Origin of the sequence: Foetidibacter luteolus, assembly GCF_009650435.1 — a bacterium.
Lineage (GTDB): Bacteria > Bacteroidota > Bacteroidia > Chitinophagales > Chitinophagaceae > Foetidibacter > Foetidibacter luteolus.
Genome location: NZ_VVIP01000017.1, coordinates 1 through 57671, shown reverse-complemented (window position 1 = coordinate 57671; position 57671 = coordinate 1). Strand labels below are relative to the sequence as shown.

Genomic DNA, 57671 nt, shown 5'->3' with positions numbered 1-57671 from the left:
TACCCCCAGCTCTGCCATGGGTATGGTGGGCAGTATGGCAAGCACCAAAAACATTACGCAAACCATTGACGATCCATCAATTGGTGTTACGTCTACATCAAACACTTTAAACATCAGCAGGTATTGTACGGTAAATACAACGTACCGGCTGAAGGATAGTGTCAAAATTCTTGTTAATTCCTTCCAGTGAAAATCTTCCACCTTGTCAAACAGGTAAATATAACGCTGAATGAAAGGGATTTTTTCCATTATGGTAGCAATCCACGATAGCTTGTAATAGCATATAATATGCAGGGCTGTACCAAACATAATAAGGTAAATAAGCCCGTTAAGCCATAGTGAGGAAAGCCCCTGCAGGTGGGTGGTATCGCTAAGTATGTTGTACCTAACATAAAACATACCCGCAATACCCAGTACAAGTGTTATAATCATCTGGCTCATGCTGCCTACAATGGTAAGCGCAATGGAACGCAGCCTGTTACCTTCCTTCATATAGACAATTCTGCCTACATATTCCCCTACGCGGTTAGGTGTTAGCAGAGAAACTGAAAGCCCCGATAAAACCGCTTTAAACGAAGTAAAAAACGAAACCGGCTGTACGCCACGCACCAATACCTGCCATTTACGTGCCTCTATGCCCCAGTTTACAATGCTCAGCATAATTACTAAAAATAAATACCTGCCATGTAACCCCGTGTATGAATCTCTTAACAATTGTAATGAATTGCCTAAATCAGGATGGCTTCTTACTTTTTGGTAGATGGAAAAAGATAAACCGATAAACAGCAGTGGGCCTACAATATAGTTGAGTATTATTTTCTGTTTCCTGCTTAACTGCATAAATATTCGTCAAACGTAATGCAAAACAATCAAAAGGGTATCCTGTATGCTTTGCCTTGGGTGAAGGGTTACAAAGGCCCGGTTGCGAAGATAGTAAGAATAGCGGCACTGCCTTTTGTTATTTACTATGTAGTTCTGTGGAAAACTATTGTAAAATAATTGTCTACTAAATTTATAGGAATTATAGATAAATGACTATTTTCGCACCATCCTGATAACAAAACACCATTACACATACGAGTAAACAGGTTTTAAAAACGTTGTTGGAGGTTATATGCTAAAACCTTGCCCGCTCTATTCCTGGAGTGGGCAATTTTTGTTTGCGGGTAGAATTTTTAGGGGGTGTCCCTCGTACCTCGGGCCGGGCTTTCCGCTATTACTCCGCCGCAAAGGCCGCCGCACAAAGCCTTCAGCGGGGTAACCGCTTCAATCCCTCACCCGATAGTGCAGCACGCTGCTGCTTTCGCTGCCAGGTTGTACAGTATAGTTTCCGCAAAAAGCATTTAAATTGAACCGAAGGTTTCAGTTGGAATGCGGTTATCTTTTCACTAACTTCCTGCAAATTGTTTTCCTGATGAAACGCCTTCTGTTATTCATTCTAGTGTCATTAACCCTCTCTTTTTATAGCCGCCCGGGCGGCACTACTTTAAAACAGCCGGAAAAATGGGTAAGCCTGTTGAATGGCAAAGACCTTACGGGTTGGACGCCTAAAATAACCGGCTATGCAGCCGGTGAAAACTTCGGTAATACTTTTCGCATAGAAGATGGCCTGCTTAAGATTAGGTATGATGCTTACGGCAGCTTTAACAAGCGCTTTGGGGCACTGCATTACAACCGCAAACTAACCAGTTACCGGCTGCGTGTTGAGTACCGGTTTACAGGCGATACTATTGCCGGTGCGCCGGTATGGGGCTTTAAAGATGGCGGCATACAGTATTATGGCCAGTCGCTTGAGTCAATGGGTGTTGACCAGCCTTTTCCCGTAAGCCTGGAATTTAACCTGCATGGCGGCAATGGCAGCCAGGAACGGCCAACCGGCGAAGTGTGTGCCAACGGTATTTATTTTTTTATGAATGGAAGCAGAAATACCAGCTACTGTACCCTGCCGGTGGTGCAGAAAACTTTTCATGGAGGTGAATGGATAACTGCCGAAATTGATATCCATGATGGAAAAATAACCCACTACATTAACGGCGAAGAGATTATCTCGTTCAATAATCCCATGTACGATACGGCCCATGCTATTACTAAAACACTGGTAAAAGGCCCGGATTATGCGGTAAAGGATGGGTATTTATCCATACAGTCAAACAGCCATCCTATGGATTTCAGAAAAATTGAAATAATGGAATATTGATTATGCTTGTTACTTCTTCTTAAAGTCACCCCGCTTCCAGGCTTTTATAAAGTCGGCCCAGGCCATGGGGTTAAACAGGTTAATAGGTGGTTGCTGGCCCTGGTAGTAGTATTTGGATGCCTGCTGGCGAAACTGCATGTTAACAGCTTCACGGCCATCTGCCGGCAGAGACATAATCAGCACCCTGCGTTTTGCTTCATCCGTATTCTGGCGGGCTATTTCGTATTCATCATCAGGCACAGAAGCATTGATAAAATCGCGTTCAAATTGCTCACGTGTAGGCCTTGGTTTCAAAATGGTGGCTGGTAACCAGTTGGTATCGCTAATCATTAACTGTATGGCGCTGTATTGGTTGCCATCCAGGTTTTCGGGTATGGTTATCATTTTATCTTTAAAGCCCACGCAGGAAAAACGTATTTTATCGCCTTTTAAAACCGCTATGGAAAAAACGCCCTGGTCGTTGGTAAGTGTGCCACGGCCTGTGCCATCTACAATAACGCTTGCCGCGGGTATGGCCTGCAGGCTATCCGCTGTCATTACAATACCATATAGCTGTACAACAGAATCTTTTCTGGTGTTGCTCTGGTTATTACCCTGGCCAAATACCGTGATGCAAAAAAAACAGGCAACAATTAAGAAAGCGTATTGTATAAGTCTATTCATCCAGTTGGTTTTATTCAGTTACACAACGCATTAGGGTTACAATTTACTAAATGCGTAATTAGTTGTTTATGTATTCAACAAAATAACCCACTGAGCAGTTAACTTTGCCGGGGAAGATTCTTTTTTAACAAAAAAATGTGTGATGACAGAAGCCGATATTTTAAGCGCATTAAGCAATGTACAGGAGCCTGATTTAGGAAAGGATATTGTTACGCTTAACATGGTAAAAGATATTGTTATTGATGGCGATAATGTATCGTTTACTGTTGTACTTACAACACCTGCATGCCCTTTAAAAGATATGATACAAACGGCATGTGTTAATGCTGTAAAGCTGCTGGTAAGCAAGCAGGCTGTGGTTAAGGTAAACTTTACTTCCAATACCAATACAAACCGTAAAGATGCCGGCCAGGTATTGCCCGGCGTTAAGAATATTATAGCTGTGGTTAGCGGCAAGGGGGGCGTTGGCAAAAGCACTGTGGCCGCCAACCTTGCATTGGCGCTGGCACAGGGCGGCGCAAGCGTTGGGTTAATGGATGCGGATATATACGGCCCCAGTGTACCTATTATGTTTGGCGTAAGAGGGGAGAGGCCTTTTATGAAAGAGGTGGACGGCAAAGGCAAAATTGTACCGCTGGAACGGTTTGGCATTAAGCTGATGAGTATTGGCCTGCTGGTGGATGAAAAGAACGCAGTGGTATGGCGCGGCCCAATGGTTAGCAGCGCCATAAGACAGTTTGTTACTGATGTTGAATGGGGTAACCTTGATTACCTGGTGGTAGATATGCCGCCCGGTACCGGCGATATACACCTTACCATGATGCAGACGGTACCTGTTACCGGTGTTATAATTGTTACCACGCCCCAGGATGTAGCCCTGGCCGATGCAAAAAAAGGCATAGCCATGTTTGCCCAGGCACAGCTTAAGGTGCCAGTGATAGGGTTGGTTGAAAACATGAGCTACTTTACACCTGCCGAGTTGCCGGGTAACAAATACTACATTTTTGGCAAAGAAGGCGGCAAGCGCCTTGCGGATGAATATGACCTAACCTTTTTGGGGCAGATACCCATTGTGCAGAGCATCCGCGAAGGTGGCGATAAAGGCATACCTGCCATGATGGGCGATGAGCCTGTTAGCAGGAAGGCCTTTGAAGATTTTGCCGCCATTGCCATACGCCATATAGCCATATTAAACTCGCATGTGGCTGCATCTCGCCCGGCTGAAATGGCGGTATAAAGTTTCAGCAGAACAAAGTTGTTTTTTTGGTGCCATACGTCCGGTACATTGTAGAGGCATCGTTGCATCGTCCCGAAATTTCGGGATTCATCGGTTTGTTCTTTGGGCGGCTTTTCAGCCCCGGATAGCATTTAGCTGCCGCCCGGCGGCAGTTACTGAAATAATGGTCTAAAAAGTAGCCATGAAAAACCGGACGATGAAGTGCTTGCGACGCAACGAGGTTTAATTGAAATACCGTTGCTGGTATCATAAAATTCCAGTGCCAATGCCCAGAAAATCAACAGGAGATGAATTGTTGGCTTATTGCTGAAAACCTACTCTTCCAGCTTTACATACGGATGATTGGGGATGCGCAACTCGAACATGGTGCCTTCGCCATAAACTGAGTGAACAGAAATTTTTCCACCAATACGTGCAAGGGCTTCCTTAACTATGTAAAGGCCAATACCAAGGCCGGTTACATTATTGCTGCTGCGGAAAAACATTTTAAATACATTGTTCAGGTGCTGTTCAACTATGCCAATGCCGTTATCTTCAATTTGAATAACAGCTTTCATTTCATCTACCTGCACATCAATTTTAACCCAGGGTTCTACGGCGGTGGGTTTTTGGTATTTAACGGCATTGGATATAAGGTTGTTGAGGATAACAGACAATCTGAACGCATCTGCCATAAAGGGTACCCGTTGGTCAACCGTTAGCTTAAAAGCGATATCCTGGTTTTGCATGCTGCATATTTCAATAATCTCGCTCAGCATTTTATTAAAATCCACGTCTTCATATTCGTCGTCAACCCTTATGCTTTTGTAGTATTCAATAATTTTCTGTATAAAACCGTCCATGCGGTGAACGCAGGTTTCAATCATGCCGAGGTAGCCGTTGGGGTCGTCAACCGAGTCTTCCATTTTGGCAAGGTTAAGGATACCCATAATGGAAGCAAGTGGCGAACGGAGGTCATGAGAAGTACTGTAAACAAAACGGTTAAGCTCGTCATTGGTTTTTTCAAGCTCTGATATTTTGTTTTTAAGCTGGTGGCGGGTAATATAAATTTCGTAGGCGTTTTGAATAGCGTTTTTAAGCTCAACGTCGTCCCATGGTTTTTTTATGTAGCGGTAAATCTCACCTTTGTTAATGGCGTCTACAATAGCTTCGGCGTCTGTATAACCGGTCAGCAGCATCCTGATGGGGTCTGGAAAAGCTTTTCGTACAATCTGAAAAAATTCAACGCCGGTAGATTGGGGCATACGCTGGTCGCAAATAACCACATGTACATCGTGGTTATTCAGCACTTTCATGCCTTCTGCCGATGAGTTAGCTACATGAACTTCAAAAATTCTTCTGAAACTTGCCTGGAATGCCAGCAGGTTGTTGCCCTCATCGTCAACATACAAAACCTTTATTTTTTTGTCGGAATGATTATTCATGTTGGATTTTAGCTTGTTTCCGATAAGGTATGGGGTAAAGATAATGTAAATTCTGAACCGTTTCCGGGGCTTGAAATAATATCAATTTTGCCCTGGTGTTTTTCTATTATTTTAAAAACTATTGCCATACCTAAACCAGTTCCCTCGCCAACAGCCTTGGTGGTAAAGAATGGTTCAAATATTTTTTGTTTTACCTCTTCATTCATGCCAATGCCTGAATCTTTAATGGAGATGATGATGCGGTCCCCTTCGTCCCTGGTAGAAATGCCAATACTTTCATTGTCGCTCATTACCTCTTTTGCCTGGATAGCCTGTATGCCGTTATTAAGTATATTCATGAATACCTGGTTTAATTTACCAGGCAGGCAGTCAATATCGCCCTTGGCCTTAAAATCTTTTGTGATTTTTACGTTGTATGGCAGGCTGTTTTTAAGCAGCACCAGTGTTGAATCTATACCTTCATGAATATTAACTGTTTTCAATTCGCCTTCATCCAGCCGGCTAAACGTACGGAGACCTCTTACTATTTCCGCTGTTCTTTCAGCACCTTCTTCTATGCCTTTAATCAGGCTGTCAATTTCGGTTTTAACAAACGGAAGGTCTATTTGTTTTTGAAAATCAGCAACACTCACCAGGTGTTTTTTTATGGTTTTCTCATCAATGGTATGCAATTTATTGTATTCATCCAAGAGTTCCGATAAATCCCTGATGTCTAACTGTAAAGGTTTGATATTCGATTTCACGAAGTTGATGGGGTTGTTTATTTCGTGGGCTATGCCAGCGGTTAATTGACCAAGCGAGGCCATTTTTTCCGCTTCTACCAATTGTGTCTGGGCGTCTTTAAGGTTTACCAGTGCCGTGTTAAGCTGTTTGTTGGATTGCTGCAGTTCCTCGGTTCTTTCTGCAACTTTTTTTTCCAGCATTACGTTTTGCTCACGCACAAGGGTTTCGTTTTCCTGTGAGACCCGTAAGGCTTCGGCCTGGGATATTTCTTTTTCTTTCTGAAGGGTGTTTATTTTATCTGCAAGCGCTATGGAAAGCAATACGGCTTCAATTGCCGAACCTATGTAAAGAACTGACCTTGTTAAGTCGTTGGTGGGTATAAATCCCATATTCCGCAAGGCGAAAATGATAAGCCCGGCCAAAAAAGCAAACCATGCTATAAAATAAAACGAGGCATGCCTGAACCCTTTCTTGTTAATGAAGTAAGAAACAACAAGGAGCGTAACACCGCCAAGTATGCTGTTATAATTAAGAATATGGTATGAAATGTTGAGGTTGCCTGTGAAGGCTAAGAAAATCCCGATAACGTAAACGCCCATCAGGGCATAAAGGAATTTATGGATAAAATACGTGTAATGCCTTGTATGTAGAAAATCCTGGGCAAAAGCAATTCCAAATATCCCTGCCAGGCAGGACGAAAAAACAACGGCATATTGGCTAAGCCAGGGGGTGCCGCTCCAAAAATATTTGAATGCCCAACCAGATAAGGAAAGCTGTGCCAGGCCCAAAAAAAACAGGTAAATAACATACATGAAATAGCTCCTGTCTTTAGTGGAAATGAACAGGAAGATATTGTACAAAAGGATGGATACTATTAAACCGCTGTAAACACCTATGATGAGAGATTGTGTTAGAAAAGCATTATTCTTAACATCGGCACTGATGATGGAAATAGGCAGTTCAAGCGGATGTTTGGTTTTGAAGTGCAGGTAAAAAGTAAGCTCTTTGTTAAGTGGGCCGGTTAGGGGTAATATAAAATCCACATCTTCATTTTTCCGCGATTCAAAATTTAAACTGTTGCCTGTGTGGCGTTGTTGTTCAAGTTTGCCTGAACTGTCAACCCTGTAAAGCCACAATTCGCCAATGTTTGGATTTTGAATTTGGAGGAAAGTTTCTTTTTCTGTTAACTTACTGATGCTGAACCTGGTCCATACATCGTTAAGTTTTGAAAAAAATACCGGGTATTTTTTCGGCACGGCAAACGCTTGGCTGGCAATGTTGGTTTCATTATACCCAGTAGAGTCGGCCACGAAAATTTCAATCTGGTCTGTAATGTACAGTTTGGATAAATCGTTGCCAACCTCAATATTTTTTTGAGCATTGACAGATATTGTAAAGAAAAAAGTACAAACAAATAAAGCTACAGCATGGGATACCTTATTGAAATTTGTAATCATAAATAACGTTCATCTGCTACCAAATGTATGGAATGAGCCGTGCTTTTGTTTTTTGGTAAGCTTTATATTTTTCACCAAATGTATCAATCAAAGCTGTTTCTTCTACAGAGATTCTTATATAATATGCGTACAGCATGCCAAAAACTGCCAATAACGTTCCCAGTACACTATGTAGAAAAACACCACAACCTGTTAATGCCAGCCATGCACCCAGGTAGCTGGGATGCCTTACAATGGCATAGGGGCCGCGTGTTATAAGCTGGTGATCCTCTTTAATTTGTACAGTTGCTGTAAAATGCCTGCCAAGTGTTTGCACTGCCGCAGCCCTGAATGCAATACCGCCAAACAACAAAGCTAACCCAAGAACGGACCACCCATTAAAAGCCGGGTTGCCATTATTAAAGTATGCCCACTCAATAATGGATGAAGAGACGCAGAGAAGTGAAATACCGAGTATAAGGAGAACAGAATATTTGTCTCTTTCTTGGTTGGCCTTGGTTTCACCCGGCAATACCGGTGGCTGAGTAAGCCATATAAGGATATTGGCAGCTATAACAACAAGATTATTGTACCTTACAATTAAAGCAGGCGCAAACAGCAGAGGGATTATTTGGGACAAGCCGACAAATATTACCCCTAGAAAAAGTCTTTTCACTTTAAACTATATGTGTGGTGTTTTTAACGCCAAGCTTAAATTCTTCTTTTCTGGCAGAACGTATCTGAATATCGTAATGCACATCCACATAGGCGTTTTTAAATGGTGATTTTTCTTTTATCACACAGGTAGGATTAGCTCTTAGATAAAGCATTTTTTCTCGTTCCCGGGGGTGCGCATCTTTTAAGGTTGTTACATCTTCAAGAAAACAGGCTGTTGCAATAAGATCCAGTTTGGGATAATAAAAAGTTCCCTGGTTGCCAACAGACGTCAAAACATTGCTGCCCATCCACTGGTTAAACCTTACTGTTGTGGGGCTGCAAAGCGAAAACATGGTGGTAAGCCCAAGCTGTTCGGCAATTACCACAGAAACCCTTGAAGGAAAGAGGCTGCCTATTCCAAACCCGGCAACTTCCTTAGAATTCCAGAGCCCAGATAATTCGCCGGTTCCGTATAGCGATGCTTCTCTAACCACATCGTATATCTTAGGATCCATGTCTCCCGTGGCAACTTCAATAGGTAAAGGTGTAAGGCCATCGGCGCATTGTACCCTGGCTCCGCCATACAGCTTCTGCCTGTCCATAGATTCAACAACTACAACAAAAATAGCGGGGTTATAAATCCAATCGTACGTATTGGTAGAAATATTTTCTATTCCATAAATAGCCAATACTTTACGGTGGCCTTCAATAAATTTAAGGCATGTTTCGTAATCATCAGTTGTCCTGAAAGCTCTGATTCTTATTTCGGTGGTCATGGGGGCTAACAAATCTAATTTTTTCTGCCAATAAAATCGGGATTTCAAGGAAAAAGAAGGCTACATAGGAATGAATCTTTGCTTAACCTCAATTAAAATATGCTGAGGCATACCGATTGTTTCCATTATTGTTTAATTTTATAAAAAAGCCAAACATCCTGAAATGGAAATCCCGGTAATTAAGGTTCTCTATATTGATGACGAAGCACATAACCTAACTGCGTTCAAAGCGTCTTTCCGAAGAGTATTCAGCGTATTTACAGCAGAATCGGCAGAGCAGGCCGGTCATATACTTGAACAAAATGATATTCACGTAATATTAAGCGATCAAAGAATGCCTAAAATGACGGGTATTGAATTTTTTGAATCGATTTTGACAAAATTTCCCGATCCTATCAGAATTCTTATTACAGGTTATACTGATATTAGTGCGGTGATAGATGCTATTAACAGGGGACAGGTATATAAATACCTCACAAAACCCTGGAACGAGGACGAAGTTAAGAATTTTATTACCAAAGCATTCGAAGTTTACCAATTAAGAAAAGAAAATGTTCATCTAACCGAAAAACTAATAGATGTTAACCAAAAACTTGAGCTTATAGCAAGGCACGCTATACTTTCATAAAGCATCCTCAAACTGTTAACAGTATTAACTTTCAGGCGTTTACTCACTGCACCTCTGTCAGCAAACTGCACCAACGTCATAATAACAACGGGTGGATAAGTCAAATAAACACCTATTGTCTTTTGGGCTTATTTTTGTTCCTTATATTTAAATTATTCAAATAAAAACAAAATATTATGGCCTTAGAATTTACGGATGCTAACTTTCAAACCACCGTTCTGGACAGCGATAAATTAACCGTAGTGGATTTTTGGGCAGAATGGTGTGGGCCCTGCCGTGCTATCGGGCCGGTTATTGAAGACCTGGCAAAAGAATACAATGGAAAAATAAATGTGGGTAAGGTTAATGTTGACCATAACCCTAATCTTAGCGTTAACTACGGCATTACTTCCATTCCCGCCATTCTTTTTATTAAAGAAGGTAAGGTGGTAGACAAGCAAATAGGCGCTGTTCCAAAATCAATACTTGAAAAAAAGATACAGGCGCATCTTTAAAAAAATATTAAGATGGGTTAAAAAGGCTTCAGAAATGAGGCCTTTTTTTTATGCCAGATTTAACCTTGAATTTCATGAGCCGGCTGGGCATGCTATGCCTGGTGAATAGAGGACAAGACCTTGAAGAGTGCGACGCAACGAAGCCTAATGCCTGTTACTGCTGCCGGGCCCATAAAATTTTTTCACCCATTGCCGCCCAGGCAATGGACAATGCAAAATCCACAAATTAATAAGCGGCTTTATGCTGCTTTTGTATGCATTATGGCGTTAACTTGAGGCACCAACAAAATTACCTACTACTAAAACCACCAGCATGTCTTACCCGGTTCGCATTGCCATGATTGCAGCCCTTGGCGGCTTTTTGTTTGGATTTGAAACGGCCGTAATATCCGGGGCCGAAAAAACTATCCAGGGCTTATGGAACCTTAGCCCGTTTTGGCAAGGGTTTACTGTTGCGTCAAGCCTTATAGGCACTGTGTTAGGCTCGTTAATCGCAGGCGTTCCGGCAAAAAAGTACGGGCGCAAAAAAGTGCTGCAGGCAATAGCGCTGTTATACATAGTTGCGGCCATAGGATGTGCGTCTATTTCTGCATGGATATTGTTTGTACTTTTTCGTTTTTTAGGTGGGATAGCGGTGGGTGCGTCTTCTGTTGTAGGCCCGATGTATATATCTGAAATATCGCCGGCAAAACTGCGTGGCCGCCTGGCAGGATCTTTTCAGTTAAACATAGTAGGCGGCATTTTTATAGCGTACCTCACCAACTTTTTGTTTGCAGGAATTGGAGAAGATTCCTGGCGGTGGATGCTGGGCGTAATGATTGTTCCGTCTGTATTATTCTGGGTTTTGCTAAGAACCATTCCTGAAAGCCCCCGCTGGCTGGTATTAAACAACCGGGATGCAGAAGCTATACCCGTAATGCAAAAACTGCAGGAAGAAAATGTTGCATCAGCCATACAGTCTATACGAGAATCTGTAAAACAGCATAAGGAAAACCTTTTTCAAAAAAGGTACAGCAAGCCCATTATTTACGCCGTGCTGCTGGCCATGTTTAACCAGCTATCGGGTATTAATGCCATTTTATATTATGCGCCGCGTATTTTTGAAATGGCCGGCTTTAGTAAAGACCAGGCATACCTGCAGCCGGTGTACATAGGTGCTGCCAACCTGCTGTTTACCCTTATTGCTATGACGGTTATTGACAAATTTGGCAGAAAAACCCTGCTTATTATTGGTGCGCTGGGTACCATTTTGTTCCTGGCTTTAACGGCTTTAGCTTTCGGGCAGCCTGGAGAAGCCAACAGTAATGTGCTTATTTACCTTATTGGCTATATTGCTTTTTTTGCCTTTTCCCAGGGGGCGGTTATATGGGTTTTTATTTCAGAAATTTTCCCCAATTCAGTGCGTTCGCAAGGCGGTTCGCTGGGCAGTTTTACACACTGGATAATGGCCGCCATCATCTCCTGGACCTTTCCGGTAATTGTGGAAGGCAACCCCATGGGTGGCTATTATTCCTTTGTTTTTTATGCGGTAATGATGTTTGTTTCACTCATTTTCATCTGGCGTGTAATGCCCGAAACCAAAGGCCGGTCACTGGAGCAGATACAGAAAGAGCTGGGTATTGAATAAACCGGCATCCTGGAATCAGATTTTTTTATGGGGGTGCCCCCAAGCTATCGCAAGGGGTCGGGCTTTCCGCTATTACTCCGGCACAAAAGCCTGGCTGCGATGGCCTCACCGGGGTAACCGCTTCAATCCCTCACCCGCTGCCGCTTTGCAAACAGGCAGTATGCAATTGTTCTGCCCGCAAGAATTAATTGATTTATTATAACACCAGTTAAACAGTTGCAGCAAGCTAAAGTTGTATTTAAGTATCTTTCGCATATAAGCTCCTTACATGAAAATATTGCATGCCATCTTAATTGCCTGTGTTGTTCTCCCTCTATTTGCCAGCGCACAAAAAAAATTTAAAATTGCGTCGCCGGATGGCGCTATCGTTTTTGAGTTAACAATGAAAGACAAGGCGCCCTTATACCGTGTATTATTCAAGGGTAAGGTATTGGTTGACTTTTCCCCGCTTGGGCTTTCATTTAAAAACGGCGAAATGACAGGGCCTTTAAATGCCGGTAAACCTGTGTATGATAAAGTTGAAGAAGACTATGAATTAATTACCGGCAAGGCAGGCAAAATACATAGTTCATCTAACCGGATGCAGTTGCCGCTTTCCGCCGGTTCCGGCGGGTGGGCAATGAATATCGCGGTACGTGTGTTTAATGATGGCCTTGCTTTCCGGTACGAATTGCCAGAACAGAACGGACGTACAGACTACCAACTAACAGAAGAGCATACGGCTTTCCGTATTGCCGGTAACCCTGTTATGCATGCATTGTATCTGCCTTCGTATACCACTTCGCATGAAGGACCCTATACCAGTACGTTATGGGAGAATATAGCTCAGGATACATTAATAGATATGCCTGCCTTGCTGGATTATGAAGGGCTGGCGTACATAGCTGTTACCGAGGCTGCCCTTTCTAACTATGCTGGTATGTACCTGGTAAAACACGGGGATGCGCTGAAGGCAAATTTATCTCCCTACCCAGGTGAAAACGGCGTAAAAGTAAAAGCCCGTTTGCCCCATCAAAGCCCATGGCGGGTACTAATGATAAGTGACAGGGTTGGTGCATTAATTGAATCTAACATACTTACCAATCTTAATGAGCCGAATAAAATAAAAGACTTGTCGTGGATAAAACCAGGTACCACTACCTTCCCCTGGTGGAATGGCAACATTTTGCCCGATACTTCCTTTGCGCCGGGCAACAACTTTGAAACCAATAAATACTACATTGACTTTTGCGCCCGTAACAATATCCAGTACCATTCCGTGGTGGAGTACGGCTTGCACCAGTGGTATAAGGATGATGGTATTAACTTTCAGCCAGGGCCACATGCAGACGTTACTACACCCGTACCGGGCCTTGACATGAAGCAAATATGCGATTATGCAAAACAACAGGGTGTAGGTGTGCGGGTGTGGGTACATTGGGCGGCATTGTATGCTAAGCTGGATACCGCTTTCGCTGTATTTGAAAGATGGGGCTTAAAAGGAATGATGATTGACTTTATGGACAGGGATGACCAGCAAATGGTAAACATACAGGAGGAAATGTTGCAAAAGGCGGCAAAGCATCACCTGCATGTTCAATTTCATGGTGCTTATAAGCCTACAGGTATGCATAGAACATACCCTAACGAATTTACCCGTGAGGGTACATTAAACTACGAGAATAATAAATGGGCGCCGGGGCTTACACCAGACCACGATATTATCATGCCTTTTACAAGAATGCTGGCAGGCTCAACTGATTACCACCTGGGTGGTTTCAGAGCTGTGCCGGCGCGGCAATACAAAATACAGCATATACGTCCGTTAATGTTGGGTACACGCTGCCACATGCTGGGCATGTACGTGGTATTGGAAAACTATATACCCATGGTTTGCGACTATCCGCAAGCTTATGAAGGCCAGCCTGGGTTTGAATGGCTTAAAACATTACCCGGCACCTGGGATGAAACAAAAGTGCTGGATGCTAAAGTGGGCGAATACATTTGTGTAGCAAGGCGTAGGAATGATAACTGGTACATAGGGGCAATTACCAACCATTCAGCAAGGCAGATAACTATAAAGCTGGATTTTTTGCAGCCGGGTAATTATACTGCCCATATTTTTACAGATGCCGCCGATGCTGACGTGCATCCAAACAATATAACACGGCAAACCCGGCAGGTTAATAGCGCAACACAGCTTACCCTTAATCTTGCAGCCGGTGGCGGCGCTGCGTTGCAGTTGATAAAGTAAACGCCCGCTGATTACCTATTCTGCGGGCAAAGCTCAATAGAAATACCCCTGTTGCCGGGCTGCCGGATGGAAATGAAAACCCCGCTGAAGGCACTGTGCGTAAGGTTTTGAGGCGGAGTTGTAATGAACAGCCGGTACAAAAGCTATGGTAGCGAACAAAAGTTGAAAGCCCCTGATAAAAAAAATCCCGGTGCAGCAAAGCTGACCGGGAAATTATTATGATGGATTATTGTCCAACTCAACTGCCCTGTGCTGCGCTGCTGCCAAACACTTTCTTCAACAAATCTGTAACACGTGCGGCAGGGTCTTTACGTATTTTCTGTTCTTCCTGTGCTACCTGGAAGAAAATGCCATCTATGGCTTTACCGGTTACATAGGCGCTTAAATCAGTATTTACCGGTTTGTTGGAAAACTTGTTGTATGTGGTAAATACATCGCTCCAGTATTTGGTGGCGTTAACCTTGCTTAATGCGCTGTTTATAGTGGGGCGGAAAGCTTCTGTAAGCGCCGCCGTTGTTTTATCTTTAAAGTAATTGGTAGCGGCATTGTTACCACCTTTTAAAATACCTATCGCGTCAGTAATCGTCATTTGTTTAATGGCGTTAATAAAAATGGGAGCGGCAGATTTAGCGGCATCTTCTGCGGCACGGTTCATGGATAAAACAGCTTTGTCAACAACGCCGCCAAGCCCAACGTTTCTTAATGTGCTTTCCACTTTTTGCGCTTCGGGTGGCATGAGTATTTTAATAGCCGCATTAGCGAAGAAACCATCAACGGCCGATAGCTTGCTGGAAGAATTTTGTGTTCCAATAGTTAATGCCTCTTTTAAACCGGAAGCTATTTCTGCAGAAGTAAGTCCGCCGCTGGTAGTACTGTTTAAAACCTGTTGCACTGTATCGCACCCGCTAAGCATAAAAAGAAGGGAAATTGCCAGAAGTTTTTTCATAAAGTATTGTTTGTGGGCAAAGATATAGGCGCCGTTTATTTAAGCAATTTAATTTGCCGGTTACAATAATTATTTGCCATTGGTAATAGATGTAAAAAAATATATGGAATTTATATAGGTGGTTTATTTGTTTGATAATCAATTGATTGAAGTGATATTTCCATGTCATTTTACAGCGTTTCATCCATAACCTTAACAAACCATTTACTCAAAAGCTTGGCTACAAAACCTAAAGGTTGTACATTTGCAGCGCAATTCCGGATTATGAGACTTCTTTGAGCCCGACGTCACCCAAAGTAAGCCCTACAACGAATCTTAAGCGTACCATGCTTTTTGCCTGCCAGAGCCCGGAGATTAAGTAACAATTAAAGAGTAATGAACATGGAAAGCAATGTTACACGTTCCGTTATTAACATGGAACCAGGCGAGCTGAGCAAACTTTTATCTGAAGTAAAAGAAACAGTAGCATCAGATGTTGATGTAACCAAAACATCAAAAATATTTAGCGCAGCAGACCTCTGGAAAATACAGGGTTCAAGATTGAAAACTGTATCACGGAGAGCTGCCTTATAAAATAGGTCCTGGTTTAAAAAATGGTGTCTCTGCAAAGCCTGTCCGCAAGGATGGGCTTTATTTTTTTAGTGAATTGTAAGGGCGCCTGCCGAAGGCACCGGGCTATCCGCTGCAAGTCCTCACCGCCTTCGCTAAGGCTGCGGCGGTTGCGGGCTTTCCGCTTCTATCCCTGGCGCAAAGTGCAGCAGCAAAATTATTCACGGCCTTCCTGTAGTGCAGCCGCATTGCGTTACTTTTGCCCTTTATGTTACCATGTTAGCTGTATCACTCAATGTCTAAATGACTTCATGACCTTTATCCATGGCAAAAATTTCAATTAATATAGCAACAGGAAGCCTGCAACAAAAAGAGATGATTGTAGGTATTGATCTTGGCACTACCAACAGCTTGGTAGCCATCATTCACCCTGAAAGTAAAAAGCCTGTTGCGTTAAAAGAACATAACAGCAGTAGTCTGGTGCCAAGTGTAATACACTTTGGCCAAAACGGAAATGTTGTAGTGGGAGAGGAAGCCAGGCTTTATCTTGAAACAGACCCGCGTAATACCATCTTCAGTGCCAAAAGACTGATGGGTAAAAGCTACAATGATATTAAATCCCACGAAGACTTCTTTGCTTATAAAGTGATTGATGATGATAAGGAAAGCCTGGTAAAAATTCAGGTTGGCGATAAATTTTATTCCCCGGTAGAATTGTCTTCTTTCATTTTGAAAGAGCTTAAAACAAGGGCGGAGCACATACTAAAAACCCCTGTTGCCAAAGCTGTCATTACAGTGCCGGCCTACTTCAACGATGCCCAACGCCAGGCCACGCGGGATGCAGGGAAGCTTGCCGGGCTGGATGTATTACGCATAATTAACGAGCCCACGGCGGCAAGCCTTGCCTATGGCCTGGGCTTAAACAGCGATGAGGAGAAAACAATAGCCGTGTATGATTTGGGTGGAGGAACATTTGATATATCCATACTTAAAATAGCCGGTGGTATTTTTGAAGTGCTAAGCACAAACGGGGATACTTACTTAGGCGGAGATGATTTTGACAGGGCCATAGCTGAATACTGGGTAGAAAAACATGGTATTGATAACGAACAACTGCGGCACAATAAAGAGTTGGCACAATTGCTAAGGCTGAAGGCCGAAGAAGCAAAAAAGCACTTGGGCATGGCTGACGGGTTTGCGGCTACACTCCGCGGAATGGAACTGCACATCTCAAGGAAAGAGTTTGATGGATTGGTAAAGCCCCTTATTGACAAGACAATAAAATGTTGCGCCGCCGCTTTAAAAGATGCGGCATTAGCGGCAGGCGAAATTGAAACTGTTGTTATGGTTGGTGGCAGTACCAGGGTGCCTGCAGTTAAAGAAGCTGTGTCAAAATTTTTTGAGCAGCCGGTCAACGATTCCGTTAACCCTGATGAAGTTGTGGCTTTGGGTGCGGCAGTGCAGGCGGATATTCTTGCCGGTAACAATAAAGACTTTTTGCTGCTTGATATAACCCCTTTAAGCCTTGGTATAGAAACCTCTGGTGGTTTGATGGATGTGCTGATACCCCGCAACTCAAAAATTCCCATAAAGGCGGGCCGCCAGTACACCACACAGAAAGATGGGCAGAGCGGCATGCGCATTTCTGTTTACCAGGGAGAAAGAGACCTGGTAAACGATAACCGCAAGCTGGCCGAGTTTAACTTAACCGGTATCCCGGCCATGCCCGCCGGGCTTCCCAAAGTAGATGTGGGCTTTTTAATAAATGCAGATGGCATTTTGATGGTAACAGCGAAAGAACTGCGCAGCGGTGTTGAACAAAGCATTAAGGTAAAACCGCAGTATGGCCTTACTGATGACGAAGTGGAGCAAATGTTGCAGGACAGTATTCAACACGCCGGCACAGACATGCAGACAAGGGCGCTGGTAGAAGCACGGAACGAAGCTGGCCATTTGCTGGAGACCGTTGAGAAATTCATTGACAGGAACAACAGCCTGCTTAACAGGGATGAGCTATCGGCTACCGCCACGGCTATGCAGGCGCTGCAACTGGCCCTTACAATGGATGATAAAAACCTTATCCGCACCAAAACAGAAGAACTTAATGAAATAACCCGCCCCTTTGCAGAAAGGATAATGGATATCGCGGTAGGAGAGGCTTTAAAGGGGCAGAAGTTGTAGGAAATGTAATTTGCCATTATGCAGAATGTTTTTAATTATAGGGCGGCGTTATCAATTTTTTTTCTAAGTATTTTATTTTCGCTATTGGCATATAACCCTTTCGGCATATATTTTTTAAACGATGATTTTGTACATATCACGCTTACAAAAAATGGAAATTTTTTACAACATAATTCTCTACGGATTGTACATGAAGTATTGTTGAAGCTTGAGTTGTTTCTTTGGGGTAAGCATCCTGCGGGTTATCATTTCGACCGGCTTTTGATACATCTTTTTTGTTGTTGGCTTGTCTATAGGGTTGGTAGAACTCTTTTCAATTTGTATGGAAATTTTGATAGGCAAGCCTGTCATATTGCGGGAGTTTTATCTGCCTCTTTTTTCGCCGTATATCCCTTTCATTCTGAAGCGGTATTGTGGGTTTTGGGGGGCGGGGCCTCGCTAAGTACCCTTTTTTTTCTGGTCTCTTTGCTTGCATACCTGCAAAGGCATCAAGGGTACTTCTGGTTTTTTTCATCTGTCATAGCCTTTTTGTTTGGGTTATTTACTTATGAAAGCGTTTGGATCAGCCCATTAATAATAGCAACAATTTCGTATTTGGAAATCAGGAAAAACAAAAGCACCTTTCGTGCTGAGCTTTTTTTTGTTGTTGTGTATGTTTCGGTGTTTTTTGCCTATCTGATCATAAGAGTGTATCTACTCGGAGAAATAATCAATCAATATGAGGCGGGCGGGTTTGCACGTTTTCCATTTCAATCGTGGGTGCTTAATTATAACAGGCTTTTGGCCAGGAGCTTTTTGCCGCCGCTTGGCTCAACAATTGGGTTTGTAACAGCTTACTGCATTGTATTTGGTGCGTTTTTAGGCTGGGGTGTATTTATTTTAAAAACAAAAAAACATACCACTCTTTTTTTCCTGGTTTTGAGTGCCTGGCTTATTGCATTGTTGCCATTTGTAGGGTTAGGGATTGATACCCACGATACCGAGTCTGAACGTTTTTTATATCTGCCTTCAGTATTCTTTAGTTTTTTTTCTGCATTGTTTATCGTGCATTTGCGTTGCAGGCTATGGATAAAAACATTTTTTGCCGGGTTGTTTATTTTAGGTTCAGTTGGTTTTCTTTATAAAAATTCCCGTGATTACAGGGTGGCCAGCGTGGTAAGTGAATCTTTACTGAGAGATGTTAGTGTAACTTTAAAACCAGGCCAGCCTGTTTGTATTCAGAATTTGCCCAAACAATTAAATGGTGTAAAGATATTTCATTTGGGTTTTAAAGAAGGTCTTGGTTGGCTATATCATGCTGATACTGCAAGGGTAACTGTTTTGCATTCCTTCGATCTTGCACCAACAGAAAAGTATTATAAGCAGTTTCCCCGTTATAATTACGTATTTAAAGCTAGTGTAAGCATCAAACCTGTTAATGAAATCCCTAAGTATATAACAGTGCATTATGATACGTCGATATTTAAACCATAGTTACCCGACAAACTGGTTTATTGTTATCAACAATGTTGCTGTTGCCATTTATTGATAAAGTGCATATTGCTTATATTTTGCCAGAATCAAAGTTAGCCGTTTGCGCTTGATCTGCCCTTTGGTTAAGCTGGTGAAGGCGTTGTATATATTTACCCACCATGTCAAACTCTATATTAACCGTATCCCCGGTTTCAACACTGCTTATATTGGTATGGTTGTAGGTGTATGGAATAATAGCTACAGAAAATTCATTAACGCCCACATTAAAAACAGTAAGGCTTATGCCATTAACTGCAATGGAGCCCTTTTCAATAACCAGTGCGGCAAACTCTTCATTAAACCTAAAGCTAAACTCCCAGCTTCCATTTTTGTTTTCTTTTCCGGTGCATACCGCCGTCGCATCTACATGGCCCTGTACAATGTGCCCATCAAGCCTGCCATTCATGGCCAGGCAACGTTCCATGTTTACCAGGCCGCCGGTTTGCCAGTTGCCCAGGTTGGTTTTTTTCAGGGTTTCCTCAATGGCCGTAAGGCTGTGGGTGCCGTCATTTACTTCCTCAACAGTAAGGCATACACCGCTGTGGCTAACGCTTTGGTCAACCTTAAGCTCGGCGGAAATGGGCGAGGCTATCACAAAAGTCCTGTTGGTACCATTGGCAGTAATGCTTTGTATGGTGCCAGTGCATTCTATAATTCCGGTAAACATGGGTGCAATTTAACTGTAAAAGCGGGTTTGTCAATGCTGGCAGGCTGGAAACAAGTACGAGTTACGAAGTACGAAGTACCTGGGTGTAGCAGGTTCATTTTTTGTGGACAGGCTGTAAACAGGTATGAGTTACGAATTGTTTTGTTAGCTGCTTGCAAATTTCTTTTTTACATTGTACATCCACGTTAAACATCTAACATATCACAAGTACTTCGTACTTGCTTTTGGGGGTGCCCCCAAGCTGCGCAAGGGGTCGGGCTTTCCGCTATTACTCCGCCACAGGAACTGGGCTGCGAAGGCTTCAGCGGGGTAGCCGCTTCAATCCCTCACCCGAAGGTGCAGCAGGTTGTGGAATCTTTATACCCCGCAATGCTCATGGTAATTAACCAGCTCAATTTCCATATCTGCTATGTCAATGCCTTTGTAGGTAAGCGCTATTTCGTCCAGTACACGTTCTACTTCCTCGATATTGTTCAAGCGTACCAGCCTGTCGCGAAATTGTTTTATATCCGGCAACCCCTTCAGGTAATTGGCATAATGGCGGCGCATTTTAAGTAAACCGGTAACAGGCCCCTTCCAGTCAACGGACTTTCGCAGGTGCTTCTTACAAACAGCCAGCCTTTCTTCCAGTGTAGGGCCGGGCATGCGTTCGCCGGTTTGCAGGTAGTGTTTTATTTCGCGGAATATCCAGGGGTAATCAATGGCAGCCCGGCCAATCATTATGCCATCTACGCCATAGCGGTTGCGGTATTCCATGGCTTTCTCCGGGCTGTTGATATCACCGTTGCCAAAAATGGGTATGCGTATGCGTGGGTTGTTCTTTACTTTGGCAATCAGGCTCCAGTCAGCCACACCTTTGTACATCTGGCTGCGTGTGCGGCCATGTATGGCCAATGCCTGTATGCCGGCATCCTGCAGGCGTTCAGCCACTTCTTCAATGTTCTTAGATTGGTCATCCCAGCCCAGCCTTGTCTTTACCGTAACGGGCAGACGGGTAGCCCTAACACAAGCTTCAGTCAGGCGCACCATCAGGTTAATATCTTTCAGTACGCCGGCGCCGGCGCCACGGCAGGCTACTTTTTTAACAGGGCAGCCAAAGTTAATGTCAATAAAATCCGGGTTGGTGGTTTCCGCTATTTGTGCGGCCATGGCAAGGCTGTCTTCGTCACCGCCGAACAATTGTATACCCACGGGGCGTTCGTAATCAAAAATGTCCAGCTTTTTACGGGCATTGATGGCATCACGTATCAGGCCTTCGCTGGAAATGAATTCTGTGTACAGCAGATCGGCGCCATTGTCTTTGCAAACAGCCCTAAAGGGCGGGTCGCTCACATCTTCCATGGGCGCCAGCAACAGCGGAAACTGCGGCAGTTGTATTGAACCAATTGTTATCAACGTATTCTTTTTTGCAAACGGCAAAAATAAGTACGATTTACGAAGTACGAAGTACTTTGGTGCAGCGGGTTTATTTTTTTGTGATAGGTTGTAAACAAGTGCGATTTACGAAGTACAAAGTACTTTGGTGTAATATGCCGAATTTTTTGCGGAAAGATTGTAAACAAGCAGGGCTTTATCCAGGCCGGTAATTAATATTCTGTTTGCCAGTAACCGCTGCCGAGCAGAAATGTGAAGCTGAATTTAAGACTGATGTTGAGATTTATTTGTCAGTACCGAATCTCAGCCCGGGATTTGCACTTAGCTCATGTTTCAATGTTAAGTCCAACTTGCATAAAATCCAATGTTCTCTACTGCCCTTATTCAAGTTATCTTTACAAATTTCCCGGACTTAAATAAGGTGTCGAAATGATTAAAGATTTAATTTCAAAATTCGGTAAAGAGAAAATAAACACTCTTACAAAGTATCCTTCAATACTCACACTTCATCAATTAGGTGAAAGGGGCCGCCTTAAAAACGAACTTACAACGCCAATCCAAGGAGAAAAAATGTATGCAACCGAAAAAATAGACGGGACAAACGCAAGAATTATTTGCTATGGGTCTGAATATTTAATTGGAGCAAGAGAATTTATTTTACACCATTCCCACGACTTATATTTTGATAATGCTCAGGGTATTGTTGATGGCCTGAAAGAGTTAAGTGTCAAGATTCCGCAAACAGATAAGTTAACCGTTATTTATGGCGAATTTTATGGTGGCAAAACAACTGCAAATTCTAAATGGTACGGTCAAGATAAAAATGGGTTTCGTGTTTTTGATGTTGCCGTTTACGATGATTTGTCAATGCTTGAAATGTCGCAACAGGAAATTTCAAAGTGGCGCGAAAGGGAAACTGAAAACGGAATTGTATATGGACAAAATTTCCTTCCCCGGTTAGAAATTGAAAGCAAATTTTCAGGTTTTGAACTTGTGCCAATAGTTGATTTTGATTTAGGTGATATGTCTCACAGCGTTGTTTTAGATAATCTCAAAAAATTTATACCAAATACAAATGTAGCACTGTCTGAAAATGCATTGAAAAAGGCTGAAGGTGTTGTCTTGCGTAATGAAAGCCGGTCAAAAATTGTCAAAGTGAGGTTTGAAGATTATGAGCGGACGTTGCGTTAGGGTTGCTGATAACAAGTATGAAGTACTTTGGTGAATATCTTTTTATTGAGCATAGTCTTTAGGCAAGCAGCTAAATAAAAGTGCTTCGTACTCCGTAAATCGTACTTCAAACACCCGCCTGCCCGCAAAAGATAAGCCTGTCGCACCTTGGGTGAGGGATTGAAGCGGCTACCCCGCTGAAGCCTTCGCAGCAGGGCTTTGTGGCGGAGTAATAGCGGAAAACCCGACCCCTTGCGATAGCTTGGGGGCACCCCCAAGTACGAAGGCAGAAGTACGAAGTACTTTTTTATGTAAGATGTTTGATGTGGCATGTACGACGTAAATGTCTTGTGTCTTACGCAAGTGGCTAACAAAAGCATTTTGTAGAAAATACTTGTTTACAGTCTGCCTGCAAAAAAATCAACCTGTTACACCCAGGTACTTCGTAACTCGTACTTGTTTACAGCCTGTCCGCAAAAAAATCAACCTGTTACACCCAAGTACTTCGCACTTCGTAACTCGTACCTGGCTCTTCCCTTATCTCAGTTTCCCTATTTTTGCAAACATTCAAATTAAATACATGCGGAAACTGTTATCCATAAAATACAGCGCCGCGGCATTCAACATTGCTATGCTGCTTTTGCGTACAGGTTTTGGTTTGGCACTGTTAATTAAGCATGGATTGCCCAAGCTGATGAAGTTCGCTACACTGCAAAACGAGTTCTACAACTTTATGGGCATGGGCTCTAAATTTTCGCTTATACTGGCCATTTTTGCTGAAGTGTTTTGCAGCCTGTTTATTATCCTCGGCTTGTTTACAAGGTTTGCGGTAATACCACTTATTGTTACTATGCTTGTTGTTATTTACGGCGCGGATAAGGGCAAGGGCTTTTTTGAGTCTGAGCTGGCGATAATGTTTTTAACGGCATTTCTTACACTGTTGCTTTGCGGCCCGGGCAGAATTAGTGTGGATGGCATGATGAACAATTAAGCAACAAAGCAGGCGAATACAAACCTATAACCACATGTACGAATCTATAACCCAGATAAGGGTACGTTACGCAGAAACAGACCAGATGAACGTGGTGTACTACGGCAACTATGCACAGTACTTTGAAGTGGGCAGGGTTGAAAGCATAAGGCAGCTTGGTTATACTTATAAGGACATGGAGGAACAGGGGGTTATGATGCCGGTTGTTGAGCTGAACATAAAGTACCTTCGGCCTGCCACCTACGATGACCTGCTGACCGTTAAAACACAGATACGCGAAATGCCCCACGACCACCGCATTGAGTTTCACCAGGAGGTGTTTAACGAGAAAGGCAAGCTGCTTACAGCGGGTAACGTAAAGCTCTATTTCCTGGAAACCAAAACATGGAAAAAGACTACTATGCCCGAAGCGATGCGGGTTAAATTGCAACCTTATTTTGCCGGTAATCCCGTTGTTTAACCTGCGTTTTTATTTGCCAGGTTACCTGATAGTGGTAATAAAATATGTTGATTTTATTTAACAATTTCTCATTTGGTATGATGTATATCGTTTGTTAGTTTTGTGGCTCACAGATATGAAAAGATTAGTTGCCATATTATTTACCGCCTTATATTTCTCCTTTACAGGCGGTGTGGTGTGGAGCGATTTACGCTCTGCCCAGGAGCTGGCAACCAATATTGCATCCGAAGAAAGGAACAGCGGTTCCGAAGAGTCTGCCGAAGTTAACCTGCATGCGCTTACCGCTGCCAGGAACCACATTAATACCGATTCCAAAAACAAGATTGTACGCCCGGTAATTTCCGTTCTCAGCAGGGTCAATCTGCAACTGTCCGGCGCATTCCGTGCTGAACAGCTTGCCCGGCATACAGTTTCTTCACCTGTATCTCTCACCATACGCCATTGTGTTTTCAGGCTATAACAATTACCTGTTCCTCTAATCAGTAATTGAGTTTTTAGCGTTTGCCTGTACAAGCAAACCACTGCGTTGCACCCCATTTTTTGTGGTAAAAATCAGCGCTATAGTAATTGTTTGCCTTAACTAAAAAAAATTATCATGAAAACACAAATATTCACACTTTTCATAGGTTTATTGTTTACTTCAGTTTATGCAATGGGTCAAAATAAACAAACCACGCCAACTGTAACAAAAGGGTATTATGCCATTGGCAATAATGCCGCTAAGCTGAAACCATCTACAGCCGCATTGGAAACTGTAGAAGTTACTGCTGCCGCCGCACCTGTGGTGGGCAAAGGTTATTACGCCATTGGCAATAACAACAGCAGGTTAAAAAAGCAAATCACAGTAATATCAGCAGGAAAGGACAAGCCGGTTATCAGCAAGGGATATTATTCAATAGGCAATAATTCGGAAAAGCTCCGCCAGTAAAAGCGCAGCAAAGGTTTAAAAATGTGGTTTTCTACTAAAAGGTGGCAACTGAAAAGTTGCTACTTTTTTTATGACTGAGGGTTGTGCTAGAAATCCGGCATAAAGCCACCGCCGCAGCCCCCTTACCCAAAATGTAACTTCTTGCTTTTTTGCAGGCTCATTATCGCATCCCCTAATGGTTACAGGCAGTAACAGCGAAGGATAAAAATTAGAACATCATTAGAAATCCCCTGCATGTGCATAAAGTTGGCATCTTAATTTTTTACTTAAGGTTAAGCTACCGATATTCGCAGCGGAAAGATGACAGCTATGGAGATGTCCTTCGATAATACGGAAACCGCATTTGCCTACAAGAGCGAAAAGGAATTGAAGAGCGCCAGGAGGTTGCTGCAAACCATGCATTATCCCTGGTTTGTGGCTTTAGGTACACGTGTTACGCCGCTTATGATGAAGATTGGCCTGCCTATACAGGGCATGGTGCGTAAAACCATTTTTAAACAGTTTGTAGGCGGCGAAACGCTGGAAGAAACAGCCCGCATAGGCAAATTGCTTGACAGCTATAATGTTAAGGTAATACTGGATTATGGTGTTGAAGGAAAGGAAGGCGAAGAGAGTTTTGAACATGCTACAGAACAATTCATTAAGGTAATAAGGTATGCCGCCACGCAAACAAATATTCCCTTTATCAGTATTAAGGTTACCGGCTTTGCCCGGTTTAGCCTGTTGCAAAAACTAAACGAAGCCCCCCGTTTACGCAGCGGTATTCACGACCATGAAGAAGAAATAGACGAGTGGGAAAATGTACGTGAACGCATGTTCAGAATTTGCGAGGCGGCCGCCCTTAACAACATAGGCGTTCTGGTTGATGCCGAAGAAAGCTGGATACAAGACCCCATTGACCGCCTTACCATCGAAATGATGGAGATATTCAACAAAGAACATCCTATTGTTTACAATACGATACAATTATACCGGCACGACAGGCTGGACTTTCTAAAACTTTCTCACCGCATTGCCCGCCAGAAAGCCTTTACACTGGCTGTAAAACTGGTACGTGGCGCCTATATGGAACGGGAACGTACCAGGGCGCAGCAAAAAGGTTACCCTTCGCCCATACAGCCCGATAAAGAATCTACTGACAGGGATTATAACGAGGCTTTGCAGTACTGCGTAAACAATATTGGCAATATTGCTTTTATTGTGGCCTCTCATAATGAAGAAAGCAATATGCTGGCCGCTGAACTGCTGGACAGTAACGGCCTGCCGCATAACCATCCGCATGTACATTTCTCCCAGTTGTACGGAATGAGCGATAACATTAGCTTTAACCTTGCCAAAGCCGGTTACTCGGTTAGCAAATACCTGCCTTTTGGCCCCATTAACGATGTGATACCCTACCTTATGCGCCGTGCACAGGAAAACACCAGTGTAAGCGGCCAGACTGGCCGGGAACTGGCGCTGCTGAACAAAGAATTGCAACGCAGGAAGGGGCGTTAAATCCAGGCATTTTTTTGGGACACACTGCATAGCTACTATGAGGCTTTGGTTGTGTCACTCACTTGTACGCTTTGTTCGCTACGCAGCAAAGTGCAGCAGGTTCACATTTCCATAAAATTAGTTTTGCTGAGATTCAAATTTTTCAAGCATGGATTTGGATAACGTTAATAAAAACTCTGCCCGGTCTTGCGCTTTGTCAGATGAAAGGTTATAATGAATGGGTTTGTTATCGTCATAATACCAAAACAGTTCCAGCTTTTTTTTATCGTCTGTTATCTGTTCCTCCACCTTTATAAGCTTGTTGTTATGGAAGTAAAATACATTGGCCGAGATAATCTGCTTCGTAACTCCGCTATTTTGCGTGGTAGCATTAACGGTGTTGGTGTATTTCTTTAATTCTTTTTCGTTAGTTATCGCTGTAAGATAGGTACGCATATACAATCCAACTTCAGGTTGATTTTGTATTATGGTATCGTTTTGAACCTTAAAATCAGCCAGGTTAATCGCATTAACCAGCGAATCAATTTGCCTGATTTTTATGCTGTCCTGGGAGTAAACAGCAAAAGTTGCAAAAAAGGCCGTCACTAAAAGCAATAGCTTTGCAGTATTAAGTTTGGATAACCCCATAAATTAAACTTGAGATTGAATAGGGATTTTTGTTGTTATAATTTATCTCAATGCTTTTTCTGTTACTGGCTGCCGAATGGTAATGACGAGATTGCTCAATCTACATCCTCGTCAGCTTCCTTATCACTTCCTCATGTTGCGGATAAAGCAGTACAAGCACTTCTGCTTTGGCCAATTCAAAATCAGCGAAATCAAAACCCGGGGCTACGGTGCAGCCCACAAAACTGTAGCTGCTGCCCGCCGCGGGTGCGGATGCAAACCAGCAGCCTGCCGGCACAAATGCCTGAAAGGTTTCACCGCCTGTTATGTTATTGCCCAGCCTGGTTACCTGCAGCCGGCCATCCTGCAGTATTATGAAAACATCCAGCGGCCCCCCGGCGTAAAAATGCCAGCCTTCATCGCTTTTAATGCGGTGAAAAGCGGAGAAATTGCCCTGCTCCAGCAAAAAATAAATAGCCGTTGAAAAACTCCTGTTGCCGGTAAAGCGGCCGGGCAGGCATTCCGGTGTAATACTTTCAGCGCTGCGGTAAGTTTCTTTATAATAGCCGCCTTCAGGGTGGGGCAGCAGTCTGTAGTAGTCAATAATGTCTTTAACGTGCAGGCCCGTCATCAATACAGTGTTTTGTTGTTCTTGTTTTTCCATGCTCCAAAAAGTTCTTGGGCTTCCTCCTTGTTCATGGGTTGCATGGCAATTTTACGGTGGTGGTGAGGCTTGTCAATTTCAGCGTAGATGAAAGAATCATCAAAACCTGCTTCGGCGGCATCATTTTTATCACAGGCGTAATATACTTTGTCTGGCCTTGCCCAGTAAATAGCGCCCAGGCACATGGGGCAGGGCTCGCAGGTGGTGTAGAGTTCGCAGCCGGTTAGCTGAAAGCTGCCCAGGTTTTTACATGCCTCCCTTATGGCTTCCACCTCCGCATGTGCGGTAGGGTCTGTAGAGGCCAATACCCGGTTGCACCCGCGTCCAACAATTTCATCGTCCTTTACAACAACACAGCCAAATGGCCCTCCCTGGTTGGTATGTATGCCCTCTAATCCTGCCAGCACAGCTTCATGCATAAATTTTTCTTCCCTTGTCATGGTTCAAAATTAATGCAAATGGCAGTGTATTTTACAACGTAGTTATTGCTTAAGGAGTTGCTGGTGATAAGAAAATTGCCTGATGCATGCTTGCCTTTGCGATATTGATGATTATGTTGCAAATGCTTCAGTTCAGTAGAATTACCGCTGATGAATGGCTGCCGGATTGAAGCGTAAAGCCCGCAGCCACGAGGTACGAGTGGCGAGGACTTGGAGCGAAAAGCCGGGACTAGAGCACAGCAGCGATATGCTGCTTACGGCCCCAAAATTTTTTGCATACCCCAGCCTATTTTTTTATAAACCCAATGGTAGTGTTGCCCTTTTTTTGGCGTACGTGCAGGTAGTATTTGCCCGGGGACAAGCCTTGTACCTGCCAGTTGCAGCTATTGCTTTGCGTGGTGGTTGCGCCCAACAGGCGGCCACCGGCATCCAGTATACTAAGGTTACTTTGTTCCGCGGCTTCAAGGCCCTGTACCGTAAATTTATCCTGCACGGGGTTAGGGTACAAGGCTACTGAAGAACTGCTTTCTCCGTTAACCGCCACCACGGCCGAATAGGTGCTTTTGCCATCCCTGTTAACCTGCTTTATGCGGTACCAGTTATTACCGGCCCACTTGCTGGTATAAGTATACCTGTATTCCATTCTTGTACTGCTGTTGCCGTTAGCGGCGTGGGTGGGCACAAACGCAATGGCGGCAAAACTGTCGCTGTAGGTTTGTTTTTGCTCTATGTAAAAACCACGGTTGTCTTTTTCTGTTTCGGTAGCCCAGTCAAGCTGAATCATAGGCGCTTTGCGTGCAGCGGTAAAATCTACCAGCGTGACAGGCAGCGTTATGCCGCCCAGTTGAGACATCCAGTAATCGCAAAGGCCGCGGCTGCTGTTTATATCTTCGTTTTTGGAATAAGAATAGCCTGCTACCAGGTAGGTTTCCGAACTGGTGGGTATAATGGAGCAGGCCTTATCTTCCGCTGCGCCGCCCAGTGTTTTATGCCACTCTGTATTGCCGCCGGCATCCAGTTGCAGCATCCAGTAATCGTAGCCGCCACGGTTCTCGCTAACATCGTTGTTGTTAGAGTTGCTGTAACCGGCGGCAACAAAACCGCCGTTAGCTGTTTGTTGAATACTGTTGAAGTTATCATCCAGCGTACCGCCAAATTTGCGTTGCCATTGAATGCTGCCGGCTGCATCCAGCTTAACCAGCCATGCATCATGGGTCATCGTGCTGTAGTTAGGGGTTGCGGCGTCGCCATCTTCAGACAGGGTAGCGCCTGCCATTATATAACCGCCATCGCTGGTAAGTGTTATGCAGCGGCTGCTTTCCGGGCGGCTGCCGCCCAGTGTTTGCTGCCATTGCAGGTGGCCGATATTGTCCAGTTTAACCAGCCAGCAATCTGTAGCGCCCTTATAGTTGATAATATCGCCATCGGCAGATGCTGTTGTACCGGTTACAATACAGCCGCCGTCAGGTGTTGGCTTAACGTCCTGCGGTATATCATCCCTGCTGCCGCCGGCGGTGGTTTGCCATAACAGGTTGCCGTTGGCATCAAGTGCTATAACCCAGTAATCGCTGCCGCCATGGCTGGTGCTGATATCGCCATCGTTACTGTTAGTGGACGCGGCTACCATAAACCCGCCGTTTGCACCCTGTACAATGGCATAGCCAACATCCTGCCCGGTGCCGCCCAGAGTTTTTTGCCACTGTATATTACCGGCCCCGTCCAGCTTTACTATCCAGCAGTCTTTTTCAAAACCACCCTGCACGCCATTGGGTACATCTCCATCATTACTGCTGGTGGCGCCGGTAAAAATATAACCGCCATCCTGCGTTGGCAAAATGCTTTGCGCCTGGTCAAAACCAGTACCGCCAATGGCCTTTTGCCACAGCAGCGTACCATATAAATCTGTTTTAACAACCCATGCATCGTAGCCGCCATGGGGGGCCGTAATATGGCCATCCTGAGAGTTGCTGTAGCCGGCCATAATGTAACCGGCATCGGCGGTTTGCCTTGCGCAGGTAAGAAAATCCGAGCCTGAGCCGCCCAGCGATTGCTTCCACTGTACCTCCGGTTGTGTGTATGCAAAGCAAACAAACACCAGCAGGCTTAGTGTTATTGGAGTTTTTTTCACAGCGACTGGAAGATTTGGGAGTTAGCTGATTTTGATACTTGCGAAAGTATTGGTTTTCAAAAAGGCAGGCGCTTAAAAAAACATTAGGGCATTATCCTTATTTTAAGGGATGTTTTGGGGCCGGGGGCTTTTGCGGCGTTGCTGAACAGCAGTTCCGGCTTTTCGCTGCAAGTCCTCGCCACTCGTACCTCGTGGCTGCGGGCTTTACGCTTCAATCCGGCAGCCATTCAGCGATATTGCAAAGCCCGGCTTTGCCCGCAGGATAGAATGGCCGGGCTTCAGCGCAACTTTATTAGCGCTTTTATCTCTGCAGCATTTATTGTTACATTTAAGCTTAAAACACAATACCCATGCACCACACCAACGTACTGCACGCCCATCTCAACCGCCGGGCTTTGTTTGCCAGGGCTTTCCAGTTAAGCGGCGCCTCCGCAATGCTTTCAATACCTGCCCTGGGTGCAGGCTGCGGCTTTACAACCCCTGAAAAAAATACAGTGGAATACGTTATGGATTTAATCTTAAAGGAAGTAAGCGCTCCTTCGTTCGGAAAAACGGTAGATACCCTTAAAAGCGGGAGTGGCAGTACAAAGGTTACTGGTATTGTTACCACCATGTTTGCCACTGTTACGCTTATAAGGGAAGCCGTAAAGCTGAATGCCAATTTTATTATAGCCCACGAGCCAACCTTTTACAATCATCAGGATGATAAGGATTGGGTAAAAGCCAACGAAGTACTTAAAGAAAAACAGGCGTTGCTGGATAAGCATAAGATAGCCGTGTGGCGCTTTCATGATTATTGGCACAGCTACAACCCTGATGGCGTACTGTATGGTGTTGCCAAACAGGCGGGCTGGCAACAGTATGTACAGCCGGGCAGCGTAATACTGCAAATGCCGGCAGCTACCGTGGGCGATATTGCAAGGCACCTTAAAAGCAGCCTTGGCATACAGCAGGTGCGGGTAATTGGCGATGTTAGTCAGTTATGCAGCCGCATAGCATTAATGCCCGGCGCATGGGGCGGGCAGGCACAGGTATCTACAGCGGAAAGCGAAAAGCCCGATTTACTGGTAGTGGGAGAAGTGCATGAATGGGAAACAGCCGAATACATAAGAGATGCCAGGGCGCTTGGTAAAAATATAGCCCTGGTAGTACTTGGTCACTCGGTTAGCGAAGAGCCCGGCATGCTTTGGCTGGCAGAATGGTTAAAGCCCAAACTTAGCGGCATACCTGTTACACATATAGCATCAGAAAACCCATTTACCTGGGTATAATAAATGCCGGTTTTATTCAGCGGCTTTTGTGTCTTTCTTTTTCTCTTCTTCTTTTTTGGTATCTGTGTCGCGGGCATCATTAAACTCACGGATGCCTTTGCCGATGCCTTTCATAAATTCCGGAATTTTACGTGCGCCAAACAAAACCAGTATTACAAGGGCGATAATCAGTATTTCCTGGAAACCAAAACTTCCCATATAGCTGCTTTTTTTAAAGAAATTAGTTACTCAACCGTTATATACGCAGGCAAGGTACAAATTGTTTTCTATCAACAAACAAGCTTAATAAGGCTGCTGTGTGCAGGTACAGGTATTTGCTTAAAAGATGAGGGCTGTGCAAAATTTTTTGCTGCTTCTTTCGTTAGGATGGCAACTGTAGCACATTAATTGCTGAGGGAACATTTATGCAAATACGCTTTGTTAAAAATATCCAGTTTACAAAACTGGTGAAGGCTGACGGAAGGTTGAGGGAATTTAATTTCAGGAAGATGAAAGGCCCTGAGGAAGAGCTGTTTAGCGTGGATGTGGTGGATGACAGGGGTAACAGGATTATCTTCCAGATGAGAAAAGAAAACGGTGGCTGGCGCATGACAGAACAGCAGTTGCCCGGCTGGATACTGGCACAGGAGAGCATCCTGAACGAGCAAATTGAAGAAGAACTTAGAAATAATTAAACTGGCAGTTAAATACGGTTTTCAAAACCTTCGGTTACTTTTTTAGCGCTTACCAACGCTGCCTCGACTGTGCCGGGGAATGGGCCTTCATACAGGCCTTCGCCGGCGAAGTAAACGTGGTTGCCTACAGGTTGCTGCAACACTTTTCGTGCCCTGGCGGAGTGAAGCGTATCGTAACTGTAACCGCCCAGTGTAAAATCTTTTACCTGCCAGTTGTGCACCAGCGAGGCTGTTATTAGGCCGGTTATTTCTTGCTGCGGCAGGCAAAAAATGTTTGCCAGCGAGGTAATGGCCAGGGATAATATCGTTTCGTCACTGTCGTTTTTAAATGCTGCTGCGCTGGCGCCGCCCAGCCAGCCTGTGAGCAACGGGTAGCTGCCCGGAAACTGTGTCCACCAGGTGCGGATAACTTCATTGCTCAGGATAAAGCCCAGCTCATTTTTATAGCGGTGCCACAGCGCTTCTTTAAACTGCAGTTGTATTTTAATAACCGGCCCAAAACCCATATTGGATATGGCCTCCCTCACTTCTGTTTCCAGCGGTTCAATTTCCAGCGATGCTTTTGACTGGTTGCTTTGTAAAACACCCAGGGGCACGGTTATTATAACTTTGCCGGCATTTAGTATTTCCCCGGTGTTGCAGGTAATTTCCACGCCTTCATTTTTTACGGAAACATGTTTTGCTATACAGCGGTAACGAATAACGCCACCTGCGCCGGTAACCTCTTTTTGCAGGTAGGTTATTAATTGCTCATATCCCCCCGGTATGCGGTAGTGTTCAGGTTCCTCATTTATCCATTCATCCCTTAACGCAAAGAGGCTTGCCTTGTTGATATCTGCCAGGTCGTAGCCTTCAGCAAAAGATTTTACTGTGTTACGGAATTGGCTGTATTTGTCGTCAGCAAAATAAGCGGATAAAAATTGGGCGATAGTCATGTCTTCTGCCTGTTGGTTCATTACCTGCATCAGGTAGTCCCAACCTGTTATTAGTTCATCTTCTTCCTGCCACTTGCAGTCGTTTACGCGTATCATGCTGCCCTGCACAGGCCGGTATTCTATCCCGGCTTCATCCAGCAATTGCAATGTTACCGGCAGCCTGCCATGAATGAATTCAGCACCAGCTTCTATGGGCTGTTCAAATAAAGGGTGGTGGATAGTGTGTATCCTGCCGCCGGGTTTATCAGCGGCTTCCAGCAGGGTAACCTTGTATCCTTTTGCAGTTAATTCTTTAGCAGCCATTAAGCCGGCAGCGCCGGCGCCTATAATAACAACGCCATCCATAAAACTAAGTATGTATTACAAGTTACACAATACTGTAATGGTGGAGAAAACTTTCCGGAGGCTGCGTTTGAAATGATAAGATAGCCAAGGATAGTTGTTGTGCGCAAGCGCTGTGGGTATTAATCGGCACAGCCGTACTTTTCGAAATATGGCAATAAATGCCGTATATTTTTTCTTTCAGATTTATAACCAGATTAATCAATTAACTCTAAGATATGCAGGTGGATTTATTATCTTTTATTTGCCATAATAGTTATCCGGCAATTTGCTTTTCGTGTAGGTTTTGCGTGCGGAAAATAACAGGCAGGTAATTAATAACCCAATGTGCAGGGCGCTTATGGAAACTACAATGATTTGGCCGGCTAACTTTTCATCGGGCATGCCTGCCAGCCACCGTATTGAACCGGCTATAACACCTATTGCAAAAACGAGCACCCAGAATTTTCCTATTGTTTGATGTTTTTGACGGGAGCCGTTATACTTAGGCAGGCGTTTAATAAAGCAATAAAGAATGGCCATACCTAGTATGCTGCTAAACCCCTGTAAAATATTATAAAGCGGAACCGAATAACCTGCAATATTAAATTTATGCAGCAAGAAACGAAGTTGGGTGGCAAGGTAGTATTCCTCGTCATGCGTAAAACCATCCCAGATAAAATGAGTCAATGTTCCCAGCAATAGCGACAAAAGCACGATGAGGAAATGCTTTTGGATGTATGCTATCCAATTGAAATTGTAAGCGAAGCAAAATCTTAGATAAAGCGATTGAGGCAGATGGGTTATAAGCGGTTTCCTCACTATGGCATGATAAAGAACATATAGAAATAGTCCCAGGGGAATATCGAACAAAAAAATGCCTGGTAATGTATGGCCGTAATGACCATACAAAGTCATTCTTACAAAATATTCATAGTCGGGCACCATACTGCCTATAGCCAGTGCAGTGAAAGACAGTTGCCCGCTTTTAATATTTTTTAAAGGAATTACCGCAGAAACATGTGCCGGAGTAAAAGGCATTTACCATAATTTAATTAGTACTCAAGACAATTTAATAGGAGCAGGCATACAGCCTTATTAATTTTGTTAAGAGTTGCGAAAGTATTTAAAACCTGTGAGACTTGCCATATTGCTTCTTTTGTTTTATCTGCTTTCATCTTCATTATACTAAAACCAATATCATGAAAATCCTGGCTGCGGATGATCAACCCCTCATCCTGAAATCTATCTCCAACAAGCTTCAATCATCAGGTTACGAAGTGTTTTGCGCCGGTAATGGCAAAGACGCCATACGCTTATACGACGAACATCAGCCTGATCTGGTAATCACAGACCTTGGAATGCCGGTTGTAACCGGTGTTGAGGTAATTCACCATATAAGAAACGTAAAGAAGCAGGATACACCTATCATCGTTATGTCTGGCAGGGAAGATGAAGATACTATTGTTAATGCTTTTAAGATGGGGGTTGATGACTACATTGAAAAGCCGGTTGGCGTAAAAGAAGTCCAGGTGCGTATACAACGACTGTTTAAGCATGCTCCTTTACTGCCATTTACAGAAGCCGTGGCAGATAATCATGTTACACGCACCATACAAAAGAAATGCATTGGGGTTGTTATACCGTGCTACAATGAAGAGCGCCGTCTGTTAACAAAAGAGTTTTCTGATTTTGTTTACAGTAATCTTGGATATCATCTGTGTTTTGTAAATGACGGCAGTAAGGACAACACACTAGCCGTGCTCGAATCTCTTTCCAGGGGACATGAAGACAGCATTAGTGTATATAACTGTCCTGTTAACGGAGGTAAAGCAGAAGCGGTACGGCAAGGTATGCTGCACCTTGCAAAAGACGAACAGTTTGACTATATCGGATACCTGGATGCCGACCTCTCCACCGATTTTAAAGATTTTGACGAACTTGTAAAAACGATTGAATCTTCTTCATTTAAAATAGTAAGCGGTTCCCGCATTAGCAGGATGGGCGCAAACATCACTAAAAACTCTGCCCGCGAAATCATCAGTAAAGCTATCAATATGCTTATTCGCAGGATACTCGGCATGAGCTTCCAGGATACGCAGTGCGGCGCCAAGGTAATGACGAGGGAGGTAGCAGAAAATGTGTTCAATAAAAAGTTCATTACAAGATGGTTGTTTGATGTGGAGATTTTTCTCCGCATGAAAAAGTATTATGGTGAGAAAGATGTGCAGGACCTCATTTGTGAACAGCCACTTAAGCGGTGGATACATGCAGATGGTTCAAAACTTTCGATGAAGGATTCATTAAAAATTGTGAGCCAGTTAGGCCATATCGCCATTCACTACCGCTAACTAACTTCTGCCTTTTAATTACAAACTACACACCTGATTCTAATATGCAAACTGCAGCTACATGCCACTTTAGTTTTAAAGGCAACCTTTCCGGAAGAAAAGCGCTTGAGGTAAAACAGGCGTTGGCGGGCATGATAGACAAAGGAAATCATTGTCTTATCGTGGATTTAACAAGTGTATGCGATGCTGATATCGCTGGCGTAAACGCTCTTGCCCTTACTTATAAGAAACTAAGGGATGTGGGCGGTAAAATGGAAATAAGATTGCATAGGGAAGGGCAATTGGCGAGGATGCTGCATATTACAAGATTTGATCTTTTACTGACAATAAAATTCGTGCAGTTATCATGAACAGGAAAGCTGGCAATTACCTGGCTAAAGAAGGGGCAATGCTCTTTATAAGCACCTTGGTGGTTAATCTTGGCAACTATGCCATTAACCTGCTGCTTGGCAGGTGGCTTGGCCCGGCTGATTTTTCTGAAGTAAGCCTCCTGGTAACACTAATGCTAATGCTATCATTCTGGGCACTTGCATTTCAGCTTACGGGCGCCAAATATGCTGCTGAATATATTGGGGATAACAAACCGTACCTGTTGCCTCAGCTTTCGCGATGGTTACGGGACCTTGCCTTGAAAGCAGGCCTGGCGTTGGCTATTCTTTTAGCAGGCCTCTCCTTTTTCTGGAAAGATTTTTTTCAAACAGTCTCTTTTTTGCCTTTCATGATTTTTGGCGCAGGCATGCCGCTTTACCTGCTAATGAGCGTTAACAGGGGCATTTTGCAGGGGCAAACTAAATACAGCCGTTTTGCACTTACTTACCAGGCTGAAATGTGGGCAAGACTGGTGATTAGTGTGCTGCTGGTTTGGCTGGGATTTGGTATTAACGGCGTGGCCTGGGGTATTACATTGTCTTTTCTGGTTACACTGTTTGTTTCCAGGGTGAAATTTGATGGAATCAGTAAAAAAGAAATCCTGCCGGATACAAAAAAAATTTCCCGTTTTCTTTTAATGATATTGGTGTATGAATGCAGCCAGATATTGATAAACAACAGCGATACTGTACTTGTAAAACATTTTTTTTCACCGCAGGATGCGGGGCTTTATGCAGCCCTGGCTTTAATGGGGCGCATTGTTTACTTTGGCACATGGACAGTGGTTACGATGTTATTTCCCGCAGTTATCAGGTTGGAGAAAGAAGGCAAACCGCATAGCAGGTATTTTGCGGCAGGTTTAGCGGCGGTGGCCGGGATGGCCGGGGTTATTGTTGCAGCCAGTTATTTGTTTCCGGTATGGGCAGTAAACATTCTTTTTGGCGCTGAATACCTGTCTATTGCACCGCTACTTTGGCAATATGCACTGGCAACAGCGTTATTCGCCTGTGCCAATGTGTTTGTTTATTATCATTTATCGCTTAACCGCAACCTGCCTGCATGGCTGATGATAGGCGGAGGCTTTTTGCAGATACTTCTTATCAGTTTTTATCATGCAAGCTTTCAACAGGTCATCAGCATACAAATTACGCTGATGGCAGGAATGCTTACCGTTATGATGACCTACCAGTTTTTGCTTCACAGAACTTGTGCGGCATTACCCAAACCTTCAAATGCTGTTTAACACTAAACCTTGCTAAAACCAATCATCCATGAAACACCTTGTACTGTTTTTATTTTGTATCACTACCGTATTGTATAGCCGTGCGCAGGATGAGCTAAAGCCGGGCTTTAAGATGCTGGAAAACGGAAAGTTTGATGATGCCGCCTTATTTTTCAGGAAATACCTTGATACACAAGACTCAGCCAACCGAACAGCATTATTGTGTTATGGAAGGGCAATAGGCTTATCGGGGCAGGTGCCGCAGGCAAAGAAGGTTTTTGAAAACCTGTTGGAAAAATATCCCGGTGATTTCGAAATATCGCTAAATGCTGCCGAAGCACTTATGTGGGGCAAAGAGTATGCTTTAGCCAAAACATGGTATGAAAGATTGCTGCTGGAGAAACCGACGGACTTTGCGGCAAACCTGGGGTATGCAAACGCTTTATGCTCCCTGCATGATTATGCCAAGGGGCTTGAGTACATAGATAAAGCACTTAACATTCAGCCGGGGAATACCAATGCCTTAATAAGCGGTAAGTACGCCCGGCTGGGACTTGCTGATAGTTATGCCAAAAATCAGCAATACATGAAGGCGGCCATTTTGCTGGAAGATGTGCTGCATACTTTTAATAACGACAGGGAAGCGCTGTTCGCAAAGGCCCAGTTGAAGATAATGCTGGAACAGTTTGAGGAGGCGCAGAAAATAAACAACGATTTGCTGGAGATTACCAAAGGGCAAACAGAGGTTTACCTTAATCTTTCTTATATATCTTTTTTGAGGAAGAACAAAAAACTGGCACTGGTTTATGCAGACAAAGCTATTGCCAGTACAGTTACGCAACCTGAAAAATACCTAAAGGCAAGACTTGGCAGAATAACCGCTCTTGGGTGGAATGAGAAATTTAAACAGGCATTTGCTGAACTCGATTCCCTTCAGCGGCAATTTCCGGAAAGTAACGACGTACTATTGAAAAGGGCAGGCCTGCTTACCTGGAACAAAGAGTATGGCCGTTCCGCGGGGTTGTTTAAGCAGGCGCTGGCCGAACAGCCATCTTCCTTTGATGGTAACTTGGGCTGTGCTGATGCCTTATTTGCCCAGGAGTTAGATGATGAATCGAAAAAATACGTGCTTAAGACACTGGATTATTACCCCAATCAAAAAGATGCAAAGGATTTTTTATCAAGACTGTCCCTGCGGCATGCACCCGCTTTTTCAACTCATGACTTTTACAGCAGCGATAAAGGCGGAAACTCATCCAGGAACTACCAGGTGGCCGGTTCAACTGATTTGATTACCAACGTAAGGCTGACTGCGGAATATAAAAGGCGGGAGGCAAAAAGCGCTGCAGACAAAAGCTATGCACACAGCGAAAGCTTTGGACTTTCATTGCGGTGGCGTTTTAAGCCTTACTGGTTAATAAGCGGCACATTGAGCAATGCTGTATTAAAAGGCTTAACAGATAACCATAATCATTTACTGGCAGATGTGGCTTCTGAATTTAAACTTACCAAAAATCAGTCGCTGGAATTGAGATATCAGACCAATGTAGAAAATTTTACTGCCGGTTTGATTGACAATAACCTTAAGCTTAAACACATGATAGCTACCTACAACCTGAATACTGACATAAAGCTTGGATTATATTCTCAGTATTATCATACAGTCTATTCCGACGGCAATAGCCGCAATCTTCTATTCGCGTCCTTATACTACAATGTTATGGCAGCGCCAGTGGTAAAGTTTGGTTTTAATTACAGCAGTATGGGCTTTAAAAAGCAGGTGCCGCAAGTTTATTTCAGCCCGTCAAAATTTAGCGGTTACGAGCTTTTTGGATTAGTGGAGAACCTACAGGTACCCAGGCAAAAAATATTATACCAATTGCTGGGCGCGGCAGGCACACAGCGCATTGAGCAGGAAGGCGGCCAGTCAACTTACCGCTTTACCATAGCGGCAGGATACCGCCCGGCTACCAATGTTGAAGCGCTGGCATACACGTTATACAGTAACAGTGCCACTTCGTCTGTTGTAGGTTATACTTACCAGGAAACAGGTATTAAAGTAAAGTGGATACTGGCGAAGAAATATTAGTTAAGGTGGGCTAATACCCGCTTAAATGCTGCCATGAAAAACCGGACGATGAACGTAGTGATTATTATTTGTTCTTTCACTGAAAGACCAAATAATAACAAAACCATGTTTGCAACGATGCCTCCATAAAGTTCCTGACGCCGGCAACCAAAATTTAAAACAAAAAAACTGATATCCAGTATGAACCCCAAATTAAAAGTAGCCTTGGTTTCTGCTCATCCGCCCGGCAGAGGCACACTGAATGAATACGGTTTTTATTTGCTGAAACATTTACAGCAAAACGACAATATTAGCGAAGTGACGCTTTTAACCGATGAATTACCGGATGGGTTATCATACGATATAAAAAATACAGGCTGCCCGGTTACGGTGAAGAAATCCTGGAAATTTAATAGCTGGCTAAATACCTGGCGGCTACTAAAGGAAGTGCAATCGGCAAAACCTGATGTTGTGTTGTTTAACATACAGTTTTTATCTTTTGGCGATAAAAAAATTCCGGCAGCGCTTGGTTTGCTGGCGCCGTTTTTTGTAAAAATGCTGGGCTTTAAATCGGTGGTTCTGCTGCATAATATTATGGAAGAGGTTGACCTTAAAGGAGCAGGTATTACATCGAACCGTTTGCTGGCAAGTATTTACCGCTTTGTTGGTTCTACGCTTACACGCTTTGTATTAAAAGCTGATATGGTGGCGGTAACAATTCCCAAATTTGTGGAAACCCTGGAGCGTAAATATAAAACAGGCAATGTTGCGCTTATTCCGCATGGCAGCTTTGAAGTGCCGCCACAGCCGAACCTTGCCCTGCCTGCCGGGCCAAAAAAAGTAATGACTTTTGGTAAGTTTGGCACTTACAAGAAAGTTGAGGTAGTAATTGACGCGGTAGAACTTGTGCGCAAAAAAAGCGATATGCCACTGGAGATAGTGATTGCCGGAACGGACAGCCCCAACCGAAAGGGGTATTTGAATGAAGTGAAACGCCAGTACGCACATGTAAACAACCTGCATTTTACAGGTTATGTTGAGGAAGAAGATGTGCCGAAGATTTTTAATGACAGCGCAGTTGTTGTTTTTCCTTACACCAGTACTACCGGCAGTTCAGGCGTATTGCACCAGGCCGGCAGTTATGGCAAGGCTGTTATTATGCCCGACCTGGGCGACCTGGGCGAACTAATGCGTGAGGAAGGTTACGCCGGTGAACTGTTTGAAACTGAAAACGCAGAAAGCCTTGCGGTTGCTATACAAAGGGTAGTTGAAGATGACGCTTACCGTTGTGAACTGGGGGAAAAAAATTACTACGCAGCAGTATCGTTACCAATGGGCGATATTATTGACTGGTACTACCTGCATTTTTTAAGGATACTGAATAAATAAAGCTTAAGGCCGTATCAACATTTTTTTGTGGCCGGCGGCTTTTTTAGCTTATTGGTTAACTAATTGGTTTGCATGATGGCAGAAACAGCCACCCCTGCATTGCCTGTGAATGAAGAATGGCACCTTGCCATAAAGATTTTTAAGAGTTATAATTCTTTTGCTCCTGGCTTTACCCTGCCATCAACGGTTACAATACCAAAATTCTTTTGTGGGTTTCTTCTCCATGGCATACTCCCCGTTACGTTAGCGGGCACTTCTTTAAAATCATAGAGTGTCCATACAAATAAAGGAATATCCCCTTTTTGATGAAGCACTTGCTTAACCTTGGTAAAATAAGCTGCCTGGTCTTCTTCGTTATTACCGGCAGGTGACCATAAGCCACGATATGTTGACATGCCGAATTCTTCCAGTACAAGGGGCTTATTGTTTACTCTTTGCTGCAGTGAGTCTATGTTTGTTGCCAATTCCGCAGGTTCTTTGTAAGAGTGAAACGACACAAAATCAAGAGAGTGGCTTAGGAAGTCTGCATTTTCGGGAAAGGCCCAACCAATTGTTATCAGGTGATTAGGGTCATAAGCACGTGCCCGCTTTAAAGTCCACGTAAGCCATTCGGTAACATCTTCCTTATCATGGTGCTTAAAGTCGAGGTCGGGTTCGTTTTTAATATCCCACGCAAGCACTGCGGGGTGGCGCCTGAAAGCTTTCAAAATGGTTTCAAGCTGACGGTCTGTAGCCGTTAGGTTAAGCAGCCTGTAATCACCTGCAAAATCAAACAGGGTAACAATCACTTTAAGCTGCACCCTTGCAGCATTGTCAAGCAGGTTACCCAGTTGGGCCAGCCTTTCAGGAGGCACATTACCCTTGTTGAAATCATGAAAGTTAACAAACACACGAAGACTGTTAAACCCAAGGGATTTAACCAGGGCAAAGTCTTTGCGGATAACAAGGCTGTCGTAGCGGGACCAAAACAAAGACCAGGGCGTTTTTTGCGGGTAATAGTTAATGCCTTTGGGGAAAAATAAAGTATCGTTGCAATAGAACTGCTTTCCTTTGACCTGCACAAGCCCTGCTTTATTAATGTCAACTGTATCAGTTGGCGGCAGTGGCGAAGGTTCTTTTTTTAGGATGTTTTTTATTCTCCAGTAACCGTCTTCAAGAAGCATTACCACATCGTAATCGGCGGTTATCTCGCCAGAGAAAATCTTTTCACTTCCGTCTTTTTTATAGAGGCGCTGTTTAAGAAGCAATTGTTTGTCTGTAAAGGAAACAATCTGGCCATCCGCAGAATAAAAATGAAGTTGTATGTTATGCTTCAAATCCGTTTCATGAAGTTGCATGGTGTTGCTTACAGACTGAACTGTTTGTAAGGCTTTAGGCAGTGCCGATGGGGTAAAATAGTCCTTAAGACCTGTTGCTGTACCATTCAGGTAACTCAGGTGCAGTTGGTACCAGCAGCGTATATAATCTTTCATAATCTGCTGCCGGTTAAAGTCTTCCATTTTTCTGCCCGTTACGCTGTCATCGGGCAGCCATGTAACGGAAGGCACATGCGATTCTGGTAAAGTTGGCGGCACGTTAAGCGCAGTGGAGCGGTCTGCGCCGCTGTTAAAGTAAAACCAAAACTTAGCGAAAATACCCGTTAGCAGCACCAGGCAAAAAACTGAGGTAACGGCAAACCAGCCCCTATAGTATTTGATGCGTTTTTTTACCATTATCGTATGCTGAATTCAACGGTTTGGTTGGTGTTGAACAGCGTAATTATTGCTTTATGTTTTCCCTTTGGCAAACCGCTGACGTCTATATCAGCATAACCGCCAATGGTTTCACTTTTTATTATTGTTTTCCCGTTTACGAGGGCGGATACAACGGTGCCATTAGGTACCAGTTGTTGCAATTTGCCGCGTAGGGGGCCTACTGTTATTCTCTTACGGTTATCATCGAATATTGCTATTACCTGTTGAAAAGCACCAGTGAAAAAAATACTTAAGGAATTGCTTTCGGCACCACCTGTTACCGAGGCCCTTACTGTTATGTAACCTGCCGCGGCCGGGTTCTGCAAGCTTATACTGGCTATGCCACCTAATGTATAACTGTTCAGCTGCCTTATTGTTCCATCCGCATCGGTGCAATTAAATAAAACATTCGTTCCTTCCGGTGCAATGTTGCCAAAACGGTCTTTCAGCACATCTGTTTTTATGGTGAAATTTTGACGGGCATCCGCATAAATACTTTTTCTTTCAGCAGTTATTGAGAACGATGCCGGAAAACCTGCGGTTTCAACCAGTTCTTTTTCTTTACTGCTTACGCCATTGATGCTGATACCTGCGAATGTTTTACCTGCTTTGGTACCAGCGGTGATTTTGTAAGAAGCAATGCCGTAACGTGTTTGCGCAAGGTGGTGCTCCCTGCCTTCACCGGGCCGCAGCAACTCAATATCCGTTGTGCTGTTTTCTTTTATAAGGTTGCCATACTTATCAGTAGGTACGGCGGTTATCATCGCCCAGTCCCGGCCATCTGCAATTACCGATTTTGAACCGAGATAGGTATCCGGCAAACCTGCTGCCGGCAATGGCGTTACCACTATTTGTTTCTGCAACAGAAAACATTCTTTGTAAAAGGCCCGGATGGTTACCGTGCCGGAAAGGGTATCGTTAATGATTATCTTTTTATTTTGCCCGGTAACATATTCCGTTACTGTAGTGCCCCAGCTTCCATTCTGTATAATGTACACGGTTTCACCGTTTGGAATGTTCGAAAAAAAGGCTGTAACGCTTGTATGGCTGCCAGCCACCACGGAATCCGGGGCCTGCAGCTCTCCCGTTGCCGCAACCTGCCTGTTGGGCGGCATTTTATTGGTTCCGCAAGAGACAAGCATTGCAGATGCCAGGAACAGTAAGATATGCTGTTTCATCGCGGGCATCAGTAGATAGTTGGGTTTCCAATGTATGAATTTACCAACAGCCTTGTATAAAATACAGTGCCTGTTACCGGGATTAACTCCGGCCGCCTGCTTAAGTCATAATTGTATTCGATACTGCTTTGAGGCAGCCCGTTTACATAAAAATCTTTTTCAGTGGCGTTACTTATCAGCACTAATCTATCCAGGTGGGGGATGCTGGCTTCAAAACCTTCCCTGGCCTGCTGGCGTATGCCATCACGCAGAAACAGGTAGTCAACCCATCGTACAGACATGTCTTTGTCATAATAGGTAAACAGTACCTGAGGTACGCTTATTTCATCCGTACCCTGGTTATATACTTCGCCACTTATTTTGCTGTTGCTAATGCGTACCTGCTGCACACCGGCGTCGCGGTACATGTCCTTATCTGCCACAACAGCCCGGGCCAGTACCTTAAAGCTGGCGGGCAGTTGCGTAAAGCCGTAAGCTGTAAACTCCGCCGGGTTAAATTTTAATGGGCTGCTGTCGTCATTTTTTACCCATGCGGTTTCTTCAAATTCAATCCTGAATGGCACGGCTTCTTTGGGTAATACTTTGTGAATGGTGGCATACTTTGCATTATAGGCAACCAGCTTGCGGCCCATATTATCATAAAGCTCAGCTTCAATAGTTATATGGGCTGGCAGCTCGTCCACATTTTGTATTTCCCCAACAACCACATACTGACTGTCTTTTTGCACCAGCTTAGAAGACAGTATCCGTAGTGCCGGCCTGTCAAGCACGTCATCGTGTTCGGTGGCGGCAGTGGTTATTGTACGTTTTCCCTGGCTGTGTAAGGCGAGCACCGCTTTTTCCATGTGTTCATCGGGTGCTGTAGCATGGCTAAATACGGGCGGCTGTATAAACCAGTTGTCACCCTTTTTTACCAGTTCATGTTCCGTTTCAAAATGATAGCGCTCCAATGGTGTTACCCAGTCAGTTCGAACCATGGCCGTCATTTTTCCCGGCTTTTTATCGAGTATTTTAATGGCGATGGAGTCAAGCTTTCCATAGGAGGCGAGTAAACCATCTCTTACAGACAATTGCAGCACGTAGTCATCAAATGCTATGCTGCCGGCAGGGAAGTAACTATATGCTTCCTTAAAATATTTAAAATCCAGTGCGTTGTAATAAGCCTTAATAAGCGTTTCAGGATTTTTTTGGTAAGAAGTAAATGCCGCCTTTATCCAAAAGCTACCCGCAATCAGCAGTACCAACCCCATCCATCCAAAAAGCCAGCGGTTGCCCGTTGAGGGATTAAATGAGGAGGACACTATTTCTTTAAAATGAAAATAAAAATAATGCCGCCTGAACCAAAAAAGCACAAGCACCATGTTGCAGAATGCCGCAACAGGCAATATTCCCCACATTTTTTTCTGGTAGCCGGGCATTTCTTTTTTAGGCAATACAGAAGGCAATGGGGGGATATCATGTTTTTGCCATACCATAATACCGTTCTCCAGCCGCTGCACCCTTTCCCAACCGGCGAAATACAGAATAGGATCGTAAAATTTATCATTAGAGAAAATAAACTTTAGATAGTATTTTTCAGGTATGGTTAGAAACTGTTGTAACGAGCCTACACCCTGTATGCCTTTGAATTTTGAGTTTTCCAATCTTTCCAACGGTTGGCTTGTCATTTCAGGTACACGCCTGGCAGAGTGATAATTACCGTCTATAGAAAGCGCTGTAGTTTGTGCTGAAAGCCAGGCCATCTGGTCTCCAAAGCCCAGCGTCATAAAGCGCCACCGCTCATGCTGGTCGCGTTCAAGAAAGCTAAGTATGGGTTTAACATCTATTGGTTGGGGCTGCAGAGAGCGAAATTTGTGAAAATTGATGACGAACAATGCCTGAAAAGCTACCACACCAATCATCAACCCGGCTACCGCATTGTAAACTTTTTTATTGTATCGCCTTATCAGCCGCTCTCTTATATCACCTTCAATCAACCTTCTGAAAAAATCTCCGATAAAGGGTATAGCCATTACCGATGCCCAAAAAGTAAAACGGTCAAGTGTAAGTATATTAAAAGCGTTATTGCCTAAAATCATCTTTGGCAGGGGGGTTGTTCCCCCCGTGCCCAGCAACAGCATCAGGGAAAAAGATAAGGCCAGGAAAATATTACGCCTGGTATAAAGACTTTTGAAAACATAAGGCAGCATTAAAAGTGTAAAACCCATGGGTATTAAAAAGAACATCAGGCCAGATGACAAAACTTCAATAAAAGAATCCCTTGAACCGTGCGGTATCGGCACCTGGGTAATTGGGTCTGTTTTAGACCAGTACCAATAGGGAAAGATAATCAGAACCATTTCTGCTATCAGTATCGAGAAAAACCAAAATAACTGCCAGAACTTTTTAAATGCAGCACGCACAACAGACCATGCCACTTTAAAAAAATTGCCTTCCCACCCTGCTTCATCCAACAAGGCAGTCGCGATAACCGGTGCAATAAAAAATACAATGCCAAAAACTGTGGTTACGTGATGAGACGCTACCGTAACACCCAATATGGAGAGCGCTGTAACAAGATGTTTTTTCTTGCGGTTGCGGAAATAGCTATACACTTCAGGCAAGGCATTGGTCAGGCAAGAAATGCCGATGATGGTTGGCAACTGTCCGTAAATGTGAATGGTTTGTACGATAGAGGAAGCTGCAACCGCAAACAAAGCAGCATACCCGGCAGAGCGCTTGGGCACCCATAGCTGGGCAAAGCGATAGATGCCCACAACAAAAAAACAAAGGCCGCAAAGTATTACAGTAATAAAACCAAACTTCAGGCCGCCTACAAACGAAAGCAACGCAATTAACTGGTGGCTTAATGGCGGGTAGCTGTTAACCGGAAAACCGGTGTACCAACGGTATTCCCATGGCTCAAACCATGTTCGGGCATAATGGTCGGCAAAGAATATATGTACAAAAGCATCGTAGGTTTTGTCAAGATTGTATAGCAGGGCAGAGCCATGCAAAACAACCGCCAGAACAAGCGCTATATGTAAAAGTCGGTCAGCTTTCTGAGGCATGTGTTTTTCAGGATAAGCTAATTTAGAATGTTTATGTTAATTAGCTCGAAATTTTCCAATGGGGGAGCACTTATATTATTGCCCCGTAAGTGCTGCATTCGCAACCTTTTTGTCAAAGCAACATTAAGTGCTTTACCCGGGTCTGAAAAGCCGCCCAATGAACTGAACGATGAACGGATTGCGACGCAACGAAGATGCTATGAAAAACTGTCGCTGGTATCTAAAACAACAACTGGCCAAAAGCTTGCACAAGCTTTTGGCCAGTTGAACCTTGTTATGCCGTTAATGCAACTAATTTTTACTGATGCGGTAAAGGCTTCCGCCATCTGTTACGGCGTAGAGCATACCGTTGCTGTAGGCTATATCCCTAAACCTTTCCTTTTTGTCTGCCAGCAACCTTTCTTCGCCAACAACTTTGTTGTCTTTGATAACCAACCTTGCTATGTGCATGCTGCTGAGGCCGCCAATAAACAGGTTATTTTCCCATTCAGGTATGGCGTTGCCCTTATAGAAACTAATGCCGCTGGGTGAGATAACGGGATCCCAGTAATAGATGGGTTGTTCCATGCCCTCCTTCTGCTGTTTGGCTTCGCCAATAGGCTCTCCGCTATACTCTATGCCGTAGGTGATAACAGGCCAGCCATAGTTGTTGCCGGCGCGGATGATGTTAACTTCATCGCCGCCACGTGGGCCAAACTCAACCTCCCACAAATCGCCGGTAGCAGGGTTGATATCGAGCCCCTGTGGGTTGCGCAAACCGTAAGCTACCAGGCCCGGCATGGCGCCTGGCTTGCTGCTGAAAGCATTGGAAGCGGGTTTGCCGTCCGTAGTTATCTTGAATATTTTGCCCTGGCCGGTTTCCAGCAACTGCGCTTTTGCCCTGCCTTCGGGTATTGACCTTTCGCCCGTGCTTACAAACAGGTTGCCATCCTTATCGAAAATTAACCTTGAACCAAAGTGCAGGTTGCTGTTGATGGCCGGTGTGGCGCGGAAAATAACCGTTGGGTTTTCAATAACGCCTTTAGCTTCGTCAAGCTTTCCTTTAGCCACGGCGGTAAGATTGCCTGACTCATATTTTTCGGAGAAAGACCAGTAGATGATTTTATTGTTATCGAAAGCCGGGTCAAGCGCTACATCCAGCATACCGCCCTGGCCGGCATCTTCCACCTTTGGAAAACCCGTAATTTTTTTGAGGTTTTTTCCATCGGCGTCCGCTACCTGCATAAAGCCTGATTTATCTGTGATGAGCAGCCTGCCATCCGTTAAGGGAATGACAGCCCAGGGGTTGCCAAGTTTTTCAGCAATCTTATCAACTTTGTAAGCCGTGGTGGTTTTTGCCCCGGCTATTCTTGTTTGTCCTTTAAAAGCCGGTTGGTATTTACTGTTAGGCTCATTGGTTTCTACAGGGGGCAGACCGGTTGTATCCGCAGCCGCTGTTGAAGCTGTGGAATCGGCCTGGGCGGAGGTGTTGTTGTTGCCGGAACATGCATAAGCGGTGCTTAAAGCAATGGCGGCGTACACATAGAGAAGCTTTCTTTTCTGCATGAGATGCTGATTTAAAATGAGCGCTAAAAGTAAAGAAAGTTAGCGCAATGTGGCAAGCATAAGCGGCAAGGGTTTTTTAATGCTTCAACTCTATCGAAGCAATTGCAGGTACCTGTTTCGCAGTCTTCCGCATACTTCTGCCCATCTTTCTTGCTTAAACTTTTCGGGTTGGCGTGGGTCGCACGATGGGTTTTGCCAGTGGCAGATTGTCTGTAGAGAGGGGCCACCCATCACCAAAAAACAGGAATGCCTTCTTTCTAAAGAAAAAAAACAATTGTGGGCCCGGCTGGGGAATAAGCAACGATGTACCAGGTACTTCTTTATGTTCTATGTACGATACGAAACACTTACAGCCCAAACCTGAAGCCGGCTTTAAATGCAATCCACGATGCCCAGCCTGAAGGGTCTTTAGCTGCAAAACCATCGTAGTTAATACTAAGGTCAAGACCCAGCAGTTGAGCACCCACACCTACATCAGCAGTAAAGCGGGACATATTGTCCGCATCTTTTGGTTTAATAACAGCCATACCCGCATTGGCGTTTAAAAACAAAAGTTTGCCAACCACGTATTGTCTTAGCCCCAGCTTTACAGGTACATAACCAAAATTGCCAACACCAGAGCCGCTTTTGGAGTTAAATTTTGTATAGCCGGTAGTAGCGGTTAAAAATGTTTGTCCGCGGCCAATACCAACACCGGCCTCGGCGCCGGCGCCGAATCTATAATTGTCTTTAAGATTACTTTGAACGGGCGTATTATAGGTAAGGTGCCCGAAGATGAATACCAGCCTTTGGGCTTTTAGCTGGCCTGCTGATAACAACGCAGTAAGCAAAACGGTGCACAGCACCGGTTTAATCGGTTTTTTCATAGATGAGCTTTTGGTAAAATATGAAATTAACGCTTTATGGTATTGATAACGTAAAACAGATAATTTTTCGCATATTTACGCACTAATTTTGCCGGATGCTTTCGAAGAAAACTCAATATGCGTTTAAAGCGTTAATGTACCTTGCCCAGAAAAAAGAGGAAGGGCCCGTATTGATAGCGGAAATATCAAAAAAGAAAAAAATCCCTTTAAAGTTCCTGGAGAATATTTTACTTGAGCTTAGAAAAGCCGGTATACTGGATAGTAAAAAGGGCAAAGGCGGTGGCTATTTTTTTGCCAAAGACCCATCAAAAGTGTACCTGGCAGAAGTACTGCGGCTTATTGACGGGCCAATAGCCCTGTTGCCCTGTGTTAGCCTGCACTTTTATGAACGATGTAAAAACTGCGATGAAAAGAACTGTGGCCTTCACCGCGTTATGTGCCAGGTAAGAGACGCCAACCTGGCTATACTGGAAAACAAAACCGTGGCGGATATTGAGTAAATTTAATCCTCCTATTGAATGTTCGGGCTTGAACTTTTACTAATTATCAGAAACATCTTTTTACTTTCCAGTATTTACGCTACAATTGTTTTAGTAACCCTCCTTATATTATCCAAAACAACAACCTGGCACTGGGTAAAAAGCATAGTTAACAAAAAGCTTCGCTTTTGGTTGTTCACTCATCTGGTCATATCGGTTGGGCTGTTTATATACTCATTCTCCTATTGGCAAAATACTGGCATCGGAGGCCATTCCCAGATACCTATCGGTTATGGTGAGTACATCCAGAACGAAGACTTTGAAATGACATACTTCTCTCCAAGTGATAATAGTGCATTGCCGACCCAAACAGAGTTTGCTATTGATAATTACAAGATATCCGGTAATATTCTATGCGCTGAAATTTCAGACGACCACGCGGAAAAAGAAAAATATGATTTCATAGTGTACAATCTGGAAAATAAGACCTTTACAACTTTTTCGGATAGCCAGGAATATAGTAATTACGCTAAGAATCATTCGCTGCCCATGGCTGATGAATTTTATGATTTCCGGCAGCATTTTCATGAATACTTAAAGAACCGGCCTGAATGGAGACGCTGGTTGTTACCTTGACGATATGGGTAAACCTTTAGTGCAATAATATCCATATTCCCCACATTTTCACCCCTACTTTCCCAAACTTTCCGATATTCACGGCCAAACTTTCTGAATGAAGATTTTTATTACAGGCGCTACCGGTTATATTGGTAATAACCTGGCATTGCGGCTTGCAGGCGAAGGGCATACGGTGCATGCGCTGGTACGCTCCCCGCAAAAAGCAATAACGCTTAACCACCCTAACATCATTTTGTTTACCGGCGATATTACCGATGCAGCCAGTGTTGCAAAAGCCATCACCGGCTGCCAACAGGCTTATCACCTGGCTGCTTATGCCCGGGTTTGGGCCAAAGATGTTTCAACTTATTACAAGTTAAATGTAGAGGGCACCAAACATGTGCTGGATGCAGCGCTTACCCATAAGGTAAGTAAAGTTGTGTTTACTTCTACAGCCGGCGTGTTAGGGCCATCCGGCAACAGGCCTGTAAAGGAAGATGACCCACGTATAGGCGATGTGCTGAATGAATATGAAGACACCAAAACACAGGCAGAAGCTTTATGCCTTGATTATGTTCACAAGCACGGCATGCACATTGTAACTGTAAACCCACCCCGTATTTATGGGCCGGGTATTGAAACAGAAAGTAATGCCCTGACCAAACTTACCAAACTGTACATGAGCGGTAAATGGAAAATAATGCCCGGCGATGGTACCAAACGCGGCAGCTATGTTTATATTGACGATATAGTTAATGGCCATGTACTGGCTATGGAAAAAGGCAGAAGCGGCGAACGTTATATCCTCTCCGGTGTTAACGCTTCTTACCAGGAATTTTTTGACACACTTGCCCAGGTTACCGGCGCCAAAAGAAAACTCATCAACATGCCTGTTTGGGCCATGCTTATTGCCGGCAACGCCATGATGCTGCGTACCAAACTAACCGGCAAACCGCCATTGCTTACACCTAAATGGATCAAGAAATATTTATACAACTGGAGCCTTAGCTGCGAAAAAGCGCAGCAGGAATTAGGATACACTTACATACCCCTGAAAGAAGGGTTGCAAAAAACTGTTGACTGGATAAGGCAACAGCAACAATAACAACCAAATTGTTCATTAGCTAAACAAGCACATTGTATTATACTTTAGTTACAGGCTCAAGCAGCGGCATAGGAAAAGCGCTGGCCATAGAATGCGCCGCACGGGGCATGCATGTTTTGCTGGCCGCGTTGCCCGGTGAAGAACTGGATGACACCCACAACTTCATCAGCAGCAATTACAGGGTTAACTGCCATGCCCTGCCGGTTGATTTATCGCTGCCTGGCTCTGCAGAAGCATTGTACAACCGATGCAAACAAAACGGCTACCAGGTAAACATGCTCATCAATAATGTTGGCCTCGGTTCAAAAGGCGCCTTCGAAAAAACATCTGCTGCATTTTATCAAACACAAATCCAGTTGAACATCACCACCACCTGCCTGCTTACCCGTTATTTTATTAACGATTTGCAGCAACATAAGCCTGCTTATATTTTAAACACGGGCAGCCTGGGCGGTTTTTTTGCCATGCCCCATAAAGCTGTATATGCCGCCAGTAAGGCGTTTGTATATACCTTCTCCATGTCGCTGGCGCTTGAGTTAAAACAGGCAGGCATTCATGTAAGCGTGCTGTGCCCCGGCGGTGTAGATACCAACGCCAATGTGCGGGCCAGTAATGCCAGCCTTAAAGGTATAGCCCGTAAATCTATTCTTCAGCCTGAGGATGTGGCCAGGCAGGCTATCACTCAAATGCTAAAAGGCAGGCATGTAATTATACCCGGCGCTGTTAACAAGATGTCTTATTACGCAGGCAGAATAATACCTTCATTTATTAAAAACAGGCTGGTGCTGCGTGCATTTAAAAACCTTAATAAACACAACTATTAATACACTGCATGAACAAAAATATACGCATACTCTGCTTTGCTTGTCTGTTAGCGGCGGCCTGCAGCCACAAGGTTTTTAAACCACGGTATACCATGTTATCAGCGCCTGCTAATTTTAAGGCGAGGTTTGAAACCACCAAAGGAAATTTTGAGATTGAGGCACACCGCAATTGGTCGCCGCAGGCGGTTGACAGGCTGTACCAGCTTATTAAAAGCGGCTCTTACAACAACATAGCCATTTACAGGGTTATCCCAAATTTTGTGGCGCAGTTTGGCACCAATAACGATACGCTGGTAAACAGCCAATGGGCAAAATATAAAATTACCGACGAGCCTGTTATGCACAGCAACGACTCCGGCACGGTGGCGTTTGCCCGTTCCGGAAAGGATAGCCGCAGCAACGATATTTACATTAACCTTAAAAGCAACCCGCGGCTGGATACCATTTTTTATAACGATACCAAGGGCTTTCCCGTTATAGCGGTGGTAACAAGGGGCATGAACGTGGTGCAGCAGTTTTATAACGGTTATCAGGAAGAGCCCATGGCAAAAGCAGGAGACAGTATACCGGAATGGAACAAATACTTCAAGGAAAAATACCCGCTGCTGGATTACATTAATAAGGCCTACATTATAAAGTAACATAGCTCCCGCATTTTGTTGCGTATTGTATCAACTAAAAATTAAGGATATCAGGGGGTGTCCCTCGTACCTCGGGCCGGGCTTTCCGCTATTACTCCGGCACAAGGCTTTGCTGCGATGGCCTCACCGGGGTAACCGCTGCAATCCCTCACCCGAAAGTGCAACACGCTGCTGCTTTTGCAGCCTGGTTAAAGTGAATAGCCATAAACACGAAATCAAAATATTCACCAATCATACAACTAACTATTTAGTTATAATGACTTAATATTGCGCATGCATTGCCAAAGAATAATTTATAGTGCATTGTTTTGCCTGGTATGCTGCGCTGCACCGGCACAGGCGCTTACCGGCAAAGTGCTGGATAAAGAAACACAAAAAGTTATAGCAGGCGCAAGTGTATTCATCAGCAATACAGGTTATGGAACGGTGTCGGCCAATGACGGCAGCTTTTCCTTCAGCAAACTGCCGCCGGGTGAGTTTGACCTTGTGGTATCCGTTATTGGATATGAAACTTTTGTAGTACATATTACCGCCCCGCAGAAACAACTGCTGGTGCAACTTCAGCCCAAAGCCAACGAACTGCAGGATGTAGTAGTTAGCAGCTATGAAAAAGATGGCTGGCAAAAATGGGGCGGCTTTTTCCTCGAAAGTTTTATTGGTGAATCTGCTTATGCAAGGCAATGCAAAATTAAAAACTACAAGACCATTAAATTCCGTTACTCATCCTCAAAAAATTACCTTACAGCACATGCCATGGAGCCGCTCATTATTGAGAACAAAGCACTGGGTTATGAGCTAAAATATGAGATGGTTGAATTTTCTTACGATTTTAAAAGCCATTACCTGCTATATGTTGGGTACCCGCTGTTTATAGAGATGGAAGGCAGTGCAAGCCGCCGTAAAAAATGGGAAAAGAACAGGAAGGATGTTTACACAGGTTCCGTAATGCATTTTATGCGTGCCATATACCGCAATAAGGTGCCTGAAAATGGTTTTGAGATGCGCAGGCTGGAGAAGATTGTAAACAAAGAAAAACAGCGGGTAAAAGGAATTTACGACTATTATGTACGCATTGTTACCGATGCGGATGGCAACAAATCTGTAACCAACGATATTGATCATTTTACCAGCAAGGATTCTTTACGCTATTACGAAAAAATTATGCGGCAGGAAGATGTGAAGACTGTTCTTCACCCGCAACTGGTAGAAGCAGATAGTATTGCTTACGCTGAAGACAGCATTACTGCAGGCCTTTATTTTAAAGACCACCTGCTGGTTACCTATCCATCCAAACAGGAGGCCCCGGAATATTATGTAGGTAAGCTTGGCAGAAGAAAAGATCCTTATGTTACTTCCACCATTGTGTTGGTAAACGGCAACCCCGTAAGCATACAAAGCAATGGCAGTTATTACAACCCGGTAGAGGTAATGACATCAGGCTATTGGGGCTGGAGTGAAAAGATTGCCACTACACTGCCGTTTGATTATGAGCCATGATAGTTTTACGTTCAGCTACTGATACGGAATAAAACGTATTGGATAAGGCAGAACAAGCGTAAAGCTGTATTATATGCAGCAGGGATATATTGTGGGTAGAACAAAGTGTTCCGCCGGAACACAGGTTGTTCAAGGTGCTTATTCTACCTAATACTAAAAATGTATATTAAACGCGGTGCTCATTTCTGTAGTAGATGAATAATACGGAGCGGTGTTGAGGAATAGTGTACAGGGTACTTGTCTTTGCCCGGGGGAGGCTACTACGGCAATTGAGGAATAGAATTGTTGCAGTACAAGTGTTCCAATCTTGCTGCTTCGTCACGCAAGATTGCTCAACGAAGCCTCATAGCAGTACTGTCGACGGCGGCCAAAGAAAGTTCTTATTCAAAATATATTCTTACAACCTGGTACAATAATTTATTCTGAATAGCGGCGGCGTGCTGCGTTTTTTCAGAGAAACCCTGCAGCCCGAAGAAGCCGGCCAGGTTACCTTTGTTAATGGCCAGTTCAAGATAACCTGCCGCATTAAACCATGCCAGCGTGTTGCCTTGCGGCACAGATGCATAACATTGGCTGATGGTATCAATCATCTCGTTACGGGTAAGGTAAATTTTAAAGGCGCGGCCTTTGCGGTATTCTTCAAACTCGTCCCGGGTAATGTTGATAACAACGTTCTCAAAATTGTCAATAAAGATAATCTGGCTTTCCAGTTGGTTAGCCGTAGCTGTAGAGCGCAGCGGATACTTTTCTACCAAATTTGTAACCGGACTGCCAAGCGCATCTACGCCATGCTGGAACAATGCCGGTAAAACTTTTGCCACCGCCTGTGTGCATTGCAGCACATGCAGCGACGATGCCGCGTTAACAGGTATGGCATATACGTGTTGGGGTTTTACCCTTGTAATCATAGTAAGCAGGCCATTATCCGCACAAATAAAATACTGTCCGTTGAAAAGGGTTACCAGCAAGCGTGCAGGCGCCTGTTGAAACAGGTTGGCCACGATAAAGTGAACGGTACCCTCGGGATAATATTTAGCCGCATTGGAACAGATGTAGGCCGCCTGCAAAAAATTATCGGAGGAAAGATTATGTGTAATATCGGCAATGGTTACGGACGGCATAGCCGAAAGCAACTGGCCCTTGATGGCGCCTGTTATATAATCGTTGTTACCTATATCTGTGGAAAGCGTTATAATGGGCATGCAGTAATGAAATTCGCAAAGGTATATTAGTTTACCAGTTGGCCTTTTTTATAAAAGAACCTGTACACCAGCTTATCCGCCAGCGCAGGCAAAATTTTGTTGAGGTAAACGGTTTCTTTTCCCTGTGTGGTTAATACAATGGTACGTTTGCGTTTTTCAATGGCTTCCATAATGTGGGCGGCGCATTCTTCCGCACTCATCAGTTGCTTTTCATTCAATGGGGATTCGCCCTGCGGCTCAGCATTCTTGTTAAGCGCCGCGTTGCGTATGTTACTGCTGGTAAAACCGGGGCATACCCACATAACATTAACACCGCTATAAAGCAATTCTGTACGCAGTGCTTCCATCCATCCGTTTAGCGCATGTTTGGAAGCGCTGTAACCCGTACGTCCCGGCAAGCCGCGGTAACCCGCAACGGAAGATACACTTACCAACTGGCCTTTTTGTTTAAGTATGTAGGGCAAAGCAAACTTTGTGCAATAAACAGCACCCCAGAAGTTCACATCCATCAGGCGCTTTAATGTTTCCAGTTCAGTTTCGCTGAAAAGGGCACGCATAGATAGGCCGGCATTGTTAACAAGTATGTCAATAGTACCGTATAGCTTAATGGTTTCGTTAATAAAATTCTCGCAATCTATTTGCCGGCTTACGTCGGCGGCATAAATTAACAGCGGTTTACCCGGATATTGGGTTTGAAGAACGTAAAGCTTATCATAATCCCGCCCACAGGTGGCAACTTTGGCGCCCTTTTGCAACAACACGTCAACCAAAGCCTTGCCTATGCCTTCAGACCCGCCCGTAACAACCACCACCTTGTCTTTTACATTATACATACAACGTGTAATTAATTTGCAAAAGTAACAGTTAACGCCGTTATTATATGACTGAAAAACAAATTGATAAAAGAGGTAAAAAAATCATTTGAATAAAAATTTGGCTGGCAATCAAATTCTCCTATTTTTGCACTCCCAAAACAAAAAAACGGGATGATTCCGTAGCTCAGTTGGTAGAGCATAACACTTTTAATGTTAGGGTCCTGGGTTCGAGTCCCAGCGGGATCACAGAATAAGTCATAGGCCACTGTAAATCAGTGGCCTTTTCTTTTTAGTCTATTTTTTAGTCTATCAAATACCTTCATAGTGACTTTCCATACCCTACCTTACTCCGGTTAATATGTTCATATAAAGATAGACCAATTTTATTTGAGGTATAGTGCTTATAGTCTATAAACACAGCCGTCCATCAATGAAGCAAGGTTAAGAATTACTGCTGCATATAGGTGATGCATAGCAGGGAGGACAAAGGACGAAAGATTATCTTGGATCTAAACTATCGGGTAGTTATATGATAACCTATGAATGGATTGAAAAACCGATCAACCTTGACCTGAAAGTAAATTTTACACATACTGTTAATCAATCCTCGTTACTATCACTAAAAGCCTTCATAAGTATTTTAGGCAATTGCTCATATAAATCTCCTATTGTACCAGCTTCAGCATTAACTGTCAAAGTCGTCTTATTACTCCCATCGCCAGATGAATTCTCCTGCGGTCTTACAATTCCCGCCGCCTGGTTGCCTATTGAAGTAGCGAATACACCTCTTGACCGCTCAGCAGCGGCCATACTGGGAAAGGTCTTAAGTTTCCTTCCATCCTTTGCATATTGGGTCACCGGCTTGCTCTTTTTTTTGATGACCGCCTGTAGCCTTCTTTTTGGCTTCCCTGGTCAAATCCAACAATGGGCTCCGGAAACGGTTTCTTTCAATAACCCTTGGCTGCTTTTCTTTCCTGGAAGCTATTTGCAGGTTGGAGGGCCGGATATTAAAAATTATCGCCGTCCTTGCAAAGAATAGCTACCGTTGGGTCACTTAGATCAAATGGGCTTACAAAACAATGGTCAATCAACCTGGCGAGTGTAAAATTGTAACGTTTACCATCCATGACAACCCTGTTGGTAAGAAACGGACTAAGATCTCCCTTGAATTGATTGGGAAGGAGCGCATCAAAGAAGCTCTAGGAACAACTCCTGAAAGCAAAGGACATGGAAGACTTTACAAAGACAATGGCGCAGGCCGGCATCCGGGTAGAAAAAGGCAGGGGTATCGCTTTTATAGATGATAAAAA

General features: G+C 44.0%; 53 protein-coding genes and 1 tRNA gene (1 of these 54 running past the window's edge). 30 read left to right on the top strand and 24 right to left on the bottom strand.

The genetic code is table 11. The annotated features are described in order from the left end of the window. On the bottom strand, positions 1-840 hold the 5' portion of the coding sequence (locus F0364_RS05545) for a lysylphosphatidylglycerol synthase domain-containing protein (RefSeq protein WP_153796772.1). The gene continues 156 nt to the left of window position 1, outside the view; the window shows 840 of its 996 coding nt (coding positions 1-840); the start codon lies at positions 838-840; the stop codon falls past the left edge of the window. 574 nt (positions 841-1414) lie between these two features. Here F0364_RS05545 and F0364_RS05540 point away from each other — a divergent pair. Next, positions 1415-2197 (top strand): 3-keto-disaccharide hydrolase, encoded by a 783-nt coding sequence (locus tag F0364_RS05540; RefSeq protein WP_153796771.1) that lies wholly within the window; start codon positions 1415-1417, stop codon positions 2195-2197. Between the two features lie 9 nt (positions 2198-2206). On the opposite strand, the gene F0364_RS05535 is transcribed toward F0364_RS05540, so the two are convergent. After that, positions 2207-2860 (bottom strand): carboxypeptidase-like regulatory domain-containing protein, encoded by a 654-nt coding sequence (locus F0364_RS05535; RefSeq protein ID WP_153796770.1) that lies wholly within the window; start codon positions 2858-2860, stop codon positions 2207-2209. 142 nt (positions 2861-3002) lie between these two features. On the opposite strand from F0364_RS05535, the gene F0364_RS05530 reads away from it, so the two are divergent. Then, positions 3003-4097, top strand: coding sequence for an Mrp/NBP35 family ATP-binding protein (locus F0364_RS05530; RefSeq protein ID WP_153796769.1), 1095 nt, complete (start codon positions 3003-3005; stop codon positions 4095-4097). Positions 4098-4411: 314 nt separating this feature from the next. Here F0364_RS05530 and F0364_RS05525 read toward each other — a convergent pair whose 3' ends face one another. The 4 genes from F0364_RS05525 to F0364_RS05510 are packed head-to-tail and all read right to left on the bottom strand — an operon-like array spanning position 4412 to position 9125. Further along, positions 4412-5521 carry a sensor histidine kinase gene (locus F0364_RS05525; RefSeq protein WP_153796768.1) on the bottom strand — a complete coding sequence of 370 codons (1110 nt, stop codon included), beginning with the start codon at positions 5519-5521 and terminating at the stop codon, positions 4412-4414. A gap of 8 nt (positions 5522-5529) precedes the next feature. Beyond that, positions 5530-7701: a sensor histidine kinase gene (locus F0364_RS05520; RefSeq protein WP_153796767.1), complete on the bottom strand. Its 2172-nt coding sequence runs from the start codon at positions 7699-7701 to the stop codon at positions 5530-5532. A gap of 16 nt (positions 7702-7717) precedes the next feature. Continuing rightward, on the bottom strand, positions 7718-8320 hold the full coding sequence (locus tag F0364_RS05515; RefSeq protein ID WP_207632531.1) for a methyltransferase family protein: 603 nt from the start codon (positions 8318-8320) through the stop codon (positions 7718-7720). Positions 8321-8357: 37 nt separating this feature from the next. After that, positions 8358-9125, bottom strand: coding sequence for a hypothetical protein (locus F0364_RS05510; RefSeq protein WP_153796765.1), 768 nt, complete (start codon positions 9123-9125; stop codon positions 8358-8360). A 151-nt stretch (positions 9126-9276) separates the two neighbouring features. Between F0364_RS05510 and F0364_RS05505 the strand changes: the two genes are divergently transcribed. The 4 genes from F0364_RS05505 to F0364_RS05490 all read left to right on the top strand — a co-directional run bounded on the left by F0364_RS05505 (position 9277) and on the right by F0364_RS05490 (position 14095). After that, positions 9277-9741 (top strand): response regulator, encoded by a 465-nt coding sequence (locus tag F0364_RS05505; protein WP_153796764.1) that lies wholly within the window; start codon positions 9277-9279, stop codon positions 9739-9741. 176 nt (positions 9742-9917) lie between these two features. Next, positions 9918-10235 (top strand): thioredoxin, encoded by a 318-nt coding sequence (gene trxA, locus F0364_RS05500; protein ID WP_153796763.1) that lies wholly within the window; start codon positions 9918-9920, stop codon positions 10233-10235. 313 nt (positions 10236-10548) lie between these two features. Beyond that, complete coding sequence (locus tag F0364_RS05495; protein WP_153796762.1) at positions 10549-11862, top strand: sugar porter family MFS transporter; 1314 nt, start codon at positions 10549-10551, stop codon at positions 11860-11862. Positions 11863-12130: 268 nt separating this feature from the next. Beyond that, entirely contained in the window at positions 12131-14095 is a 1965-nt protein-coding gene (locus tag F0364_RS05490; protein WP_153796761.1) for a glycoside hydrolase family 97 protein, read from the top strand. Positions 14096-14333: 238 nt separating this feature from the next. Here the strand turns inward: F0364_RS05490 and F0364_RS05485 are convergent, their stop codons facing one another. Continuing rightward, positions 14334-15041 carry a DUF4197 domain-containing protein gene (locus tag F0364_RS05485; RefSeq protein WP_153796760.1) on the bottom strand — a complete coding sequence of 236 codons (708 nt, stop codon included), beginning with the start codon at positions 15039-15041 and terminating at the stop codon, positions 14334-14336. Positions 15042-15416: 375 nt separating this feature from the next. Here F0364_RS05485 and F0364_RS05480 point away from each other — a divergent pair, with 375 nt between their 5' ends. From F0364_RS05480 to F0364_RS05470, 3 genes are all read left to right on the top strand, one after another. Then, the gene (locus F0364_RS05480; protein ID WP_153796759.1) at positions 15417-15614 is read left to right on the top strand and encodes a hypothetical protein; all 198 of its coding nucleotides are present in this window, start codon (positions 15417-15419) and stop codon (positions 15612-15614) included. 300 nt (positions 15615-15914) lie between these two features. Then, entirely contained in the window at positions 15915-17771 is a 1857-nt protein-coding gene (gene hscA, locus F0364_RS05475; RefSeq protein ID WP_153796758.1) for a Fe-S protein assembly chaperone HscA, read from the top strand. Between the two features lie 18 nt (positions 17772-17789). Then, complete coding sequence (locus F0364_RS05470; RefSeq protein WP_153796757.1) at positions 17790-19244, top strand: hypothetical protein; 1455 nt, start codon at positions 17790-17792, stop codon at positions 19242-19244. A gap of 70 nt (positions 19245-19314) precedes the next feature. Here F0364_RS05470 and F0364_RS05465 read toward each other — a convergent pair whose 3' ends face one another. Together F0364_RS05465 and dusB are read right to left on the bottom strand one after the other, a co-directional pair. Further along, a complete protein-coding gene (locus F0364_RS05465; RefSeq protein ID WP_153796756.1) occupies positions 19315-19950 on the bottom strand; it encodes a riboflavin synthase in 636 nt (211 codons plus the stop codon). A 357-nt stretch (positions 19951-20307) separates the two neighbouring features. Then, positions 20308-21345, bottom strand: coding sequence for a tRNA dihydrouridine synthase DusB (dusB, locus tag F0364_RS05460; RefSeq protein ID WP_153796755.1), 1038 nt, complete (start codon positions 21343-21345; stop codon positions 20308-20310). 408 nt (positions 21346-21753) lie between these two features. Here dusB and F0364_RS05455 point away from each other — a divergent pair, with 408 nt between their 5' ends. The 6 genes from F0364_RS05455 to F0364_RS05430 all read left to right on the top strand — a co-directional run bounded on the left by F0364_RS05455 (position 21754) and on the right by F0364_RS05430 (position 26370). Continuing rightward, the gene (locus F0364_RS05455) at positions 21754-22515 is read left to right on the top strand and encodes an RNA ligase family protein (protein WP_153796754.1); all 762 of its coding nucleotides are present in this window, start codon (positions 21754-21756) and stop codon (positions 22513-22515) included. Positions 22516-23074: 559 nt separating this feature from the next. Then, the gene (locus F0364_RS28845; protein WP_207632530.1) at positions 23075-23485 is read left to right on the top strand and encodes a DoxX family protein; all 411 of its coding nucleotides are present in this window, start codon (positions 23075-23077) and stop codon (positions 23483-23485) included. Between the two features lie 34 nt (positions 23486-23519). Beyond that, positions 23520-23945 carry an acyl-CoA thioesterase gene (locus F0364_RS05445; protein WP_153796752.1) on the top strand — a complete coding sequence of 142 codons (426 nt, stop codon included), beginning with the start codon at positions 23520-23522 and terminating at the stop codon, positions 23943-23945. A 115-nt stretch (positions 23946-24060) separates the two neighbouring features. Further along, positions 24061-24405 carry a hypothetical protein gene (locus F0364_RS05440; RefSeq protein ID WP_153796751.1) on the top strand — a complete coding sequence of 115 codons (345 nt, stop codon included), beginning with the start codon at positions 24061-24063 and terminating at the stop codon, positions 24403-24405. A 135-nt stretch (positions 24406-24540) separates the two neighbouring features. After that, positions 24541-24873 (top strand): hypothetical protein, encoded by a 333-nt coding sequence (locus F0364_RS05435; RefSeq protein WP_153796750.1) that lies wholly within the window; start codon positions 24541-24543, stop codon positions 24871-24873. 309 nt (positions 24874-25182) lie between these two features. Then, positions 25183-26370 carry a proline dehydrogenase family protein gene (locus F0364_RS05430; protein WP_153796749.1) on the top strand — a complete coding sequence of 396 codons (1188 nt, stop codon included), beginning with the start codon at positions 25183-25185 and terminating at the stop codon, positions 26368-26370. Between the two features lie 117 nt (positions 26371-26487). Here the strand turns inward: F0364_RS05430 and F0364_RS05425 are convergent, their stop codons facing one another. The 5 genes from F0364_RS05425 to F0364_RS28840 form a co-directional block, all read right to left on the bottom strand. Then, positions 26488-26997 carry a hypothetical protein gene (locus tag F0364_RS05425; RefSeq protein WP_153796748.1) on the bottom strand — a complete coding sequence of 170 codons (510 nt, stop codon included), beginning with the start codon at positions 26995-26997 and terminating at the stop codon, positions 26488-26490. A 100-nt stretch (positions 26998-27097) separates the two neighbouring features. Next, the gene (locus F0364_RS05420; RefSeq protein WP_207632529.1) at positions 27098-27640 is read right to left on the bottom strand and encodes a cupin domain-containing protein; all 543 of its coding nucleotides are present in this window, start codon (positions 27638-27640) and stop codon (positions 27098-27100) included. Then, entirely contained in the window at positions 27607-28080 is a 474-nt protein-coding gene (locus F0364_RS05415; protein WP_153796747.1) for a nucleoside deaminase, read from the bottom strand. Before F0364_RS05415 ends, F0364_RS05420 begins: the two co-directional genes overlap by 34 nt. Before the next feature lie 286 nt (positions 28081-28366). Next, positions 28367-30208, bottom strand: a complete 1842-nt coding sequence (locus F0364_RS05410) for a T9SS type A sorting domain-containing protein (RefSeq protein ID WP_153796746.1) — start codon at positions 30206-30208, stop codon at positions 28367-28369. 83 nt (positions 30209-30291) lie between these two features. Next, positions 30292-30435, bottom strand: a complete 144-nt coding sequence (locus tag F0364_RS28840) for a hypothetical protein (protein ID WP_207632528.1) — start codon at positions 30433-30435, stop codon at positions 30292-30294. Between the two features lie 123 nt (positions 30436-30558). Between F0364_RS28840 and F0364_RS05405 the strand changes: the two genes are divergently transcribed. After that, entirely contained in the window at positions 30559-31479 is a 921-nt protein-coding gene (locus F0364_RS05405) for a Nif3-like dinuclear metal center hexameric protein (protein ID WP_207632527.1), read from the top strand. Between the two features lie 12 nt (positions 31480-31491). Here F0364_RS05405 and F0364_RS05400 read toward each other — a convergent pair whose 3' ends face one another. Beyond that, positions 31492-31677 carry a Sec-independent protein translocase subunit TatA/TatB gene (locus tag F0364_RS05400; RefSeq protein WP_153796745.1) on the bottom strand — a complete coding sequence of 62 codons (186 nt, stop codon included), beginning with the start codon at positions 31675-31677 and terminating at the stop codon, positions 31492-31494. A 206-nt stretch (positions 31678-31883) separates the two neighbouring features. On the opposite strand from F0364_RS05400, the gene F0364_RS05395 reads away from it, so the two are divergent. After that, on the top strand, positions 31884-32153 hold the full coding sequence (locus F0364_RS05395; RefSeq protein ID WP_153796744.1) for a hypothetical protein: 270 nt from the start codon (positions 31884-31886) through the stop codon (positions 32151-32153). An 8-nt stretch (positions 32154-32161) separates the two neighbouring features. Here F0364_RS05395 and F0364_RS05390 read toward each other — a convergent pair whose 3' ends face one another. Continuing rightward, positions 32162-33433: a flavin monoamine oxidase family protein gene (locus F0364_RS05390; RefSeq protein ID WP_153796743.1), complete on the bottom strand. Its 1272-nt coding sequence runs from the start codon at positions 33431-33433 to the stop codon at positions 32162-32164. Between the two features lie 237 nt (positions 33434-33670). After that, positions 33671-34450, bottom strand: coding sequence for a DUF4184 family protein (locus F0364_RS05385; protein ID WP_153796742.1), 780 nt, complete (start codon positions 34448-34450; stop codon positions 33671-33673). A 161-nt stretch (positions 34451-34611) separates the two neighbouring features. Between F0364_RS05385 and F0364_RS05380 the strand changes: the two genes are divergently transcribed. From F0364_RS05380 to F0364_RS05360, 5 genes are all read left to right on the top strand, one after another. Beyond that, positions 34612-35760 carry a response regulator gene (locus tag F0364_RS05380; RefSeq protein ID WP_153796741.1) on the top strand — a complete coding sequence of 383 codons (1149 nt, stop codon included), beginning with the start codon at positions 34612-34614 and terminating at the stop codon, positions 35758-35760. A gap of 44 nt (positions 35761-35804) precedes the next feature. Beyond that, positions 35805-36110 carry an STAS domain-containing protein gene (locus tag F0364_RS05375; protein ID WP_153796740.1) on the top strand — a complete coding sequence of 102 codons (306 nt, stop codon included), beginning with the start codon at positions 35805-35807 and terminating at the stop codon, positions 36108-36110. Beyond that, positions 36107-37372, top strand: a complete 1266-nt coding sequence (locus tag F0364_RS05370; protein WP_153796739.1) for an oligosaccharide flippase family protein — start codon at positions 36107-36109, stop codon at positions 37370-37372. The genes F0364_RS05375 and F0364_RS05370 overlap by 4 nt, the downstream gene beginning before the upstream one ends. Before the next feature lie 28 nt (positions 37373-37400). Then, positions 37401-39440 carry a tetratricopeptide repeat protein gene (locus F0364_RS05365; RefSeq protein WP_153796738.1) on the top strand — a complete coding sequence of 680 codons (2040 nt, stop codon included), beginning with the start codon at positions 37401-37403 and terminating at the stop codon, positions 39438-39440. A 180-nt stretch (positions 39441-39620) separates the two neighbouring features. Then, complete coding sequence (locus tag F0364_RS05360) at positions 39621-40808, top strand: glycosyltransferase (protein ID WP_153796737.1); 1188 nt, start codon at positions 39621-39623, stop codon at positions 40806-40808. Between the two features lie 146 nt (positions 40809-40954). On the opposite strand, the gene F0364_RS05355 is transcribed toward F0364_RS05360, so the two are convergent. The 5 genes from F0364_RS05355 to F0364_RS05335 all read right to left on the bottom strand — a co-directional run bounded on the left by F0364_RS05355 (position 40955) and on the right by F0364_RS05335 (position 49180). After that, the gene (locus tag F0364_RS05355) at positions 40955-42520 is read right to left on the bottom strand and encodes a cellulase family glycosylhydrolase (protein ID WP_153796736.1); all 1566 of its coding nucleotides are present in this window, start codon (positions 42518-42520) and stop codon (positions 40955-40957) included. Then, on the bottom strand, positions 42520-43719 hold the full coding sequence (locus F0364_RS05350; protein ID WP_153796735.1) for a hypothetical protein: 1200 nt from the start codon (positions 43717-43719) through the stop codon (positions 42520-42522). Before F0364_RS05350 ends, F0364_RS05355 begins: the two co-directional genes overlap by 1 nt. A gap of 8 nt (positions 43720-43727) precedes the next feature. Then, a complete protein-coding gene (locus F0364_RS05345; RefSeq protein ID WP_153796734.1) occupies positions 43728-46769 on the bottom strand; it encodes a putative glycosyltransferase family protein in 3042 nt (1013 codons plus the stop codon). A gap of 291 nt (positions 46770-47060) precedes the next feature. Continuing rightward, a complete protein-coding gene (locus F0364_RS05340) occupies positions 47061-48314 on the bottom strand; it encodes a PQQ-dependent sugar dehydrogenase (RefSeq protein WP_153796733.1) in 1254 nt (417 codons plus the stop codon). Between the two features lie 347 nt (positions 48315-48661). Then, a complete protein-coding gene (locus F0364_RS05335; protein WP_153796732.1) occupies positions 48662-49180 on the bottom strand; it encodes a hypothetical protein in 519 nt (172 codons plus the stop codon). Positions 49181-49275: 95 nt separating this feature from the next. Here F0364_RS05335 and F0364_RS05330 point away from each other — a divergent pair, with 95 nt between their 5' ends. From F0364_RS05330 to F0364_RS05305, 6 genes are all read left to right on the top strand, one after another. Continuing rightward, entirely contained in the window at positions 49276-49680 is a 405-nt protein-coding gene (locus tag F0364_RS05330) for an RrF2 family transcriptional regulator (RefSeq protein ID WP_153796731.1), read from the top strand. An 18-nt stretch (positions 49681-49698) separates the two neighbouring features. Then, the gene (locus tag F0364_RS05325) at positions 49699-50295 is read left to right on the top strand and encodes a hypothetical protein (RefSeq protein WP_153796730.1); all 597 of its coding nucleotides are present in this window, start codon (positions 49699-49701) and stop codon (positions 50293-50295) included. A gap of 97 nt (positions 50296-50392) precedes the next feature. After that, entirely contained in the window at positions 50393-51382 is a 990-nt protein-coding gene (locus F0364_RS05320) for an SDR family oxidoreductase (protein WP_153796729.1), read from the top strand. A 32-nt stretch (positions 51383-51414) separates the two neighbouring features. Beyond that, positions 51415-52206 carry an SDR family NAD(P)-dependent oxidoreductase gene (locus F0364_RS05315; protein ID WP_153796728.1) on the top strand — a complete coding sequence of 264 codons (792 nt, stop codon included), beginning with the start codon at positions 51415-51417 and terminating at the stop codon, positions 52204-52206. A gap of 92 nt (positions 52207-52298) precedes the next feature. After that, on the top strand, positions 52299-52847 hold the full coding sequence (locus F0364_RS05310) for a peptidylprolyl isomerase (protein ID WP_207632526.1): 549 nt from the start codon (positions 52299-52301) through the stop codon (positions 52845-52847). A gap of 273 nt (positions 52848-53120) precedes the next feature. Then, entirely contained in the window at positions 53121-54344 is a 1224-nt protein-coding gene (locus tag F0364_RS05305; protein ID WP_153796726.1) for a carboxypeptidase-like regulatory domain-containing protein, read from the top strand. Positions 54345-54724: 380 nt separating this feature from the next. On the opposite strand, the gene F0364_RS05300 is transcribed toward F0364_RS05305, so the two are convergent. Together F0364_RS05300 and F0364_RS05295 are read right to left on the bottom strand one after the other, a co-directional pair. Then, entirely contained in the window at positions 54725-55546 is an 822-nt protein-coding gene (locus tag F0364_RS05300; RefSeq protein WP_153796725.1) for an SAM hydrolase/SAM-dependent halogenase family protein, read from the bottom strand. 26 nt (positions 55547-55572) lie between these two features. After that, on the bottom strand, positions 55573-56379 hold the full coding sequence (locus tag F0364_RS05295) for an SDR family oxidoreductase (RefSeq protein ID WP_153796724.1): 807 nt from the start codon (positions 56377-56379) through the stop codon (positions 55573-55575). Positions 56380-56534: 155 nt separating this feature from the next. On the opposite strand from F0364_RS05295, the gene F0364_RS05290 reads away from it, so the two are divergent. Continuing rightward, positions 56535-56607, top strand: a tRNA-Lys gene (locus tag F0364_RS05290). A 283-nt stretch (positions 56608-56890) separates the two neighbouring features. Next, positions 56891-57400: a hypothetical protein gene (locus tag F0364_RS05285; protein WP_153796723.1), complete on the top strand. Its 510-nt coding sequence runs from the start codon at positions 56891-56893 to the stop codon at positions 57398-57400. Positions 57401-57671: the final 271 nt, after the last annotated feature.

Excerpts from the sequence above, each read along its gene's own strand:
- F0364_RS05540 (WP_153796771.1), top strand. The coding sequence starts at position 1,415 with ATGAAACGCCTTCTGTTATTCATTCTAGTGTCATTAACCCTCTCTTTT.
- F0364_RS05535 (WP_153796770.1), bottom strand. The coding sequence starts at position 2,860 with ATGAATAGACTTATACAATACGCTTTCTTAATTGTTGCCTGTTTTTTT.
- F0364_RS05530 (WP_153796769.1), top strand. The coding sequence starts at position 3,003 with ATGACAGAAGCCGATATTTTAAGCGCATTAAGCAATGTACAGGAGCCT.
- F0364_RS05525 (WP_153796768.1), bottom strand. The coding sequence starts at position 5,521 with ATGAATAATCATTCCGACAAAAAAATAAAGGTTTTGTATGTTGACGAT.
- F0364_RS05520 (WP_153796767.1), bottom strand. The coding sequence starts at position 7,701 with ATGATTACAAATTTCAATAAGGTATCCCATGCTGTAGCTTTATTTGTT.
- F0364_RS05505 (WP_153796764.1), top strand. The coding sequence starts at position 9,277 with ATGGAAATCCCGGTAATTAAGGTTCTCTATATTGATGACGAAGCACAT.
- trxA (WP_153796763.1), top strand. The coding sequence starts at position 9,918 with ATGGCCTTAGAATTTACGGATGCTAACTTTCAAACCACCGTTCTGGAC.
- F0364_RS05495 (WP_153796762.1), top strand. The coding sequence starts at position 10,549 with ATGTCTTACCCGGTTCGCATTGCCATGATTGCAGCCCTTGGCGGCTTT.
- F0364_RS05490 (WP_153796761.1), top strand. The coding sequence starts at position 12,131 with ATGAAAATATTGCATGCCATCTTAATTGCCTGTGTTGTTCTCCCTCTA.
- F0364_RS05485 (WP_153796760.1), bottom strand. The coding sequence starts at position 15,041 with ATGAAAAAACTTCTGGCAATTTCCCTTCTTTTTATGCTTAGCGGGTGC.
- F0364_RS05480 (WP_153796759.1), top strand. The coding sequence starts at position 15,417 with ATGAACATGGAAAGCAATGTTACACGTTCCGTTATTAACATGGAACCA.
- hscA (WP_153796758.1), top strand. The coding sequence starts at position 15,915 with ATGGCAAAAATTTCAATTAATATAGCAACAGGAAGCCTGCAACAAAAA.
- F0364_RS05470 (WP_153796757.1), top strand. The coding sequence starts at position 17,790 with ATGCAGAATGTTTTTAATTATAGGGCGGCGTTATCAATTTTTTTTCTA.
- F0364_RS05465 (WP_153796756.1), bottom strand. The coding sequence starts at position 19,950 with ATGTTTACCGGAATTATAGAATGCACTGGCACCATACAAAGCATTACT.
- F0364_RS05455 (WP_153796754.1), top strand. The coding sequence starts at position 21,754 with ATGATTAAAGATTTAATTTCAAAATTCGGTAAAGAGAAAATAAACACT.
- F0364_RS28845 (WP_207632530.1), top strand. The coding sequence starts at position 23,075 with ATGCGGAAACTGTTATCCATAAAATACAGCGCCGCGGCATTCAACATT.
- F0364_RS05445 (WP_153796752.1), top strand. The coding sequence starts at position 23,520 with ATGTACGAATCTATAACCCAGATAAGGGTACGTTACGCAGAAACAGAC.
- F0364_RS05440 (WP_153796751.1), top strand. The coding sequence starts at position 24,061 with ATGAAAAGATTAGTTGCCATATTATTTACCGCCTTATATTTCTCCTTT.
- F0364_RS05435 (WP_153796750.1), top strand. The coding sequence starts at position 24,541 with ATGAAAACACAAATATTCACACTTTTCATAGGTTTATTGTTTACTTCA.
- F0364_RS05430 (WP_153796749.1), top strand. The coding sequence starts at position 25,183 with ATGGAGATGTCCTTCGATAATACGGAAACCGCATTTGCCTACAAGAGC.
- F0364_RS05425 (WP_153796748.1), bottom strand. The coding sequence starts at position 26,997 with ATGGGGTTATCCAAACTTAATACTGCAAAGCTATTGCTTTTAGTGACG.
- F0364_RS05420 (WP_207632529.1), bottom strand. The coding sequence starts at position 27,640 with ATGGAAAAACAAGAACAACAAAACACTGTATTGATGACGGGCCTGCAC.
- F0364_RS05415 (WP_153796747.1), bottom strand. The coding sequence starts at position 28,080 with ATGACAAGGGAAGAAAAATTTATGCATGAAGCTGTGCTGGCAGGATTA.
- F0364_RS28840 (WP_207632528.1), bottom strand. The coding sequence starts at position 30,435 with ATGGCTGCCGGATTGAAGCGTAAAGCCCGCAGCCACGAGGTACGAGTG.
- F0364_RS05405 (WP_207632527.1), top strand. The coding sequence starts at position 30,559 with ATGCACCACACCAACGTACTGCACGCCCATCTCAACCGCCGGGCTTTG.
- F0364_RS05400 (WP_153796745.1), bottom strand. The coding sequence starts at position 31,677 with ATGGGAAGTTTTGGTTTCCAGGAAATACTGATTATCGCCCTTGTAATA.
- F0364_RS05395 (WP_153796744.1), top strand. The coding sequence starts at position 31,884 with ATGCAAATACGCTTTGTTAAAAATATCCAGTTTACAAAACTGGTGAAG.
- F0364_RS05390 (WP_153796743.1), bottom strand. The coding sequence starts at position 33,433 with ATGGATGGCGTTGTTATTATAGGCGCCGGCGCTGCCGGCTTAATGGCT.
- F0364_RS05385 (WP_153796742.1), bottom strand. The coding sequence starts at position 34,450 with ATGCCTTTTACTCCGGCACATGTTTCTGCGGTAATTCCTTTAAAAAAT.
- F0364_RS05380 (WP_153796741.1), top strand. The coding sequence starts at position 34,612 with ATGAAAATCCTGGCTGCGGATGATCAACCCCTCATCCTGAAATCTATC.
- F0364_RS05375 (WP_153796740.1), top strand. The coding sequence starts at position 35,805 with ATGCAAACTGCAGCTACATGCCACTTTAGTTTTAAAGGCAACCTTTCC.
- F0364_RS05370 (WP_153796739.1), top strand. The coding sequence starts at position 36,107 with ATGAACAGGAAAGCTGGCAATTACCTGGCTAAAGAAGGGGCAATGCTC.
- F0364_RS05365 (WP_153796738.1), top strand. The coding sequence starts at position 37,401 with ATGAAACACCTTGTACTGTTTTTATTTTGTATCACTACCGTATTGTAT.
- F0364_RS05360 (WP_153796737.1), top strand. The coding sequence starts at position 39,621 with ATGAACCCCAAATTAAAAGTAGCCTTGGTTTCTGCTCATCCGCCCGGC.
- F0364_RS05355 (WP_153796736.1), bottom strand. The coding sequence starts at position 42,520 with ATGGTAAAAAAACGCATCAAATACTATAGGGGCTGGTTTGCCGTTACC.
- F0364_RS05350 (WP_153796735.1), bottom strand. The coding sequence starts at position 43,719 with ATGAAACAGCATATCTTACTGTTCCTGGCATCTGCAATGCTTGTCTCT.
- F0364_RS05345 (WP_153796734.1), bottom strand. The coding sequence starts at position 46,769 with ATGCCTCAGAAAGCTGACCGACTTTTACATATAGCGCTTGTTCTGGCG.
- F0364_RS05340 (WP_153796733.1), bottom strand. The coding sequence starts at position 48,314 with ATGCAGAAAAGAAAGCTTCTCTATGTGTACGCCGCCATTGCTTTAAGC.
- F0364_RS05335 (WP_153796732.1), bottom strand. The coding sequence starts at position 49,180 with ATGAAAAAACCGATTAAACCGGTGCTGTGCACCGTTTTGCTTACTGCG.
- F0364_RS05330 (WP_153796731.1), top strand. The coding sequence starts at position 49,276 with ATGCTTTCGAAGAAAACTCAATATGCGTTTAAAGCGTTAATGTACCTT.
- F0364_RS05325 (WP_153796730.1), top strand. The coding sequence starts at position 49,699 with ATGTTCGGGCTTGAACTTTTACTAATTATCAGAAACATCTTTTTACTT.
- F0364_RS05320 (WP_153796729.1), top strand. The coding sequence starts at position 50,393 with ATGAAGATTTTTATTACAGGCGCTACCGGTTATATTGGTAATAACCTG.
- F0364_RS05310 (WP_207632526.1), top strand. The coding sequence starts at position 52,299 with ATGTTATCAGCGCCTGCTAATTTTAAGGCGAGGTTTGAAACCACCAAA.
- F0364_RS05305 (WP_153796726.1), top strand. The coding sequence starts at position 53,121 with ATGCATTGCCAAAGAATAATTTATAGTGCATTGTTTTGCCTGGTATGC.
- F0364_RS05300 (WP_153796725.1), bottom strand. The coding sequence starts at position 55,546 with ATGCCCATTATAACGCTTTCCACAGATATAGGTAACAACGATTATATA.
- F0364_RS05295 (WP_153796724.1), bottom strand. The coding sequence starts at position 56,379 with ATGTATAATGTAAAAGACAAGGTGGTGGTTGTTACGGGCGGGTCTGAA.
- F0364_RS05285 (WP_153796723.1), top strand. The coding sequence starts at position 56,891 with ATGATAACCTATGAATGGATTGAAAAACCGATCAACCTTGACCTGAAA.